This is a genomic window from Bradyrhizobium sp. STM 3561 (genome assembly GCF_045571455.1).
Classification (GTDB): domain Bacteria; phylum Pseudomonadota; class Alphaproteobacteria; order Rhizobiales; family Xanthobacteraceae; genus Bradyrhizobium; species Bradyrhizobium vignae.
In genome coordinates, this window is the sequence record NZ_CP120695.1 from 1,082,573 (window position 1) to 1,139,257 (window position 56,685).

52 protein-coding genes and 5 pseudogenes (2 of these 57 only partly in view) are annotated in these 56,685 nt (G+C 60.7%); 28 read left to right on the forward strand and 29 right to left on the reverse strand.

The genetic code is table 11. The features are described from left to right. Positions 1-573 carry the 5' portion of a gamma-glutamyl-gamma-aminobutyrate hydrolase family protein gene (locus P6U28_RS04815; protein WP_244607727.1) on the reverse strand. The gene continues 246 nt to the left of window position 1, outside the view, so 573 of the gene's 819 nt are visible here — the first part of the coding sequence; it begins with the start codon at positions 571-573; its stop codon lies beyond the left edge, outside the window. A gap of 454 nt (positions 574-1,027) precedes the next feature. Here P6U28_RS04815 and P6U28_RS04820 point away from each other — a divergent pair, with 454 nt between their 5' ends. Next, a complete protein-coding gene (locus tag P6U28_RS04820) occupies positions 1,028-1,216 on the forward strand; it encodes a hypothetical protein (protein ID WP_122404637.1) in 189 nt (62 codons plus the stop codon). Positions 1,217-1,325: 109 nt separating this feature from the next. Here the strand turns inward: P6U28_RS04820 and P6U28_RS04825 are convergent. The 3 genes and pseudogenes from P6U28_RS04825 to P6U28_RS04835 all read right to left on the reverse strand — a co-directional run. Continuing rightward, positions 1,326-1,774: pseudogene (locus P6U28_RS04825) on the reverse strand (manganese catalase family protein); the annotation flags it as partial. Between the two features lie 229 nt (positions 1,775-2,003). Further along, positions 2,004-2,888 (reverse strand): MBL fold metallo-hydrolase, encoded by an 885-nt coding sequence (locus P6U28_RS04830; protein ID WP_122404636.1) that lies wholly within the window; start codon positions 2,886-2,888, stop codon positions 2,004-2,006. A 26-nt stretch (positions 2,889-2,914) separates the two neighbouring features. Then, positions 2,915-3,484 carry an NADH-quinone oxidoreductase subunit B family protein gene (locus P6U28_RS04835; protein WP_283809900.1) on the reverse strand — a complete coding sequence of 190 codons (570 nt, stop codon included), beginning with the start codon at positions 3,482-3,484 and terminating at the stop codon, positions 2,915-2,917. Positions 3,485-3,720: 236 nt separating this feature from the next. Here P6U28_RS04835 and P6U28_RS04840 point away from each other — a divergent pair, with 236 nt between their 5' ends. Then, positions 3,721-4,218 carry a ferritin-like domain-containing protein gene (locus tag P6U28_RS04840; protein ID WP_122404634.1) on the forward strand — a complete coding sequence of 166 codons (498 nt, stop codon included), beginning with the start codon at positions 3,721-3,723 and terminating at the stop codon, positions 4,216-4,218. A 320-nt stretch (positions 4,219-4,538) separates the two neighbouring features. Beyond that, complete coding sequence (locus P6U28_RS04845; protein WP_122404633.1) at positions 4,539-6,167, forward strand: alpha-amylase family glycosyl hydrolase; 1,629 nt, start codon at positions 4,539-4,541, stop codon at positions 6,165-6,167. 236 nt (positions 6,168-6,403) lie between these two features. Here the strand turns inward: P6U28_RS04845 and P6U28_RS04850 are convergent, their stop codons facing one another. From P6U28_RS04850 to P6U28_RS04875, 6 genes are all read right to left on the reverse strand, one after another. Next, positions 6,404-6,937 carry an inorganic diphosphatase gene (locus tag P6U28_RS04850; RefSeq protein ID WP_244607726.1) on the reverse strand — a complete coding sequence of 178 codons (534 nt, stop codon included), beginning with the start codon at positions 6,935-6,937 and terminating at the stop codon, positions 6,404-6,406. Between the two features lie 161 nt (positions 6,938-7,098). Next, positions 7,099-7,578 (reverse strand): DUF2269 domain-containing protein, encoded by a 480-nt coding sequence (locus P6U28_RS04855; RefSeq protein ID WP_122404632.1) that lies wholly within the window; start codon positions 7,576-7,578, stop codon positions 7,099-7,101. Then, positions 7,578-8,621, reverse strand: coding sequence for an SDR family oxidoreductase (locus P6U28_RS04860; protein ID WP_122404631.1), 1,044 nt, complete (start codon positions 8,619-8,621; stop codon positions 7,578-7,580). The genes P6U28_RS04855 and P6U28_RS04860 overlap by 1 nt, the downstream gene beginning before the upstream one ends. Positions 8,622-8,780: 159 nt before the next feature. Beyond that, the gene (locus P6U28_RS04865) at positions 8,781-9,119 is read right to left on the reverse strand and encodes a hypothetical protein (protein WP_181956125.1); all 339 of its coding nucleotides are present in this window, start codon (positions 9,117-9,119) and stop codon (positions 8,781-8,783) included. Positions 9,120-9,374: 255 nt separating this feature from the next. Further along, the gene (locus tag P6U28_RS04870) at positions 9,375-9,575 is read right to left on the reverse strand and encodes a helix-turn-helix domain-containing protein (protein ID WP_407121846.1); all 201 of its coding nucleotides are present in this window, start codon (positions 9,573-9,575) and stop codon (positions 9,375-9,377) included. A gap of 125 nt (positions 9,576-9,700) precedes the next feature. Further along, positions 9,701-10,351, reverse strand: a complete 651-nt coding sequence (locus tag P6U28_RS04875) for a hypothetical protein (RefSeq protein ID WP_145987037.1) — start codon at positions 10,349-10,351, stop codon at positions 9,701-9,703. Between the two features lie 551 nt (positions 10,352-10,902). Between P6U28_RS04875 and P6U28_RS04880 the strand changes: the two genes are divergently transcribed. From P6U28_RS04880 to P6U28_RS04890, 3 genes are all read left to right on the forward strand, one after another. Continuing rightward, positions 10,903-11,874, forward strand: a complete 972-nt coding sequence (locus tag P6U28_RS04880; protein ID WP_160118865.1) for an ABC transporter substrate-binding protein — start codon at positions 10,903-10,905, stop codon at positions 11,872-11,874. Between the two features lie 482 nt (positions 11,875-12,356). After that, positions 12,357-13,220, forward strand: a complete 864-nt coding sequence (locus P6U28_RS04885) for an ABC transporter substrate-binding protein (RefSeq protein ID WP_160118864.1) — start codon at positions 12,357-12,359, stop codon at positions 13,218-13,220. A 125-nt stretch (positions 13,221-13,345) separates the two neighbouring features. Further along, positions 13,346-14,320 (forward strand): ABC transporter substrate-binding protein, encoded by a 975-nt coding sequence (locus P6U28_RS04890; protein ID WP_407121847.1) that lies wholly within the window; start codon positions 13,346-13,348, stop codon positions 14,318-14,320. A 490-nt stretch (positions 14,321-14,810) separates the two neighbouring features. Here P6U28_RS04890 and P6U28_RS04895 read toward each other — a convergent pair whose 3' ends face one another. From P6U28_RS04895 to P6U28_RS04905, 3 genes are read right to left on the reverse strand one after another with little or no spacing between them, the layout of a single operon-like run. Then, positions 14,811-16,061, reverse strand: coding sequence for an adenylate/guanylate cyclase domain-containing protein (locus P6U28_RS04895; protein WP_122404626.1), 1,251 nt, complete (start codon positions 16,059-16,061; stop codon positions 14,811-14,813). After that, positions 16,058-16,447 (reverse strand): response regulator, encoded by a 390-nt coding sequence (locus P6U28_RS04900; RefSeq protein ID WP_122404625.1) that lies wholly within the window; start codon positions 16,445-16,447, stop codon positions 16,058-16,060. Before P6U28_RS04900 ends, P6U28_RS04895 begins: the two co-directional genes overlap by 4 nt. After that, positions 16,444-19,011: an ATP-binding protein gene (locus P6U28_RS04905; RefSeq protein WP_122404624.1), complete on the reverse strand. Its 2,568-nt coding sequence runs from the start codon at positions 19,009-19,011 to the stop codon at positions 16,444-16,446. The genes P6U28_RS04900 and P6U28_RS04905 overlap by 4 nt, the downstream gene beginning before the upstream one ends. Before the next feature lie 235 nt (positions 19,012-19,246). Between P6U28_RS04905 and P6U28_RS04910 the strand changes: the two genes are divergently transcribed. The 12 genes and pseudogenes from P6U28_RS04910 to P6U28_RS04965 all read left to right on the forward strand — a co-directional run. After that, positions 19,247-20,398, forward strand: coding sequence for an ABC transporter substrate-binding protein (locus P6U28_RS04910; protein ID WP_209296317.1), 1,152 nt, complete (start codon positions 19,247-19,249; stop codon positions 20,396-20,398). Beyond that, positions 20,395-21,393, forward strand: a complete 999-nt coding sequence (locus tag P6U28_RS04915) for an ABC transporter substrate-binding protein (RefSeq protein WP_407121848.1) — start codon at positions 20,395-20,397, stop codon at positions 21,391-21,393. The genes P6U28_RS04910 and P6U28_RS04915 overlap by 4 nt, the downstream gene beginning before the upstream one ends. Beyond that, on the forward strand, positions 21,390-24,551 hold the full coding sequence (locus tag P6U28_RS04920) for a GAF domain-containing protein (protein ID WP_407121849.1): 3,162 nt from the start codon (positions 21,390-21,392) through the stop codon (positions 24,549-24,551). Before P6U28_RS04915 ends, P6U28_RS04920 begins: the two co-directional genes overlap by 4 nt. Before the next feature lie 56 nt (positions 24,552-24,607). Further along, positions 24,608-25,579, forward strand: a complete 972-nt coding sequence (locus tag P6U28_RS04925; protein WP_122404621.1) for an ABC transporter substrate-binding protein — start codon at positions 24,608-24,610, stop codon at positions 25,577-25,579. Further along, entirely contained in the window at positions 25,576-26,559 is a 984-nt protein-coding gene (locus tag P6U28_RS04930; RefSeq protein ID WP_129144363.1) for an ABC transporter substrate-binding protein, read from the forward strand. Before P6U28_RS04925 ends, P6U28_RS04930 begins: the two co-directional genes overlap by 4 nt. Next, positions 26,556-27,539: an ABC transporter substrate-binding protein gene (locus P6U28_RS04935; RefSeq protein ID WP_122404620.1), complete on the forward strand. Its 984-nt coding sequence runs from the start codon at positions 26,556-26,558 to the stop codon at positions 27,537-27,539. Before P6U28_RS04930 ends, P6U28_RS04935 begins: the two co-directional genes overlap by 4 nt. Continuing rightward, positions 27,536-28,498 carry an ABC transporter substrate-binding protein gene (locus tag P6U28_RS04940; RefSeq protein ID WP_209296318.1) on the forward strand — a complete coding sequence of 321 codons (963 nt, stop codon included), beginning with the start codon at positions 27,536-27,538 and terminating at the stop codon, positions 28,496-28,498. The genes P6U28_RS04935 and P6U28_RS04940 overlap by 4 nt, the downstream gene beginning before the upstream one ends. 46 nt (positions 28,499-28,544) lie before the next feature. Beyond that, complete coding sequence (locus tag P6U28_RS04945; RefSeq protein ID WP_122404618.1) at positions 28,545-29,528, forward strand: ABC transporter substrate-binding protein; 984 nt, start codon at positions 28,545-28,547, stop codon at positions 29,526-29,528. Between the two features lie 8 nt (positions 29,529-29,536). Continuing rightward, complete coding sequence (locus P6U28_RS04950) at positions 29,537-30,508, forward strand: ABC transporter substrate-binding protein (protein WP_160118863.1); 972 nt, start codon at positions 29,537-29,539, stop codon at positions 30,506-30,508. Between the two features lie 151 nt (positions 30,509-30,659). Then, complete coding sequence (locus P6U28_RS04955; protein WP_122404616.1) at positions 30,660-31,652, forward strand: ABC transporter substrate-binding protein; 993 nt, start codon at positions 30,660-30,662, stop codon at positions 31,650-31,652. 86 nt (positions 31,653-31,738) lie between these two features. Beyond that, positions 31,739-32,024: pseudogene (locus P6U28_RS04960) on the forward strand (transposase); the annotation flags it as partial. Between the two features lie 341 nt (positions 32,025-32,365). Further along, a pseudogene (locus P6U28_RS04965) lies at positions 32,366-32,422 on the forward strand (hypothetical protein); the annotation flags it as partial. 59 nt (positions 32,423-32,481) lie between these two features. Here P6U28_RS04965 and P6U28_RS04970 read toward each other — a convergent pair. After that, positions 32,482-33,042, reverse strand: a complete 561-nt coding sequence (locus P6U28_RS04970; RefSeq protein WP_407123200.1) for a lipocalin-like domain-containing protein — start codon at positions 33,040-33,042, stop codon at positions 32,482-32,484. A gap of 151 nt (positions 33,043-33,193) precedes the next feature. Between P6U28_RS04970 and P6U28_RS04975 the strand changes: the two genes are divergently transcribed. The 3 genes from P6U28_RS04975 to P6U28_RS04985 all read left to right on the forward strand — a co-directional run bounded on the left by P6U28_RS04975 (position 33,194) and on the right by P6U28_RS04985 (position 36,458). Beyond that, entirely contained in the window at positions 33,194-34,168 is a 975-nt protein-coding gene (locus tag P6U28_RS04975; RefSeq protein ID WP_407121850.1) for an ABC transporter substrate-binding protein, read from the forward strand. Between the two features lie 297 nt (positions 34,169-34,465). Further along, positions 34,466-35,437 carry an ABC transporter substrate-binding protein gene (locus P6U28_RS04980; RefSeq protein ID WP_122404612.1) on the forward strand — a complete coding sequence of 324 codons (972 nt, stop codon included), beginning with the start codon at positions 34,466-34,468 and terminating at the stop codon, positions 35,435-35,437. 49 nt (positions 35,438-35,486) lie between these two features. Next, positions 35,487-36,458: an ABC transporter substrate-binding protein gene (locus tag P6U28_RS04985; protein WP_122404611.1), complete on the forward strand. Its 972-nt coding sequence runs from the start codon at positions 35,487-35,489 to the stop codon at positions 36,456-36,458. A 140-nt stretch (positions 36,459-36,598) separates the two neighbouring features. On the opposite strand, the gene P6U28_RS04990 is transcribed toward P6U28_RS04985, so the two are convergent. Continuing rightward, a complete protein-coding gene (locus P6U28_RS04990; protein WP_407123201.1) occupies positions 36,599-37,726 on the reverse strand; it encodes a tyrosine-type recombinase/integrase in 1,128 nt (375 codons plus the stop codon). Between P6U28_RS04990 and ligD (P6U28_RS04995) the strand changes: the two are divergent. The 5 genes and pseudogenes from ligD (P6U28_RS04995) to ligD (P6U28_RS05015) all read left to right on the forward strand — a co-directional run bounded on the left by ligD (P6U28_RS04995) (position 37,631) and on the right by ligD (P6U28_RS05015) (position 42,013). Continuing rightward, positions 37,631-38,478 (forward strand): annotated as a pseudogene (ligD, locus tag P6U28_RS04995) (non-homologous end-joining DNA ligase). The gene P6U28_RS04990 and the pseudogene ligD (P6U28_RS04995) sit on opposite strands and share 96 nt — an antisense overlap. Positions 38,479-38,487: 9 nt before the next feature. Continuing rightward, positions 38,488-38,811: a hypothetical protein gene (locus P6U28_RS05000; RefSeq protein WP_312016224.1), complete on the forward strand. Its 324-nt coding sequence runs from the start codon at positions 38,488-38,490 to the stop codon at positions 38,809-38,811. Next, entirely contained in the window at positions 38,812-40,491 is a 1,680-nt protein-coding gene (locus P6U28_RS05005; protein WP_122404603.1) for a DNA polymerase/3'-5' exonuclease PolX, read from the forward strand. It abuts the gene before it with no gap. Beyond that, positions 40,491-41,054, forward strand: a complete 564-nt coding sequence (locus P6U28_RS05010; RefSeq protein WP_209296327.1) for an MOSC domain-containing protein — start codon at positions 40,491-40,493, stop codon at positions 41,052-41,054. The genes P6U28_RS05005 and P6U28_RS05010 overlap by 1 nt, the downstream gene beginning before the upstream one ends. 12 nt (positions 41,055-41,066) lie before the next feature. Continuing rightward, positions 41,067-42,013 (forward strand): annotated as a pseudogene (gene ligD, locus P6U28_RS05015) (non-homologous end-joining DNA ligase). 31 nt (positions 42,014-42,044) lie between these two features. On the opposite strand, the gene P6U28_RS05020 reads toward ligD (P6U28_RS05015), so the two are convergent. Continuing rightward, positions 42,045-42,869 (reverse strand): ribonuclease HII, encoded by an 825-nt coding sequence (locus tag P6U28_RS05020; RefSeq protein WP_122404601.1) that lies wholly within the window; start codon positions 42,867-42,869, stop codon positions 42,045-42,047. A gap of 234 nt (positions 42,870-43,103) precedes the next feature. On the opposite strand from P6U28_RS05020, the gene P6U28_RS05025 reads away from it, so the two are divergent. Next, a complete protein-coding gene (locus tag P6U28_RS05025; protein ID WP_407121851.1) occupies positions 43,104-43,511 on the forward strand; it encodes a hypothetical protein in 408 nt (135 codons plus the stop codon). Beyond that, positions 43,475-44,206: a DNA topoisomerase IB gene (locus P6U28_RS05030; protein WP_407123202.1), complete on the forward strand. Its 732-nt coding sequence runs from the start codon at positions 43,475-43,477 to the stop codon at positions 44,204-44,206. The genes P6U28_RS05025 and P6U28_RS05030 overlap by 37 nt, the downstream gene beginning before the upstream one ends. Positions 44,207-44,463: 257 nt before the next feature. On the opposite strand, the gene P6U28_RS05035 is transcribed toward P6U28_RS05030, so the two are convergent. The 13 genes from P6U28_RS05035 to P6U28_RS05095 all read right to left on the reverse strand — a co-directional run. After that, entirely contained in the window at positions 44,464-45,051 is a 588-nt protein-coding gene (locus P6U28_RS05035) for a ZIP family metal transporter (RefSeq protein WP_244607723.1), read from the reverse strand. A 208-nt stretch (positions 45,052-45,259) separates the two neighbouring features. Continuing rightward, entirely contained in the window at positions 45,260-45,796 is a 537-nt protein-coding gene (locus tag P6U28_RS05040; protein WP_122404599.1) for an RNA polymerase sigma factor region1.1 domain-containing protein, read from the reverse strand. An 11-nt stretch (positions 45,797-45,807) separates the two neighbouring features. Then, positions 45,808-46,119: a cytochrome C oxidase subunit IV family protein gene (locus tag P6U28_RS05045; RefSeq protein ID WP_122404598.1), complete on the reverse strand. Its 312-nt coding sequence runs from the start codon at positions 46,117-46,119 to the stop codon at positions 45,808-45,810. Continuing rightward, positions 46,116-46,760 (reverse strand): cytochrome c oxidase subunit 3 family protein, encoded by a 645-nt coding sequence (locus P6U28_RS05050; RefSeq protein ID WP_122404597.1) that lies wholly within the window; start codon positions 46,758-46,760, stop codon positions 46,116-46,118. Before P6U28_RS05050 ends, P6U28_RS05045 begins: the two co-directional genes overlap by 4 nt. Then, positions 46,757-48,430, reverse strand: a complete 1,674-nt coding sequence (locus P6U28_RS05055) for a cbb3-type cytochrome c oxidase subunit I (protein ID WP_407121852.1) — start codon at positions 48,428-48,430, stop codon at positions 46,757-46,759. Before P6U28_RS05055 ends, P6U28_RS05050 begins: the two co-directional genes overlap by 4 nt. Continuing rightward, entirely contained in the window at positions 48,423-49,364 is a 942-nt protein-coding gene (gene coxB, locus P6U28_RS05060; RefSeq protein ID WP_122404596.1) for a cytochrome c oxidase subunit II, read from the reverse strand. The genes P6U28_RS05055 and coxB overlap by 8 nt, the downstream gene beginning before the upstream one ends. Next, positions 49,361-50,131 carry an SCO family protein gene (locus P6U28_RS05065; RefSeq protein WP_122404595.1) on the reverse strand — a complete coding sequence of 257 codons (771 nt, stop codon included), beginning with the start codon at positions 50,129-50,131 and terminating at the stop codon, positions 49,361-49,363. Before P6U28_RS05065 ends, coxB begins: the two co-directional genes overlap by 4 nt. After that, positions 50,128-50,535, reverse strand: a complete 408-nt coding sequence (locus tag P6U28_RS05070; protein WP_145987034.1) for a hypothetical protein — start codon at positions 50,533-50,535, stop codon at positions 50,128-50,130. The genes P6U28_RS05065 and P6U28_RS05070 overlap by 4 nt, the downstream gene beginning before the upstream one ends. After that, complete coding sequence (locus tag P6U28_RS05075; protein WP_244607722.1) at positions 50,522-51,580, reverse strand: hypothetical protein; 1,059 nt, start codon at positions 51,578-51,580, stop codon at positions 50,522-50,524. The genes P6U28_RS05070 and P6U28_RS05075 overlap by 14 nt, the downstream gene beginning before the upstream one ends. Next, a complete protein-coding gene (locus P6U28_RS05080; RefSeq protein ID WP_407121853.1) occupies positions 51,577-52,104 on the reverse strand; it encodes a c-type cytochrome in 528 nt (175 codons plus the stop codon). Before P6U28_RS05080 ends, P6U28_RS05075 begins: the two co-directional genes overlap by 4 nt. Then, positions 52,101-52,628 (reverse strand): DUF3341 domain-containing protein, encoded by a 528-nt coding sequence (locus P6U28_RS05085; RefSeq protein ID WP_122404592.1) that lies wholly within the window; start codon positions 52,626-52,628, stop codon positions 52,101-52,103. Before P6U28_RS05085 ends, P6U28_RS05080 begins: the two co-directional genes overlap by 4 nt. After that, positions 52,625-53,992, reverse strand: coding sequence for an NrfD/PsrC family molybdoenzyme membrane anchor subunit (nrfD, locus tag P6U28_RS05090; protein ID WP_122404591.1), 1,368 nt, complete (start codon positions 53,990-53,992; stop codon positions 52,625-52,627). The genes P6U28_RS05085 and nrfD overlap by 4 nt, the downstream gene beginning before the upstream one ends. Further along, a protein-coding gene (locus P6U28_RS05095) for a 4Fe-4S dicluster domain-containing protein (protein ID WP_209296332.1) crosses the window boundary here: on the reverse strand, positions 53,989-56,685 show its 3' portion. The gene runs 162 nt beyond the window's last position; 2,697 of the gene's 2,859 nt are visible here — the last part of the coding sequence; the start codon falls outside the window, past its right edge; its stop codon occupies positions 53,989-53,991. Before P6U28_RS05095 ends, nrfD begins: the two co-directional genes overlap by 4 nt.

Sequence of the window (56,685 nt, forward strand, 5' to 3'; positions counted from 1 at the left end):
CGCGCCGCAGATCTGTTGCAGCACGCCGCCCTTGCGCAAGGTCACCTTCTGCCGCAGACGGTAGCGGGCGTCCTCGTTGTCTGCCTTGGGCGTGCCATGGCGCCGGTCCTCCGGCAAATCATCCGGCTCCTTCGCCAGCGTGCCACCGAAAGCGACGTTCAGCTCCTGGAAGCCGCGGCAGACGAAAAGAGCGGGGATGCCGCGCGCCAGCGCCGGCGGGATCAGGCGCAGCGCGACCTCGTCGCGGAATTCATCGAACGGGCCATCGCGCTTCTCGTCGACCGTTTGTCCATAGCGGGACGGATGGACGTTGGTCTGTCCGCCGCCGACAAAGAGGCCGTCGAGCCCGTCCAGGTAGGCATCGATATCAGCCTCGGGCGCTGCGGGCAGGATGCGCGGCACGGCGCCGGCGACGAGGCCGATCGCGTTGACGCAGACCATCGAGACCGAGGCGAGCTGCTCGCCGCGCGCGACCATGGAATCGGAGAGAATGCCTACCTGCGGTGCGCCGCTGCGGCCTTGCCACTGCCCGCGCGAGGCGCTGCGCCGCCACTGCTGCAGGCCGTACGCCACGGCATCCGCCGCGCTGCCGAATTGATGAATCGCCGCCTTGAGCTCTTTGACGTTTGTCCCTAATCGAAGTGCCCAGCGGCTGCAGGCAACGGGATCGTACGGATCAATTCTGGAGCGGGGCTCGTGCAATTGCTTCGGCTGCTTCTATTCGTGTGTCTGTGCTTGATAAAACAGCAATTGGGCAGAATGGTTGCTCTGCTCAAGTCTATTGCTCTGTCACGACGTTAACTTTTGTTATGAAGCGGATGTTCGGGCAAAGCCGAGGTACGCTCAAGGACTCCAAAGACGGGGCCAGCTCGTCGGAGCAGGCTGAGTAAGCAACTGAACACGCCCAAGATGACCGACAGTCCTCGCGAGTCGTCTGCCGATTCATCAATCGTGCGAGATTAACCTTTGTTGTGGGCGCCTCCTGCCCAATTGCATATTTTCATCTGATCAAGAAAAGGAAAACGCGATGGGATTGAAGCGCAGGCGGATCAAGCACACAACCTCTCTGGAAGATCGCTTGGCTCAATTCGCGGAGCACATGAGGAAGCGAGCCGACGACAAGCCGATCGGCGCTGAGAAGAACGAACTTCTCAAGAAGGTCCGCAACGCAGAGCAGGCTTTGGACATAGAGCGGCAGCTCCGGCAGCCGCACTGAAGTTCACTCGGGCGGATGTACGCCAGTGAGCCAGAAGGCCTCCGGTCCGAGCCCGGAGGCCTTTTGCTAGTGTTTAAGTTGAAGCAGATCAGCGGCCCGCTATTGGACTTCAGCTCAGCGCATTCGTCACGGGCGGCTCGTTCATCTGCTCCACCTGAGCGCCGCTGTCTGGCCGTGCGGGTCCAAGCACCGGCTCCTGGCCCAGCGGCTCGAACCCGCCGCGGAGCGTGAACGTCCCCTTGCCGTCGAGGGAAGGTCCTTCGCAGTAGCGACCCGTCTGCAGCGAGAGGCCGCCATAAACATGTTAGCTGAACTCGGTCGCTTCCTTGCTGCGATCGAAGCTGTTCGGGATCGGCAGCGACGCCTCGGCTCGCAGCTCCTCAATCACGGCGAGCCATTGCTGCTGATGCATGGTGTCGCGTGCGATAAGGTAGCTGAGCATGTCCTGCATGCCCGGTCTCTCGTCGAGTTGTAGAGACGTACGGATACCGTGCGTCCGGTGGATTCGAGTGCGACGTTGCCGTACATGTCGACCACAAGATTGTCGCTGGCGTAGATGCATTCTAATTTGCGGAGAAGCATTTTGCAGAAACGAATGCGGCCCCGGCGCAAGGGAGGGTCTCGCCGGGGCCGCTCGCGCGCACGTCTGGAAGGAAACGGCCCGAGGCGCGCGTTGACGTCTTTAGTGCCGCGGGAGGTTGCCATTCTATGGTGGGGCCGTTTTCGCCATGAGGACTACCAGACTTGTCTTACGCATGTCGCTCTCCCGAGGTTCGGCTCGGACCAATTACCTGTGGCCTTCACCCTTCCTCGCGGTTGCATCATCAGCGGCAATGTTGTGGGGAACGGCGACATCGTCAAAACGCGCGGCAAGCGTCTCCAGCGCGCCCCGCATCTCAGGCCCCTGCATCGCAGCGCCATGTCCCGTGATGACGATGTCCGGCGCGAGCGCGGCCAGTTTACACACCGAGGCCTTCGCGCTGGTCCAATCCGGCGTGAAATACATAGGAGGCCCGTGCATCTCCGGCGCTTGCGTCACCGCCGAGTAAACGGACTCCTGGCGCGTGGTGATGAACGCGTCGCCCGCGATTAGCACACGATCGCGATCTCGCCAGAGCGAGACGTGTCCCGGCGTATGGCCGGGCGTGTGGATCCATCGCCAGCCTTGCATGAATGGCACGCTTTGATCGCCGGGAAGATCATACAGGTGCGATGCGACGTTGACTGGCCTGGTCGGAAACAGCGGCGAGATCAGCGCGAGCAACCCGCCACCGACACCCGGATTTGCCCGCGGATACGAGCGACTGCCATCGAGATAGGGATGTTCGGCTCCATGCGCGTAGACCGGCACGTCCCATTCGCTCGCAAGCGTCTCGAGCGCGCCGACGTGGTCGAAGTGACCATGCGTCATGACGATGCAGGCGGGCCTGCCGCTGCCACCAAAACGTGCGCTTGCCGCGGAGCGGATCGCCTGGGCCGAGCCCCGGATACCCGCATCCACCAGCACCCATTTGCCGTCCCCGGCATTTTCACAGCCGACGAAAATCACATTGACGATGGCAAGCTGTTTGTAGGCGATGTCGGCGACGATCTGACGCGTATTGTCGTCGCGGTCCAGATCGAATTTTGGGTGCTCGGCGCTTGCCTCGGACGGTAAGGGAATTTGCGTCATTTCTTGCCAACCTGCTGTGGATCGTTTTATCGCTCGATGGTACCCATCCGCCGGATTTTCTTCTGAAGCAGCAGGACGCCATAGAGCAGTGCTTCGGCCGTCGGCGGGCAGCCGGGGACGTAGATGTCGACGGGAACGACGCGGTCACAGCCGCGTACGACGGAATAGGAGTAATGGTAGTAGCCGCCGCCATTGGCGCAGGACCCCATCGAGATCACGTATCGAGGCTCCGGCATCTGGTCATAGATCTTGCGGAACGCCGGGGCCATCTTGTTGGTCAATGTGCCGGCGACGATGATCACGTCCGATTGTCGCGGCGAGGCGCGTGGCGCGAAGCCAAATCGTTCCGCGTCATATCGCGGCATCGACATCTGCATCATCTCAACGGCGCAGCAGGCGAGTCCGAACGTCATCCACATCAGCGAACCCGTGCGGGCCCAAGTAATCAGTTCCTCTGCTGTGGCCGTGAAAAAACCCTTGTCGGCGAGATCGTCACGAATTTGCATGAAGTACGGATCGGACGCGTTCGCTGGCGACCCGTCGCCAGGTCGCCTCAGATCGTGGCGAATATCGGTCTGCGGAGGAGTGTCACTCATTGGGCCCTCGGCAGGCAGTCGGCGCCAAACGCAAGTCACGCTGCGGAAAACAGGCGTTCCGCAGGGGGGTTCCTGCATCCGCCAATGTGTTTGATGTTCGGCTATCGCAGGTTAACCGCCGGGTCCTGCTTCAGAACGCGGAGGCTAACGGGCAGATCAGGGAGCGAATGCGGCTTTGGAACGATCGCTGCGGGCCGCGGTTGCGGCAAGGAAGCCAGTCAAAAGGAGGATTGCCCATGGCGAACGCCGCACGCGACACATTCGTGGTTGGACTACGCAATGCACATGCGATGGAGGTGCAGGCGAGGGAGCTGATGGAACGGCAGTCGGAGCGGCTGGACGAGTATCCGGAGGTCAAGGCGAAGGTTGCAGCTCACCTTCAGGAGACCAACGAGCAGCTGAAACGGCTCGAGCGGTGCCTCCAATCCTGTGGCGAGAGCACCTCCAGCCTCAAGGACACCGCGCAGTCCGTCATGGCCAACATGCAAGCGATGGCGCACTCGGCCGCCAATGACGAGATCCTCAAGAACACCTTCGCCAACAATGCATTCGAGAACTTCGAGATCGCGGCTTACAAGTCGCTCATTGCGCTGTGCGGCGCCGCCGGAGTCACCGAGGCCAAGGCGGAACTGGAGGCATCTTTGAAGGAAGAGCAGCGTATGGCTGCGTGGATCGACTCAAACGTCGAAAAGGTGACGATGGAGTTTCTGGCGCATCAGCGGCAGGCCGCATAGCAGCACGGCAGCGGTGAGATCGCCCGTTTACCTTGCGCCGATCGAGATCTCGTCATCTCCGCCCCGCCTCAGCAGCAGATCTCACCCGCTGCATTGTCCATCCCACTGCACGGAGATGACTTTCAGCACCCCGTCCAATTTCGGCAGTTGTCTCGAACGGGTACCTGCCTCCATATCCTTTCGGATGGAGAACCCCTACCGATAACAGACGAAGAGCTACGGCAGCATTAGCAATCGCTTCATACGCTTTGAAACCGAGAAATCCTTTGGAACGGCTCAGACGGCCGACGAAAACTTTAGAGTAGAGGTCAACAGAGGCAATGACGGTCGACCGCTATCGCGAACATTCATGGTGGAAATCCGCCGTCATCTACGAGATCGCGCTGATCTCCTTTCAGGACTCGAACGGCGACGGCAAGGGCGACCTTGCCGGTTTGATGTCGCGCATTGATTATCTGAAGTGGCTCGGCGTCGACGCAGTGTGGCTGACGCCGATCTACAAGAGCCCCTTCCGCGACCTCGGCTATGACATCTCCGACTATTGCTCGATCGATCCCGCCTTCGGCAGCCTCGAGGAGTTCGATCGCCTGCTCGAGGCACTGCACGCCGCGGACATCCGCCTCATTCTCGACCTCGTCCCCAATCACACCGCGAACGATCATGCTTGGTTCGTCGAGAGCGCGAGTTCGCGCAACAGCGCCAAGGCCGACTGGTACATCTGGGCCGACGCGGCCGAGAACGGCGGGCCGCCCAACAACTGGCTGAGCCGGTTCGGCGGCAGCGGCTGGGAATGGTGCGAGGCGCGGCGGCAATATTACTATCACTCCTTCCTGGTGGAGCAGCCCGACCTGAACTGGCGCAACCCGCAAGTGCGCGCCGCGATCGCCGATTCCATGCGGTTCTGGCTCGACCGCGGCGTCGACGGCTTTCGCGTCGACGCCAGCGCGGTCCTGATCAAGGACCAGCTGTTGCGCGACAACCCGCCGAATCCCAACGCCGAGGGCAAGCCGCCGCCGCAGCGGCACACGACTGTGTTTACCGACGACCGGCCCGAGACCATGGATTGCATCGAGTTCATCCGGGAGGTGATCGATACTTATCCCGGGCGGATGCTGTGCGGCGAGGTCCAGGGCAAGACCGATCGCATCGGCCATTTCTACGGCAATGACCGGCCGCGTCTGCATCTGCCGCTCAATTTCGCCCTGCTCGATTCCAAATGGGACGCCCTCTCGCTGCAGGCCACGATCGACGCCTATTTCAATGCCATCCCCGACGATGGGTGGCCGGTGTGGGTCATCGGCGGCCATGACAAGCAGCGGATCGCGAGCAAGATCGGCGAGGCGCAGATGCGCGTGCTCGCGATGCTGCTGATGACGCTGCGGGGAACGCCGTTCTTCTTCATGGGCGACGAGATCGGCCGCAAGCGCGTGCCGATCCCGCCCGACTGCGTTCACGATCCCTTCGAGAAGCTCGTGTCCGGGTACGGTTTGTGCCGCGATCCCGAACGCGCACCGATGCGCTGGGACGACAGTCCCGACGGCGGCTTCACCACGGGCCGTCCATGGCTGCCGCTGGAGCCGCCCGATGGAGCGGCCAACGTCGCCGGGCAGCAGCGCGACGAGCGTTCGATCCTGGCGCTGTTTCGTGCGCTGATGACACTGCGGCGCGAGCATGCCGGCCTGCAACGCGGCGAATACGAACCGCTGCGGTCGCAGAACGACGTTCTGGCCTACAAGCGGAAGGCTGGCCATCACGAGATTCTGGTCGCGCTCAACATCGCGGCTGACCCGCGGAAATTCCACTGGCAAGGACGCGGCAGCCTGTTGATGTCGACGCATTTGGATCGGCCGGCCGAGCCGGTGCCGGATGCGTCCATCCTGCTCCGGGGCAACGAAGGCGTGATCATCGCATTCATGCCCGCTGATAACTTCGGAACTCCGAACCCTTGATCGGCTCCTCTAGGCGCCATCCAGTCTCAGGCAGAGATCAGCCTTCTCCCAGGGAGTACGCCGTAAGTATCAAATTGAGTAGTTTCTGAACACTATTCTCTGCAAATGCGCCGACCATCACCGGCGGAGCCTCCGCGGTAAGGCTCTCGGCTGTCGATGTGGGCCAAAGTCAGCATTGGCCCAACCCCACCACTGCTGCTTGATCTGGTGACGTCGGCAAGTGAGAAATTGAGGTCCTAAGAGAAACCCTGCGCTATAGGCGACACCGATTTATGAGCTTGATGGCTCGGCCCGGGCCGCACCAGCCAAGAAATTCGAGCTTTTTGCTTTTGAGAGCGTTCGTAGCATCGAAGAACTTTTCCAATTGCTTCGGTCGCTGTCGCCGGTAGGTTACGAACGTCAGGCAAATCAGCAGCAAAGAAGGAGTGCTGAGGCACCGCAACAACTCGGTCGTTTCTTTTTCTTTTGCGTTCGGTCACCTGAAGGACCTTGAGAACGCCAATGGGCCTGCACCGAAGGACGGTACCTCGGTACGTGGCGCCATCGTGCATCACCAACACGTCCAAGGGATCACCATCATCTGCCAGAGTCGACGGGATAAATCCCCAATCGTAAGGATAAGTTAGGCCAGCCATCAACGCCTTCGAAAGCGTAAACACCCGCAGCTCGCGATCGAATTCCAATTTGCAGCAACTCCCGCGAGGAGTTTCAACCACTGTCAAAATATTCTCTTTGTCGGCCCAGGTAGGCAGCTTCAAATAGTTGGTCATCTCAGATGTCCTCTGTTTGAAACGTGCTGTCAATTTCTGAGTTCCTATTGACAAAGACACAGGCGGGAACCCGTAGACGCAGTGGTCCTTGCGACGCGAAGTGGGCGTCAGGGCAGGGCGGCGTCTCTTAGAGCCGGGACGATCCGCCAAACGACTTCATGTTAGTCCCAGTACGGGATAGCCGGGCGGGCGATCATCAGCCAGAAGATAGCCAGCACGGCTGCGAACGCCGGAAATCCGAAGGTGAACCACCACCAGAAGAGACGGTAATACTCGGCAGGCAGCTTGGAGTCGGTCTCGATGGCGCGAACGGCAAGGTTGCGCATTCGCATTTGCATCCACACCACCGGGAGCCAGAAGGCGCCTGTCACCACGTAGAGTGCGATGGACGCCGCCACCCAGCCGTCGCCGAGGGAATACCCGCTCGACCAGGCGAGCCATGTGCCGGTGATCGGCTGTAGGATCACGGCACTCGCCGTGAACAGGAAGTCGGCCAGCACGACCGTCCGCGCAACGCCGGCGATTTCGCGCGGGTCGCCGCGCAGATGTGCCACCAGCATGAAGAAGGCGATGCCGGCCCCGGTGCCGAGCAGCACCGCAGCGCCAATGATGTGCGCCATCTTCACGAGGAAGTAGAGCATCAGCGATCCTCCCGGATCGCCATCGCGACCAGGTTGAGCATGATCACCGGCCATATCTTCAGCATTGGTCCGAGCGGGTCGGCCCACAGTCGCGGCACCAGGACGGTGCCGATCACGGCATAGGTGAGCGAGATGATCAGTGCTGCCCAGAGTCCGTAGCGGCACAACGGCCGCCAGAGAATGGCAAGGCCAATGACGATGTCGGCGAGCGCGCCGGCGGTGACGACGAGCGCCGCGACGTTCCCTTGCAACCCGCCTTCAAGCAGCAACGACATCCCGATGTTCCAGCCCGCACTCAGCGAGATGATGCCTGTGGCGATCCAGAACAGGCCGAAGACGTCGAAGATCAGCGGCTTGAGCGCATACAGCCGTGCAAACCAGCGTTCCTGCACCGAGGCAGGCTCGCCGGCGAGTGCGGCTTCGAGATCGCGCGGTGCAGTGCCGGTCAACTGGCGCCAGGGCTCGGGATCGCCGGTCGCTCCGCGGCGCATTTCCGCCTGTGCCGTCGTGTTGATGGGCGTCCGCCATCCCAGCATCTGCGCGACGTCTCCCGCGCGGTAAGCAACCGAAGCCACCCAGGATGGCAGCTGCAGGCGGTAGGCCGGCCTCCAGCGCAGCCAGCCCCGAAACAGCGCGACCGCGTCGCTGAACGCGATTTGCCGTGGGCCGGCCAGATCGATGGCGATGCGGGAAGGCGCGCCCGGCTGCAGGAAGAACAGCACGGTCTCAACGACGTCGTCGAGATGCACCGGTTGAATAGCCGCCGTGTCGGGCATGACCGGCAGAACCGGCAGGGCCGCCAGCCCTCGCAGCAGCGCGCTGCCGCCATAGGCGGCGCGGCCGATCACGACGGAGGGTCGCAGGATGACCCAATCGAGGTCGCGCGCCATCAAGGCGGCTTCGCCCTCCCGCTTGGTACGCGAAAAATCGCTAGGGGCATCGACATTGCTGCCGATGGCCGAGAACAGGATCACGCGGCGGAGGCCTGCGCTCTCGCAGGCGCTGTAGAGTGCCGCGCTTCCGGCGACATGAACGGCTTCCATGTTCTATGCCGCGACTGCATTTAACAATTGCCACGGCGTAATCAGCGGCCGAAAGGATGGGATAGGAGGCAAGGATCATTAGCCACTGCTCTTTGGCTGCATGAAAGCCTCCCGGTTTGGCTGATACCGGCGCTCCATCGGCACCAACGACCGGGCGCATCAAAACTGAGGTACGCTGGCGCGGGATGCGTAAGGGGCGTCTACCGGTTCGCCGTTGGTGCCGATCATATCGACGAGCAAAATCCTGCCCCGCAGAAAATATCGAGCGTGACGACCCGCAAAGGGGCGTCCGTGAGCCTCCCGGGTGGTGTCGATTCGGATGCCAAGCTTGCGCAGTTTGTGGATGTATCCACCCCAATGCGGGGCGGGACAGTCAACGTAGGAGCAGCCGCCTTCGCCGCTTTCAATCAGCTTCAAGAGTGCCCATGCAGCCCGACCGCGAATCGTCACGATATCCACGCCATTGATGACTGCTTTAATCGAAAGGACTTCGCTCACTAGCGGTCCTCCCTGCGCGAGAACCCTGCATTAACCAGCAGAGTTGCGGCTGTGGCGAGTGACACACGGCAGCGACGCGCAATCCAACGAACGCGAGGATCGGCACCGCGACGTTCTTGGTCGGATGCCCAATCGAATAGATCAGGATGCTGGTATCGTGGTTTCGGATGGTGTAATTTCATCTTGTTCAACTTCATGGAAATGTGGGTGAACAAATGCCTCGGCGCGGTGGTCAAGACTGCTGCCGAGGCGCTTTCATTTCGCTTGTGTTGATTTCGGTAAAGCGGGCGGCTGCCCATTGAGCCATTCAACCAAGTCGGCCTGCAGAATTAAGGTGGACTTGCCGTTCTTGCGCGCGCGCAGTTCGCCGCGTTTGATCGCATCGTAAAGTTTGGTTCTTCCGATACGCGAAGCGGCGCACGCCTCACTTATTTTTAGGACCAATGGGGTCTGCATTGTTGTCTCGCCATCACAGCCGGGACGGTCCCAGCGACCGCACCTGCGTCCATGCAGGTTCATGACGACCAACCTAGCGACCACCCTCGGCGAAAAAAGGCGGCGATTAAACTATTCGGCCGTAATTACCTGTTCTTTTTTGCCCAACGGCTGTTAGGCGCCCCTATCAATTCCAGGGCCTCATCCAATACCAAAGTTGAATTCTTGATCCGCCGCTCGTCAGAGGCGGTTAGCTCCGATCCTCTTTCTACGTAACCCACACGCACAGCTTCCAGATACCCCTGTGCTACGAGGTCTCGACGCGCGCGCAGAATGTCATTTCGGTCCAAATCGAGAGCTAAGCGGTGACCGTGCTTTAGATAGCTCTCAGTCTTTCCATGGTACGGGGCTTTTCGCTTGATAAGAGATTGGTAGATTTCACTTTGCTTTGCAGATGGCTTATTCTGGCGAGCTTTACTGATATGGCGCAGTAGGTTGCAAAGGCTCTCGCCATCCCACTTTGCTGGTCGACCACGACCGATATGAGATTGTGTGTAATAGCCAAGCAATATTCGCCAACTGAAGGGGTCGCGAGGATCCAGATTGAAAGCTTTGAACGCGCCTCGCGGCGATCTATCCCAGCTGCTGATGAAGGGAGACTCTAAATCAAGTGCATCCTGCGCTGCAGCCAACCAGTCGGCCTGATTGCTGTAATCGCGTCGAAAAGGAAATGGTGTTTGGCTGACTTTTTTCCAATGGGCCAAACGGGAGGAGGGAGTCTCCGGCTTTTTTGGCATCGCCCGTTCCTGAAATCGACAGTGAACCGGCACGAACATAGCCGAACGGCGACGATTAGCCTCATAGCGCTTGTGGATTTGCACAACATTGCCCCGATCGCGCCTCCAAGAGCCCGCATCGATTGTCCAAGGCATCCCGGCGCGGCAGCGGGGTCAGCTAGAGTAGCACCCGTTTCTTCGAAGCGAGCTGTCATCGCGCGACTGCACGAATGGTGAGGCAGAAGCGTTCTCGCTCAAGTGGTGAAGAGCTTGAAACGCTAAGACACCGGACGATTTCGCAGGCGAAATCGTCCCACTCATGTATGCATAAGGCTTAGCTCTTGCGCAGAGCTACCACATTGGTGTGGCGGGTTCACACAGCCAAGGCCCGTGGCTGACAACAGCCCAGCGGGCGGCGATGTCCGCTTCCGAGAGATGACCCGACCAAGGGCATGCTGGCTACCGAGGGCAGCCTTTGACCCACAGCGGACTACGGGAAAGTCTGCCAGATAGCTTCCGCTTTACCGATTCAACCGGATAATATGTTTTCATCTGGGCAGGGGCGTCAGAGTATGAGACGGCGCAAATTCATTGGCTTGGCAGGCATCTCGGTTGCTGCTTGGGCAGCACGATTAGCCAGATCTCAAGCCACGGGCCAACCGCGAAAGATCGGTTACCTGCATCCCTTTACGATCGACCCGCGTCTTGTGATTTTGACGGGGTTGCTGAAGCGCGGCCGTGAGCTAGGCTATATAGAGGGTGAGACGATCCTGTTACGATCTGCGCAAGGGGACCTTTCACGGCTGCCGGACCTCGCTCGAGAACTCGTTGATCTCGGCGTCGGGGTGCTCATCGTGGTCGGTCTGCCGGCAACAACAGCCGCACTCTCCGCGGCTCCCGACTTACCGGTCGTGGCAATTGATCTTGAGACGGATCCGATCAAGGCAGGCTTCATCGACAGTTGGGCAAAGCCCGGGCGCAATTTGACCGGACTGTTCCTCGATCAGACCAGCTTGACGGGCAAGTTAGTCACCCTGATGGGGGAAGTGGTGCCCGGCTTGAGGAAGCTTGCCATTGTTTGGGATCCGAGCACACGGCCGGACCAATTGGAAGCAGCCAGAATCGCGGCCGGTGCTGCCGGCCTCGAGACCCAGACGCTGACGTTGAGCAAGCCGGAGGAATTTCGCGACGCCTTCGCAAAGCTGGAAAGCACGAGCGGCGTATTGCTTTTGATTTCTCCGACGTTGACGGCAAACCCCGGCCTTTTTGCCGCTGCCGCTCTTGAATTCAGATTGCCCAGCATCTCAATCTGGAAGCCTAACGCAAAAGCAGGTGGCCTTCTCACCTACGGCCCCGTGCTAGGGCCCTATTTCCCTCGCGCCATGACAATGGCCGATACAATCCTCAAGGGTACCAGACCAGGTGATATACCGATCGAGGGGCCAGACCGCTACGAACTCGTTATCAACCTAAAGACCGCCGGGCAGCTTGGGATCGAGGTGCCGCCGTCGATCGCGGCGACGGCGGACGAGACGATCGAATGACGTCGGGGGATTTTCGCTACTGCCAGTCTGAATATGCCAGCTCAGTCTGACTATGTCCGTTGTTCGAGGAAGACTGGAAGTCGCATTTCCGGGCCGCTAGGGCTGCCGATGACCCACAACGGATGTGGGCTCTAGAGCGGATCAAGTCGTCGGTAATTCGGTAGCTGTCCCCGCAAAGAGCTTGGGGCGGTTTGCGGCTGCGCGACGTTCTGGGAGCTCTTGGTGGCACGGCAGCGCGGCCGATGGCGGCGCGGGCGCAGTCGACAACCGGATTTTGCTCTATAACATACATGGGATACCCTGCCGCTCCAAAGCAACGCGCGCCATCTTGCGCCAGCTAAGATGACTCGAAGTGTTCTTACATGGAACGTCGCAAGTTTTTGGCAACGCTCGGCTCCGCAGCACTGATATATTCGCGATCCGCTCGCGCGCAGACGTCTGGTAGGAATTACTGTTTCGCTACACTTCATCCAGTAGCGCCGATGACCGATACCAGTGGTCTTGGAAAGATCCTGCTGAGAGGACTGGCCCAACGCGGTTATGTCGTAGGACAAAACCTGACCTACCTCGCGCGTAGTTCGATGGGCGACAACACTAGAATTCCCGAATTACTACGAGAATTGAAAGCCAGTGGCGTCGATGCAATCGTTGTTGTTGGTTTCCCCTCGGCACTGGCTGCGAAGTCGTTAGGCGTCCCGATAATCGGCGCGCTGGGTCTCGGTGATCCGGTCGAAACGAGATTGATCGATAGTCTGGCTCATCCTGGCGGCAATATTACCGGTATCTCCGACGTGGCCTCGGCACTCACGACCAAGCGCCTATCCTTGTTAAAGGAACTGTCGCCAAATCTCCGAAAAGTAGCGATGCTCTGGAACAAGGACGATCTTGGCATGACGCTGCGCTACGGGGCCTCTGCCAAAGTTGCGCTGTCGCTTGGAATTTCAGTGCAGCCTGTGGGTGTCCGCGAACGGGATGATTTCAAGGATGCGTTCGAGCTCATGAACAGCGATATGCCGGATGCGATATTAATGGTCGCCGACGCGTTGACCAATCTGAACCGCAAGCGTGTCTTTGAGTTCGCGATCGCCATGAAATTGCCGGCTATTTATGAATACGACTTCATTGTTCGTGATGGCGGCCTGATGTCATACGGGCCAGATCTGACAGAATCATTCGAACGTACAGCTGCCCTGGTTGCCCGAGTCTTCGAAGGTGCAAAGCCGGCCGATTTGCCCTTCGAGCAGCCTACCCGGTATCCCTTTTTTTTAAATCTTAAAACAGCCGGCAGCATGGGCCTGCAGATTCCGCCGACCATGCTCGCCCTAGCCGACGAAGTGATTGAATAGTTTGCCAGACTTCCGGTGTTGACCCAACTCGGACATGGACGCCCGCGCGAGCGCGAGCCAAATTGACGCTTTCGGGATGCTTGATTGGTTCGCTAAGATATCACCCATTGAGCTTGGGGTCGGACATGCGGCGGCGCGAGCTTCTAGGTGTTTTGGGGGGCGCTGCGGCGGCGTGGCCGCTCGCAGCGACGGCGCAGCAGGCGTCGCGAACGTTCCGCGTCGGTTACTTGGCTTTGGCGGGTGCAGACGATGCAATCTTCGTAAAGGAACGACTTAAACAACTTGGATACGCCGAAGGCAAAAACCTCATTTTCGACATTCGCTCCGCCAACGGAATACTCGAAACGCTCGGCACTCAGGCATCCGAGCTGATCAAGGCCGATCCGGATGTGATAATTACCGGTTTTGGAACGGCGACTGCCAAAGCAGCCCAAGCTGCCACTTCAACTATTCCCGTCGTGTTCAGCAATGTCGGGGATCCAATTGGATCTAATGTGGTCCAAAGTTTAAGCCGCCCTGGCGCTAACCTTACAGGACTGGCAGGGCAAGCCGCCGAGCTCGGCGGCAAAAGATTAGAATTGCTGAGCCAGTTCGTTCCGAACATCAGCACCGTAGCGGTGCTTGAGGAGCCAGCTGCACCATTCACGATCGCCGCCCTGCCGCGGCTACGGGAGGCTGCCAAGGCGAAAGGCCAGCAGCTTGCACTTTGTGACATTAGAAGCGCAGCTGACGTTGAAAGCAGCCTCGCGGCAGCAGCCAACGCGGGCGCCGGGGGCCTCGTAGTTCTGGAAACTCCAGTGTTGATTGGTTTACGTGAGCTGATCGTTGACGCTGCGGCTGCGCTTAGGATGCCAGCCATCTATAGTGTTCGCGACTTTGTCGACATGGGCGGCTTTCTTTCGTACGGCCCCGATGCCCGACAGCTTTATCGACGCGCAGCGGAGCTTGCCGACAAGATTTTGAAGGGTGAGAAACCAGCGGAAATTCCTGTCGAGCAACCGACACGATTCAATCTGATCGTCAATCTTAAAGCCGCCAAAGCATTAGGGCTCGCCATAGCCCCAACTTTGCTTGCGCTTGCGGACGAGGTGATCGAATAGTTATCAGCTTGTTGCAGCTGCTCACCACAGACATTGGCCCTAAACGGACCAATCGGGCTGGTTCGTTGATAACGATATTCGGGGCAGACCGGAAGTCGCGCGCCGGCGCCGCGAGGAACGTTTTTGACCCGCAACGGATATCGGGGACGCTCTCAACGGTAGCCATACGACCTTATTAATTCAGTCGCTTCAGTCCGCCGATGTGACGATGAAAACTGCGCGGGCTTGCAAGTGCAAGCCGCGTTTCTTGCGCGCGTGATCAAGTTTTGAATAGCGAGCATGGCAGCTTTGATGCGGAAGCAGACTGACGCCTGTGCCTTCTATCGCGTGCTACGACCGTCTCTGTGGAAAATACGCGTCTCCCGGCGCTGGATTTGGATTACGAAAAGGCCAGAAAGTCTCCGAGGCGCAAACCGGCAACTTGGCCAACATTCCTAAGAGATTTCAGAGGATGAAAACTAATCAGGCATGTGGCTAGACTGCCGGCGGCCTAGTCTAATTGAATTCGGGCGCCTTTGGCACCATTGAGCAACCGCTTCAGGTGAAATCCAGCCAGCGCGTCGTCGGCGTGGGCGCCGACCAGCGCCGCGAAAGCTGGCATTGCTCCGACGTCGCCAGCCTCGAGCTTGGCGAACGCTTCCCCATATTGCGCGTTGGCCGTCGCCTTGAACGGAACGTCTTGCAGTGGTTCGAACGCGCGAAGCGGTTCGCTGCGGCCGCGAAGCAGGATATCGCCGACGGGTCGCCCCTGAAAATTGCCGGCGCGGTCGGCTGCCGCGGCGCTGACGCAGATGCGGGTGCCGAGATGCTTGTTGGCGGCCTCGAGCCGCGCAGCCGTGTTGATGGTGTCGCCGTATGCGGTGTAGTCGAAGAAACGGCTGCCGCCGAAATTGCCGACCAGCGCCGGCCCGGCATGAACGCCGATCCGCGTCGCACCGAAACTGACGCCTTTGTCCTTCCACCGGTCGCGGAACGCCTGGGCCCAGATGTCGAGGTCATGGGAGCAGGCAATGGCGCGTCTGGCATAGTCCGGCTGGTCGCCAGGCGCGTTGAACAGCACCTGAATCGCATCGCCGATGATCTTGGCGACCGTACCCTCATGGGCAAATACGACGTCGGTCATGCCGCCCACGTATTCGTTGAGCAGTGCGCCGAGCACATCGGGCGCTACCGTTTCCACCAGGGACGTAAAGCTACTGATGTCGGTGAAGATCGTCGCGATCTCGCGCCAATGTACCTGCATGCCGTCGCTGTCGCCGACCGCGGCGAGGCGGCTGGCAATCTGCGGCGAAAAATACCGCGACAGCGAGGCGTGCGCGCGCTCGGCCTCAAGCTGGCGGCGTCGGGCCTCCCGCATTGCCTCGACGTGGCGGATGGTCTTGTCGATCGTCATTTCGAGATCGCCGAAATCGATCGGCTTGGTCAGGAAATCGAACGCGCCACGGTTCATGGCGGTGCGGATGTTGCTCATGTCGCCATAGGCCGAGACGATGACGGTCGACTTCTTGTCCTCGGCTTCCTGCAGCTTGGCGAGCAGCGACAGCCCGTCCATCCGGGGCATGTTGATGTCTGATACGACCATGTCGACATGGGGGTGCTGCTCGATCGAAGCGAGCGCCTCGATACCGTCATGGGCGAATACGAACGCTACCGTGCCGTCGCGGATTTTCCGCCGGAATTTCTGCAGCACGAGCGCCTCGAGATCGGGCTCATCATCGACGACAAGGATGGTCGCGGTCATGCGGCCTGACCGAGGCGGTTATCGATCTCGAGACGTAGCAGCGCGAAATCGATCGGTTTGGTCAAAAGGCCGACGGCCCCGTTCTCGATCGCCTTACGACGCGTTTCGGCATCGCCATAGGCCGTAATCATGATCACGGGAACGTCGGGGCGCTCGGCGCGCACCTTCGGCAGCATTTCGAGCCCGGTCATCCCTGGCATGTTGATGTCGGAGAGGATCAGGATCAGCGAAGGATCCTTGATATCCGCCGCACGCTGAAGCGCCGCCGGCGCCGATGGGGCGAATTCCATCATGAAGCGGCCTGATTTCAGGTCGCGGCGAAACTGCTGACGAAACAAGGCTTCGACATCGGGCTCGTCATCCACCACGAGTATGTAAACGCTCAATTCCTGCCTCCGGTAATCGACTGTGCCGCCCCGGTTCTGGGCAGCGTAATGATGAATTCGGTAAAAGCGCCGGGCTCGGTCACGACGTCAATCGTACCGGCGTGTTGCTTCACGATGATGTCGTGGCTCATCGACAATCCAAGACCCGTCCCTTCGCCCGCCGGCTTGGTAGTGAAGAAGGGATTGAACATCTTCTCCTTCACCTCGGGCGGAATCCCGGTGCCGTTATCGCGGATCCGGATTTCCACCTTGTTGCCCAGGCTCCTGGTGGCCGCGCTCAGGATCGGTTCAAAGTCCTCGTCGCCGGCCTCCTTGCGCTTGGCCGCGGCATAGAACCCGTTCGAGATCAGGTTGAGGAAGACGCGGGTGATCTCTTGCGGATACAAGCTGACCTGTCCCGCGGCCGGATCGAAGTCGCGCTTCAGAGTGATGTTGAAGCCGGGCTTTTCAGCCCGCGCGCCGTGATAGGCGAGGTTGAGGCTTTCCTCGACGATGGCGTTGATGTCGGCTGGCCGGTGCTCGCCCGCGCCCTCGCGCGAATGCAGCAGCATGTTCTTGACGATCGAATCCGCCCGCTTGCCGTGCTGTACGACCTTTTCGAGGTTGCCCTTCAGCATGTGGGTGAGCTCGTCTATCTCTTCGCGGGTCTTGGCGTCCAGCGCCGCTGGTCTCAGCACGTCGTTGAGTTCGTCGATCAATTCGGCCGACAACGACGAGAAATTGTTGACGAAGTTGAGCGGGTTCTTGATTTCGTGGGCGATGCCGGCAGTGAGCTGGCCGAGCGAGGCCAGTTTTTCGGTCTGTACTAGGCGATCCTGTGCGGTGCGCAGCTCTTCCAATGAAGTCGCAAGTTCCTTGGTCCGTGCCTGAACTTCATCAAAGAGGCGGAGGTTCTCGATGGCGATGACTGCTTGGTCGGCGAAGGTGGTGACCAGCTCAATCTGCTTGTCGCTAAAAGCTCGCCTTTCCCTGCGAGTCAACACGAATACGCCCATCGGCACACCCTCGCGCAACAAGGGAATTGCGATCCTGCTCTGCGCCGGATTCGGATCTCCCGGCAGAGGCGACTGACCATCGACGAGGATGATCGACCTGCCTTCGGACAAGGCGCGTCCAACCGCTGTCGTCCCTCCCGGCTTGAAGATAAAATCCCTGAGAAATTGCTGTTTTTTGGGAGAGAGCCCGAAACTGGCGGCCAGCCGATAGGCGCCATCCCTGGGCTGGAGAATGATCCCCTCGTCCGCTTCGCACAGACGACCCGCCGACTCCACGAGCGTGTCCAGCACGGTCTGCAAGTCGAATGTCGAGCGGCTGATCACCTTGAGTACGTCCGCGGTCGCCGTCTGCTGCTGTAGCGATTCACTCAGTTCGGCTGTACGCTGCTCGACCTTGTTCTCGAGGTCGGCATATGACTCCTGCAGCCGTGCACCCATGTCGTTGAACTGGTTGGCAAGCCCTTCGAGCTCGTCGCCCGTCTTGATCGAGATGCGCTGGGTGAAATCGCCGCCGCCGAGCCGCGCGGCGCCGGCGCTCAGCGCCCGGATCGGGCCGACCATGCGCCGGGCGAGGAAGATTCCCGCGAGGACGGCGAAGATCGAGGCCGCCAGCAGCACGATCGAAAGGCGCTGCAACGCCTGATACAGCGACGCATAAGCCTCCGTTTCCGGCAGTTCGACGAACATGGTCCAGCCGAGCGGGGAGATCGGTGCGGAAGCCGTCAGCACTTTCTGGCCCTGAATGTTGAGAGAGCCTTGCAGCGCGTTGGCGTCGTTGGCGTTGCCGGCGCGCGCGGCCTGCACCTGCACTAGCTTGGACATGTCGGTGTTGCGCAGCACGAGGCTGATGTCGGGATGAGCGATCAGCCGGCCGCCCGAACCGACCACATAGGCATGGCCACGCTCGCCGACCTTGATCTGCGAGACCACGTCCCAGATCAGCTTCAGATTGACCTCGGCGATGCTGACGCCGGCGTCCTTGCGGGTCCCGGCTAGCGACAGCGTCATGTAGGGCTCGGACTCGCGGCGGAAATAGACCGGACCGTAATAGACCTTGTTGGCGACCGCCTCGCTGAATTTCGAGTCCTTGGAAAGGTCGAGACCCGAATCGACCACGTCCATAGCCAGCCGCGATACCCGCAGCCGCTCCTTGCCGGTCGAATCGATCTGGGACAGCTCGGTGATGGCCGGCACCTGCCGCAGCAGCCGGAGCGCATCGAAACGGCGGTCCTGCAACGAGCCGGCCGACCACGGCAATTGGGTGGTCCAGCCGAGCTGGCTCTCGATTTCTTTGATGAACTGGCTGATCTTGGCGGCGGCGGCTTCGGCCTGTTCGCGCTGAATCCGGATCAGGGACGCCTTATGCTCGCGATAATAGAAGAAAACCTCGAAAATCCCGTTGGAAAGCAGCGCCACGCTCACCACGGCCACGAACAGCGCGACATATTTGGCAAACAAACGGGCCCGGACCTTCGGCGCCGGGGCGGCCTGCACGGCCGGTGCATCCGCCGCAGACGACGCCGCCAGCGGTCGTCCTTGGGACGTGTCCGAATGCAGGGAAATGCTCATCCCGGCCAAGTTATCAAGAAGACTTGGCGCTGTCTCCCTGTGGATGACCAACTGAGACATGGGCGTTGCCGACTGCGGTGCTCTCGATATCAGTTTCTGCCCCTTCCGGCGCCGATCTTAGCCGCCGGGATGCCGTGGTGCGGTGCAACCAGTAAGAGCAAGCGAAGCTCCAAGCCTGCGTAAATTCGCGAGATTGAATGCGTCAAGTTATCACCCAGCGGGCTGCGACAGCGGGGTGATTTACGGAAAACTTTGCGCAGATTGCTGCGGGCCCGGAGGTTCTTGGAGGGGGAGCACAACCCCAAGAAGATTTTGTCGGATCGGTCAAGGGCACCTTTCAGATGTTGGGTTTGAACAGTTACACTGCCACATTCCAGCCTTGGGGGCGACCGTGCGAAGGCGTGAGTTTATTGGTTTGGCGGTGGGAGGCGCGGCGAGCTGGCCGCTTGCAGCACTGGCGCAGCAGGATGGGTCTCATCGCATGCCGACCATCGGCTTTATCGGATTTGCCAGCGCCGCCGCCGACGTCACGATTGTGCAGCCGTTCCGCAAGACTCTGGCCGAAATCGGATATGTCGAAGGGCGCAATATCACCGTCGAAATCCGCAACGCCGACGGAGATGTCGAACGCGGGCACGCGATCATCGACGAGTTTGTCGCGATGCAAGTGGACGTGCTGTTCGCACCTGGCCCCGCCGCCGCGCGGGCCGCGGCGCGCAAGACGAAAATCCCGGTCGTCGCGATCGCGCTGCCGGCCGTGCAGAGCGACCCCGAACTGTTCCAGAGCCTCGCCCGGCCCGGTGGCACCGTGACCGGCTTCTCGGCGTTCGGCGAGGAGATGTCGGCCAAGCGTATCGCGGTGCTGAAGGAAATTTTGCCGGGCCTGATTAAGCTCGGCGTGATGCACAACGCAACCGACCCGACCTTCAGCGCGTGGGGCGCGCAGACCATGGCGGATACCGGCAAGCTCGGCATCGAGCCGATTCGTGCCGGCCTCACGGCGCCGACGCCATCGCAGGTGACGGAGCAGATCGGGAAGCTTGCCGAGGCCGGTGGTACGGCCATGATCGTTATTCGCGACTACATGACCGCCGCGGCGATCAAGGACATCTGCCGCATTGGAGTTGAAATGCAGGTAGCCGTGGTCGGCGAGCAGGCTGAGTTTGCGCAAGCCGGCGCTTTATTTAGTTATGGCGCCGACATCGTCGACCTCTCGCGCCGTGCCGCAGGCTATGCCGACCAGATCATCAAGGGTCAAAAGCCGTCGGAGATGCCGATCCAGTTGCCGACCAAGTTCGAAATGGTCGTCAATCTCAAGACCGCGCGGGCGCTCGGGTTGACGATCCCTCCGACCGTCCTGGTGCAGACCGATCAGGTGATCGAATGAAGCTCCGGGACCTGCGGCGGCGCGAACTTCTCGGTATTTTAGCTGGCGCGGCAGCTGTACCTGTTGCTGCGCGCGCCGAGAAAGATCTGCCCGTTGTTGCCGTGCTGGTGCCGGGGCCGGCAAAAAATGCCGAGAATCGACTGGCGGCGATTCGCCAAGGCATGCGGGAGGCGGGCCTTACCGAGGGCGTGAACTTTACGTTCGCTTTGCGTTATGCCGACGGTTTTTTCGATCGATTGCCCGCGCTGGCCCTTGAACTCGCTGCTCTCAAGCCCCGCGTCATCATTGCTTCGGCCGCGGCGGCACCGGTCGCGCACAAAGTCCTGCCCGAGTTGCCGTTGGTCTTCACGTCCTATGCCGCCGATCCCATCAAGGCAGGGTTTGCGGAAAGCTATATCCATCCGGGCGGCCATGCGACCGGCAACGTGATGAATGCGGTTGGGGGCGAGGAGGCGCTGACCCAAAAGCGCATGAACTTGTTCAAGGAGCTGGTGCCTGACCTGAAGGCGATCGGCTTCATCGGTACATCCTCACTGCTTGCCACAGCCGAGCTCAACGCATTGCAAAGCGTCGCCGGTCAGTTCGGCTTTGTTGTCGTGCGTCATCCGCTTGGGCGGCTCGACGAGATAGAGGGCGCGGTTTCGGCGAGCATCCGCGATGGCGTTGGCGCTCTTTACGTCTCCGGCGAGCCGCTTCTCTACAACAACATGCCCCGGGTCTTGCCCTTGGTCATGGCGCCGGGAAAGCCGACGGTTGGCACCTATCCGAACTGGGGCCGGGCGGGCCTTCTGATGTCCTATTCGGCCGATCTGATCGACGACTTCCGCCGCGCCGGCATCTACGCCGCCAAGATTCTCGGTGGCGAAAAACCGGCGGACCTGCCCATTGAACAAGCCAGCAAGTTCGTGCTTGTGCTCAACCTCAAGACAGCGAAATCGCTCGGCTTAGCGGCGGCCGACCGCCTGCTGACGGTGGCCGACGAGGTGATCGAATGAGGGCGCGCGATGCCAGGTCTCGAGCAAAGTCCGGTGCCAAGTCTGCTCGTGCCAAGTCCGGCAAGAAACAGACCAGCGATGCCGGGACACGGAAGAAGGCTGGAAAGCCTCTCACCAAGACCGATGCCCGCAAGGCCAAGCCATCCCTCCATCCCGAGACCGCACTGCTGAAACGCCAGTTGAAAGCTGCGCGGATGCGAGAGGAGGCCGGCGCCGAAATCCTGCGCGCGATCGCCAACGCATCGGGGGATGCGGCGGGCCCGTTGCAGTTGATCACCGAGACGACCGCGCGTCTGTTCAAGGCATCCAGCGTCTCGCTTCAACTCGCCGAAGGGCGCGAGTTCACGCAAGAGTACCGCGTTGGAACCATCGCCAAGCGCGTCGGCTCGGCCTATCCGCGGTCCAATATCAAGGTCGGCGGCCGAAACCTGCCCGGCACGGTGGTGGCCGAGTCCAGGCAGATCCACATTCCGGACCTCGACCACCTGGATCCCTCGATGTCCGACTTTCCCGGTCTGCCCCATGCGCGGGCCGGTGGCGCGCGTACCGTTTGCGGCACGCCATTGCGACGCAACGACAAGGCCGTCGGCGCCCTGATCGTTTTCCGTGACAGGCTCCTGCCGTTCACCGTTGATGAACTGGCGCTGCTGCAAAGCTTCGCCGACCAGGCAATGATCGCGATCCAGAATGCACAACTGTTCAACGACACCCAACAGGCGCTGGAACGCCAGACCGCGACGTCGGAAATCCTGCGCGTTATTAGTCAATCGCCGACCGACGCCCAGCCGGTGTTCGACAGCATCGTCCAGACCGCGGTACGGCTGACGCGATGTGACCTCGGGTTCTTCCTGCGCTGCGACGGCGCCAGCTGCGTGCAGGTGGCGAGGGCCACGCCGGAAGGACTGACTACCGTCACCAGGCCTCCCGAGCAAATCGATCCCGATGGCAATTTCCCGTCACGCGCCATCATCGGCAAGAAAACGCTGCACCTGCCGGACTGGTCGTTGATCGACCTGCCCAAGTTCGAGCTTTGGATCCACGAGACCTTCGGTATCGTATCGTCGCTCTACGTGCCGCTATTGCGGGCGGGCGAGTGCATCGGCCTGCTAGTGCTGGCGGGCAAGCGCAGCAATTTCCTCGGCGAACGTGAGGTCGCTCTGGCCGAGTCCTTTTGCGATCAGGCCCTGATCGCGATCGAAAATGTCCGCCTGTTCGACGAGGTGCAGGCGCGAACGCGCGAGTTGACGGAAGCGCTGACCTATCAGACCGGCAGCAGCAACATCCTGAGGGTCATCGCATCGTCGCCGACCGATGTGGCGCCCGTTCTCCAAGCCATTGTCGAGAGCGCCTGCGAGCTTTGCGAAGCCAAGGATGCAATTGTCTATTTGCGGGACGGCAACGATCTTCGCTTCAACGCCCAGCACGGTCCGCTCGAGTTCACGGTCGAGAAGTGGCCGATCGATCGTGCGACCGTCGCCGGGCGGACCTTCCTAGACCGGGCGCCAGTGCATATCCACGATATGCTTTCTGAGGAGGGTAACCAGTTTCCGGAAGGACAACGGGCGGCTCGCCGTATCGGCGTTCGAACCATGTTGGGTGTGCCGTTGTTGCGCGAGGGCGAGAGCATCGGAACAATCCTGTTGCGCCGTACAGAAGTGAATCCGTTCAGCGACAAGCAGGTCACCTTGCTGCAAACCTTCGCCGACCAAGCGGTGATTGCCATTTCCAATGTGAACTTGTTCAAACAGGTGCAGGAGCGGACCCGCGACCTCGAAGAGTCGCTGCAACAGCAGACCGCGACGTCGGAGGTTCTGCAGGTGATTAGCCGGTCGGTCTTCGATCTGAAGACAGTGCTGCGGACGTTGCTCGAATCCGCCGCCGGTCTCTGCGATGCCTCGATCTGCATTCTGTTCCAGTCGCAGGGGGATCTCCTCCATGTCGGCGCGAGTTACGGCGGCACGCCGGAATTTGTCGAATACCTGTCGACCCATCCGCATCGTCTCGATCGCACAACGGTCGCCGGACGTACCGCGGTCGAGCGCCGTACGGTCCACATCCCCGACATCGGCGCGGATACCGAATACGGGCTTCCCCAGTCGATCAAGCTTGGCGGCTGGCGGTCGATCATCGGCGTCCCGCTGCTTCGCGATGGCGAAGTGCTCGGCGTTCTCGATCTCGCCCGCCCTGTCGCCGGACCGTTCACGCCACGACAGATCAAACTGATCGAAACGTTTGCCGACCAGGCTGTGATCGCGATCGAGAATGCCCGCCTGTTCGACGAGGTGCAGCAGCGCACTAAGGAGCTCGCCGCTTCGCTCGACGAGCTTCGCACCGCGCAGGACCGCCTGGTGCAGACCGAGAAGCTGGCCTCGCTCGGTCAGCTCACCGCCGGTATCGCGCACGAGATCAAGAATCCGCTCAATTTCATCAATAACTTCTCGGCGTTGTCGGCCGAGCTCATCGAAGAGATGAACGACGTGTTCGAGAACCCGACGCTCGACGAGGCCGGCAGGTGGAAGGAGCTGGATGAGATCCGCGAACTGCTGAAGAGCAACCTGGAAAAGGTCGTTCAGCACGGCAAGCGCGCCGATTCAATCCTCAAGAACATGCTGCAGCATTCCCGGGAAGGTTCGGGCGAGCAGCGGATGGTGGATATAAACGCGCTGTTGGACGAGAGCCTCAATCTCGCCTATCACGGCGCACGCGCCGAGAAACCGGATTTCAATATCACGTTGCAGCGCGACCTCGATCCGGACGCCGGCGTGATCGAGCTGTTCCCGCAGGAAATGACCCGCGCTTTACTCAACCTGATCTCGAACGGGTTTTATGCCGCGAGCAAGCGTCGGGCCGATATTGGCGATGCGAATTTCGAGCCTGTGCTCAGTGCTGGCACCAGAAATCTAGGCAACCACATCGAGATACGCATCCGCGACAATGGCACCGGCATTCCGCCGGAGGTGAAGGAAAAAATGTTCAATCCGTTCTTCACGACCAAGCCGGCTGGGGAGGGCACCGGACTTGGTCTATCGATGAGCCACGACATCATCGTGAAACAACACGGCGGACGGATCGAGGTGGATACGCAGCCTGGACAATTCACCGAGTTCACGATTGTGCTGCCGCGGGCGGGCAACCTTACAAGCGCCCGAAAAAACTAGCGGCCGACACGACAATCGAAGCTGACGTGGATGCAAGACGGAAATGGAGAGTGGCAATGAAGCGACGCGAATTCCTTTCTCTGGCCGGTGGGGCATTGGCGTGGCCTTTGGCGGCACGCGCGCAGCCAGCGAAGCGAATCGCCCGCATCGGCCTTTTCCTCGTCCCGCCGCGAAATTTGGAGGTAGAAGCCTTTCTCGCCGGACTTCGTGATCTCGGTTGGGTTGAGGGCGATAACATTCATGTCGAATATCGAGATGCCGGCGGTGATAACGACCGTCTGCCGGCGCTGGCGGCTGAACTGGTCGCCCTCGATGTCGACGTTCTCGTGACAGCTACCTTTCAGGGGATTCTTGCCGCTCACCGTGCGACGGCAAAGATTCCCACTGTGATGATCACGGGCCCCGATCTGGTGACCTTGGGCCTTGCAGCTAGCATGGCTCATCCCGGGGGCAACATAACGGGACAAACCTTCTTCGTGACAGAACTGGCTGCCAAGCGTTTGGAGATTCTTGCGAGCCTTGCGCCCTCGATGACCCGCGCAGGGGTGCTTTTGCAACGAGGGAACCCCCTGAACGAAAGTACAATGAGCGCGATGACAACCGCAGCGCAGGCGATGAAGATAGAGCTGCGACCGATCGAGGTTGCCATCCCCGGCGACATCGAAAGCGCGTTGTCAGCCGTGAGCTCCACTCCTATAGACGGCCTCGCGATCACGGAGGCCAATGCGTTTGTCACCAACGCTTCCCTGATTGCTGCGATTGTCGACAAATGCCGCGTGCCGTCGATTGGCGCACCCGTTCTAGCCACCCGCGGCGCCGTGCCGGTGGGCTACGGTGTGGACTTCACCGCCATGTTTCGCCGCAGCGCTGTTTTCGTCAACAAGATATTGAAGGGCGAAAATCCGGCCGACATCCCGATCGAGCAACCGACGGCGCTCAAGACCGTCATCAACCTGAAGACCGCGAAGTCGCTCGGCTTCGAGATCCCGCCGGCGGTGTTGCTGCGCGCCGACGAGGTGATCGAATGAGGCGGCGGGCGTTCATCGCGCTTTTTGGGGCGACGGCGGCTGCATGGCCGCCGAAGGCGCGGGCGCAACAGCCGGTGCTGGTGGTGGGCTATCTCGGCAGCGCATCACCAATGGCTTGGGCGGCACGGCTGAAGGCCTTCAATCAAGGACTGAGCGAAGCCGGCTTCGACGACGGACGCAATATTGCAGTCGAATATCGGTGGGCAGAGGGCAATATCGATCGATTGCCGCAACTTGCGAACGAACTCGTTGGGCGCAACGTCGCGGTACTTGTCACGCCGGGCAGTGCGCCAGCCGCACTTGCCGCCAAGGCGGCGACCACAACGATCCCCATCGTCTTTGAGACAGGTGCTGATCCGGTCGAAGCCGGTATCGTGACAAACCTGAGGCACCCCGGCGGCAATATTACCGGCGTTGCGGCCCTGACGTTTGAGACCGGTCCCAAGCGGCTCGCGATCCTTCATGAGTTGCTGCCGTCGGCCGAACTGATTGCCGTGCTGGTGAATCCGGCTGCGGGCGAGGTGGTTGGAAGGCAGGTTAAGGACTTGCAGGCAACCGCTCTTCAACTCGGACTTCAACTTGTCATTCTGCGGGCGAGTAATGATCGCGAACTCGAAGCGGCATTCGTGAAAGCAAAGGAGATGCGCGTTAGCGCCTTGGTCATTGCGGCCGATCCTTTTGCCAACAGCCGTATCAAGGATATCGCGGACCAGGCGCTGAAAGCCGCCCTGCCGTCGATCTTCGTGAACCCGCAATTTACCGCACTCGGCGGGTTAATGAGCTATAGCGGGACCATCATCGAAACACACTATCTCGCAGGCGGTTATGTGGGACGGATATTGAAAGGCGAGAAGCCCGGCGAGCTGCCGGTGATTCAGGGCACCAAAGTCGAGTTGATCGTGAACCTCAGAACCGCCAAAGCGCTGGGTATCGACGTTCCGATCTCGCTGCTCGCCCGTGCTGACCAGGTGATCGAATGAAGAGGCGCGAGTTCATTGGTTTGATTGGCGGTGCGTCGGTCACTTGGCCTCTTGTCCGGCCTCTGGCCGCGCATGCGCAGCAGGTGCCGATCATCGGCCTGCTCGGCGCCAACAGTTCATCGTCGCAGGGCAAATGGACCGAAGCGTTCGTGCAGCGGCTGCGCGAAGTAGGATGGATTGAGGGAAGCACCGTCGCAATCCATGCGCGTTGGGCGGAAGGCCAAAGCGAGCGCTATGCCGAGATTGCCGCAGAGTTCGTCCGAATGAAGGTCAGTATCATCGTGACGTCGGGAGGCTCGGCGGTGATGGCGGCCAAGCGGTCGACCACGGATATACCGATCGTCTTTGCCACGGCGGGAGATCCGGTCGTCAACGGTCTCGTCGCGAGCCTGGCGCGGCCCGGCGGCAACGCCACGGGCCTTTCGATTCAGTCGCCGGAACTCGCTGGCAAGCGGCTCGAACTGTTGCGGGAGGTTATCCCTGGTCTCCGCAGGTTGGCGTTCATGATCAATGTCGATAGTCCCGTCGCATTGCCGGAGGATGGCGGAGTCAAAGCTGCGGCCAGCGCGCTTGGTCTTGAAGTTGACAGGTTGGAGATTCGGCGCCCTGAGGATATTGCCCTGGCATTTGCGTCGCTCAAGGACGATGTTGGCGCGCTGTATGTCTTGGCGGAGCCATTGACGACCAGCAACGGCAGCCAGATCGCGGCGTTGTCGCGTGCCGCCCGACTGCCGACGATGTTCGGCAATGAGGCGAACATTCGGGTTGGCGGCCTCATGTCGTATGCGCCGCGCTTCTCGGATCTGTGGCGGCGTGCGGCCGATTATGTCAATAAGATCTTGCGGGGGGCGAAGCCCGGCGACCTGCCGGTCGAACAGCCGACAAAGTTCGATTTGGTCGTCAATCTCAAGACCGCCAAGGCGCTTGGTATTGAACTGCCGCCGACGCTCCTCGCGCGCGCCGACGAGGTGATCGAATGAAGCGGCGGAAATTCATCGCGCTTTTGGGCGCTACGGCTGCTTGGCCTCCGACAGCACGAGCGCAACAAGCGAAGTCACCGCGCGTCGGCGTGCTGATGCTCGGTAATCCCGATCCAGCATTCTTTCTGGGTACATTCCGTGAAGAGCTGCAGAAGCTGGGCTATCTCGAAGGCCAGAACCTGACGTTGGAGTCTCGATCTGCGGGTGGCTTCCCCGAGCGTCTCCCTTCGCTTGCCCGCGAATTGGTGGACCTGAACGTGGATGTGATTGTTGGCTATCAAACCCCATCCGTTGCGGCAGCAAAGCAGGCCACTACCAAAATCCCGATCGTCATGAGCCCCGCGGCCGATCCGATCGCGACCGGTTTTGTCGCCAGTTTTTCGCGCCCGGGCGGCAACATCACCGGCGTGGCATCCGCGACAGGCGAGGTAGCCGGCAAGAATCTGGATTTTATCCGCGAGATATTGCCGACGGTGCGCAAGGTTGCCGTGCTCGGCAATGCCATCGATCCATTTCACCAGCCATTCCTGGAAAGCATCGCGTTGGCCGCGCGGGCACTTCAGTTCGAGATCAAGCCTGTTCTGGTGCGAGGCAGCGACGAATTCGCAACAGCTTTTGGACAAATGGTGACGAGCGGCGCTGGAGCGTTGATCGTTCAGCCAAGCTTGCCGCGCCAGCCGGCCGCCGAGGCGGCGCTCAAGAGCCACCTGCCGCTGTTCGCACCGAGCGATGAATTTACGCGCGCCGGCGGCCTCTTGTCCTATTCGGCCGATATCATGTCGGTCTATCGCAAGGCCGCGATCTTCGTCCACAAAATCGTAAAGGGCGGCAAGCCCTCCGACCTGCCGGTTGAATTTCCAACCAAGTTCCAACTCGTCGTCAACATAAAGACCGCCAGGGCACTCGGCGTTACGCTGCTACCGACGCTTCTCGCTCGTGCCGACGAGGTGATCGAATGATGCGGCGGGATGTTAGTCTATCAGAAGATAGGCATAGGGGAACGAAATGAGGCGACGCGACTTCGTCGGTGTTGTCAGTGGTGGGATGTTGGCATGGTCGTCTGCAACCGGCGCGCAGCAGCCAGCAATGCCGGTGGTCGGGTTTCTCCACGGAGCGTCGCGCAGCTACCTCGAACAATTTCTCGATGCGCTTCGCGCAGGCTTAGGCGAAGCAGGATTTGTCGAGGGACAGAACGTGGCGATCGAATATCGCTGGGCGGAAGGGCATTATGATCGATTATCGGCGTTGGCGGCGGATCTGGTCAACCGTCAGGTGGCGGTGATCATGGCGATGGGGGGAACCGATCCGGCGCGTGCGGCTAGGGCGGCCACATCGACGATTCCAATTGTCTTTGTTAGTGCGGCTGATCCGGTGCAGACCGGTCTCGTTGCCAGCCTCAACCGTCCGGGCGCCAACGTGACCGGCGTTAGCCTGATCGCCTCAGCGCTCGATGCGAAGAAACTCGGGCTTCTGCACGAACTGGTGCCCAAGGCGTCGGTGATTGCCGGACTGACCAACCCGAAATATCCCGGCGTTAAAGGCCAGATTGAAGAAATCCAGGAGACTGGCAGCAGTCTCGGACTGAAAGCCATTCTGCTTTCCGCAAGCGACGAAGATGAACTTGCCGCCGCGTTTGCCAGCGCCAAACAGCAAGGCGCGGGCGCGATTCTGGTCGCATCAGATCCCTTCTTCAACAGTCATAGCGGACGGCTAGTTGCGCTCGCTGCACAACATTCAATTCCCACGATCTATCCGCAGCGTGAATATATTCTCGGCGGTGGCCTGATCAGCTATGGTCCTGATTTTGCCGATGGCTATCGCAATGGTGGCCTGTATGTCGGCAAGATCCTCAAAGGAGCCAAGCCCGCCGAGCTTCCGGTCGTGCAGCCGGTCAAGTTCGAACTGGTCATCAACCTCAGGACCGCCAAGACAATCGGCCTGGAAGTGCCGCCGACGTTGCTCGCGACCGCAGACGAGTTAGTGGAATGAGGCTTGCCATGAAGCGACGCGATTTCATCGCCTTTGTCGGCGCGGCACTGTCGCGTGCCCTCGATGCGCATGCAGAGCAGGCCAAGTTGCCCGTCATTGGGGTTTTGGGCGCTGGCGCCGAGAAATCCTGGGCGGCTTCGATGTCCGCGTTCCGTCAGCGCCTCGGCGAGTTGGGCTGGATCGACGGCCGCACGGTGACCATCGTCATAAGGTGGGCCGAGGGAAGAAGTGATCGGTACGCGGAGATCGCGGCCGAGTTCGCCCAGGCAAATGTTGACGTTATCTTGACCGCGGGAAGCGCTATTCCGGCGCTCAAGCAGACGACCTCGAAGATCCCGATCGTATTTGCAGTTGCCGTGGATCCCTTGGCAAGCGGCTTTGTTGCGAGTCTGTCACGACCTGGAGGAAATGTTACGGGATTGTCGCTACAGTCAAATGAGATGGTTTCCAAGCGTGTTGGGCTCCTTCGTGAGATCATCCCTTCTCTTGCGCGGCTGGCAGTGCTGGCAAATGGGGGATACCTCAGTGCAGCGCATGAGACTGCTACGGCTGAAGCGGCTGCGCGCCAGCTTGGACTCGAAGTTGATATCCTAGATATCAGATCCGCAGGTGATCTTGCTCCAGCGATTGAAGCGATGAGGGACAAGACCAAGGCGCTCTACGTTTGCCAGGACTCTTTCGTCGTTGCCAATCTGGTCCGCATCAACGGCCTGGCGCGGGAGTCTGGAATAGCTACGATGTGGGGTGCGAGGGCATTCTGCAAGGCAGACGGGTTCATTTCCTACGGCGCAGACGAGGCCGACTTGTTCCGCCGGGCTGGCGACTATGTCGACAAGATACTCAAGGGCACCAAGCCGGCAGATATTCCAGTCGAGCAGCCGACCAAAATTGAGCTGGTTTTGAATTTAGCGACAGCCAAGGTCTTGAATCTCACCATTCCACCAAGCGTGCTGGCGCTGGCCAACGAAGTGTTCGAGTAATGTCGTCAAAGCACGAAGCGCAAGACACAGAAGATGCCATTTGGGGCAGGACGGTCGTTTATCCGAGGAACGCCACGCGGGAGGCGGATATCCAGCGCCTTCGAGGCCCCTACCGTTTAGTAGGGCTTCTCCAGTACGATGAGGCCTTAGGATGAAGGACATGAGACGACGCCATCTGCTGGGGATTTTGGGCGGTGCGGCCATTTGGCCGATCACGACGCGTGCGCAGCAGAGCGCGCAACAGCGCCTGATTGGTGTGCTCTCACAAGGATCAGCCCATACCCATCCAACTCCGCCGTTTCGAGCGTTTCTCGAGAGACTGCAGCAAAAAGGCTGGGAAGTGGGTCGCAATCTGAGCATCGAGTGGCGATTCTCCGAAGGAAGTACTGAGCCCTTGCCGCGCCTTGCTCGTGAACTTGTGGAAACTCCTGTCGAATTGATCGTGACAGCGCCGACCGAACCCACGCTTGCGGCCAAGCAAGCGACTTCAAATATCCCTATCGTGTTTTTGCAGGTAGCGGATCCGGTGCAATCTCGCATTGTCACCAATTTGGCGCGTCCCGATGCCAACGTAACCGGAATGAGCGTTTTCGCTCCTGACATCGCCGGCAAGCGGCTGGCGTTGATCAAGGAGGCACTCCCCAGCACCAAGCTTTTGTCGGTCCTTTGGAACAAGCCGAGCAAGGGTGCTGTATTGGTCCGTGACGAGATTTTCACAGCAGGCGTTCAGTTGGGCATCGAAATTCAGGACATCGGTATTGATAGCGCTTCGGAAATTGACGGTGCTCTACGCAAAGCGGTCAGCACGCACGCGGCCGCCGTCGTAGTTATTGATGATCCGGTAATGCAGAGCCGCGTAGAAGCGGTGGTCCAGATTGCGTTGGGCTTGAAGCTGCCGTTGGTTTCTCAATCGGCCGGGTACGCAAATAGCGGCGGCCTCATGTCCTATGGGCCCGACTTCAATGAGGTCTATCGGAACGGCGCCGAGTACGTGGACCGGATACTGCGTGGCGCCAAACCAGGCGACTTACCCGTCCAGCAGCCAGAAAAATTCAAGCTCCTTCTAAATCTCAAAACCGCGAAGACGCTCGAGATCGAGTTTCCTCCACAATTTCTTGCCCGCGCCGATGAGGTGATCGAATAGTCCCCACTCACGGCAGCAATTGACCCTCGCTGTGTGAAACGGCGAGCGGCTGTTATGATTCCCTGTTCTTCTTTTTGGAGGAATTGATTTGGCGCTTCGTTGAAGAGGCGGATCGTGGGCAGCGGACGCTGTTGCCTTAATGCCTCGATGACTTCATTGGCGAGTAACCAAGTTTGCGTGATCGACGTATTTGTCGATGCGCTCAGTTTGGCTGAGATGGGCTTTGCCGGTGCGGAGCCGGCGGCGACCGGTCGGCCATCGTACCATCCCTCGGTTCTCCTTAAGCTTTACATTTCAGGCTATCTGAACCGAGTGCAGTCGAGCCGGCGGCTGGAACGCGAGGCCGGGCGCCATGTCGAGGGCTGCTGGGTCGGCTTGCTCGCGACCACAAGACGATTGCGACTTCGCAAGGACGATGAGGTGACGAACAGCGGCTCAGATCGGGCACAACTTGCCAATATGGCTATGCAGGCGAGGCTGTTCTGAAGACTGAGACGCTCAAGGCCGTCGCCGATCGCGGCTACTTCAGCAGCCCGGACATCCTGGCCTGCCACCAGGCGTCACGGTAACTCTGCCCGAGCCAATGACTTCGGGCGCCAAGTCGGAGGACGCTTCGGCAAGCAGGATTCGGCTATTTGCCTGAGGAAGACATCTATCTTTGTCCAGCCGGGGAGCGATTGCCGTATCGCTACACAAACGAAGAAGCCGACAAGATGCTGCGGCGCTACTGGACCAACGCCTGTAATAACTGTTCAATCAAGGCCCAGTGCATGCCCGACCAAGACCCAGAGCGGACTTCGTCTTTCCGAGCTGAATTGAATCTTTTGTCTCAGATCGCCTTTTTCCAAACCAATCGGTTGAAAGTTGTTTTGCCGCTGCCATCGTCTCTAGGCGGAGTCACCAGTGACAACGTGTCTTCATTTATAGAGACATCTCGCTTGAGAATGGTCCCCGTTTCGTAGGGGAGGAGCGAATTGACAACGCGATGTGTGACGACACGTGCTGCTTCGTCTACTTCAAACGTGCCATAATAGGCATAGTATTCATCAAACCAAACCGCACGATCTGCGGCCGAAAGCTTATAGAAGTCGGCGTGAGAAATCTCACCCGCTGGCGCACCTGCTATCTGCACGCTCATCCAGCCGTTTTCGTTGTAATTGATCATCCCCTTGATGGGAGGATGCCTGCCAACAGTCTCGTTTCCCTTCACCGTTACCGCCTCGGTGAGTGACCACATTCCGATCAGTCGAGAGCGTAGCGAAAGCTGCTCTGCAGTCGCACGGGAAGCAACCAAAACCCCGAGTGAAGAAATGAGCAAAGTTCGGCGGTCCATCCGGGCCTCCCACATATCCGCAAAATTTGGCAGGTCTGCAATCCGTCTTGTTGTCATGGCAATCAAAGATAAATCATATAAAGCTTAGCTGACCGCAGGCATTCGATCAACTCTACTTCTGATTTAGGCCCGGAGAGGACATCGCGCGCCTTGGAGCTGAGCCGAGAAATCCGTATGCTTGGATCGACGCATTAGGCGCGGATGAGCAATGAAGCGGCGGCGGTTTGTTCTGGGACTTTCAACGTCAGTTATTTTGCCCACGCTTGCCAAGGCACAGCAGCGCAAAAGAAGGCCACGTCTCGGCGCTCTGATTACGATTGGCTCGGAGGCACAGGATCGGATTGCTGCATTGAATAGAGGGCTACGCGTACGCGGATGGACAGACGGGGAGAACCTCGAAATCGAGTATCATTGGGCAGATGGGAGCAAGCAGCGGATCGGGGAGATCGCGAACGTCTTGGTCAACTCTCGACCCGATCTCATTCTGGCCCATAGCTCGCCTTCGGTCCCTCCTCTTTTGCGCTTAACGCAAGACATTCCAATCGTTTTTGTTCAGGTCTCTGATCCGGTGGGACAAGGGTTCGTGAAAAATCTAACGCGACCCGGAGGCAATGTAACCGGGTTCGCCGCGTTCGAGTTTTCGGTCGCGGGAAAATGGGTCGAATTGCTTAAGGAGCTATCGCCGAACGTCGATAGGATCGGGATCCTCTACAATCCTACAACCACGCCATATGATCAGTATGTCGTGCACGGGAAGGCGGCGGACGCTCTTGGGATCCCTCTAACGCAGGTTGAGGTGCGCGATAGAGGGGAAATCAATCAGATCCTTGGCAAGTTTGGCGAGCGTCCGGGCGGAGGCTTGGTCTTGCTTCCTGATCCATTCACATCGATCCATCGCGAAGCGATTGTCGATACCGCTGCGCGTCTTGGCGTATCGGCGATCTATCCTTATCGAGCCTACGTAGATTCAGGCGGATTGTGCTCGTATAGCTACGATGTGTCGGACCTGTTCTTCAGGTCCGCTACCTACGTCGACCGTATCCTGCGAGGCGAAAAGGCCGGAGACCTGCCAGTCCAGCTCGTGACGCGCTATCAACTTGTATTTAATCTCAAGACTGCAAAGAGGATGGGCCTTACGCTGCCGCCAACGCTACTCGCCCGCGCCGACGAGGTAATTGAGTAGAGACGCTTTGCCCAGCTCAAGCGCCTCTTGTTGGCCCATCTGCGAAGTTAAACCGCGTTCGACGGAAGTCCGCTCATCGCGGCAGGGCGGACTAGATTTGCTCAACTTGAGCTCTTCGCGTTTTGACCCGGTGCTGCCGAAATGCGATGATGCAGCAAACGGGCAGTTGTCGGGGGTACACCAGTGGCGCTAGCCGATCCGGGAGGACGGCACGTCACCCGGAACGGCCATGGCTGCCTTGGACCTATGTCGAAAATTGCCTATTCTCCACCTGAGGATATGCGATTGAGATTGGCAATGAAACGACGGGAACTCATTATTCTGGTTGGTGGGGCATTGGCGTGGCCTTTGGTGGCACGCGCTCAGCAAGGTAAGCGAATCGCTCGGATCGGCCTCTTCCTCCCACCGCTGCGAAATTTGGAGGTAGAAGCTTTCCTCGCGGGGCTTCGCGATCTCGGCTGGGTTGAGGGCGAGAACGTTCATGTCGAATATCGGGATGCCGACGGCGATAACGACCGGCTGCCCGCGCTGGCGACTGAACTGGTCGCCCTCGATGTCGACGTTCTCGTGACGGCTACAACTCCGGGGATTCTTGCTGCTCACCGGGCGACCACAAGGATTCCGACCGTAATGATCGTGGGTCCAGATCTGGTGACCTTGGGACTTGCAGCCAGCATGGCTCATCCGGGTGGCAACATAACGGGACAAACTCAATTCGTTACAGAAATAGCTGCCAAACGTTTAGAGATTCTCGCGAGTCTGGCCCCCTCGATGACCCGGGCAGGGGTGCTCCTGCAACGAGGGAACCCCCTCAACCATAGTGCAATGAGCGCCGTTGCGGCTGCAGCGCAGGCGTTGAAGGTTGAACTGCGACCGATCGAGGTCGACGTTCCCGGCACCCTGGAAAGCGCGCTGTCGGCCGTCGGCTCCACTTCCATGGACGGCCTCCTGATTACGGAAGCCAATGTGTTTGTAACCAACTCTTCCTTAGTCGCCGCGGTCGTTGACAAATGCCGTGTGCCATCGATTGCCGCGCCAATTCTCGCGTCTCGGGGGGCCGTCCCGGTGGGTTACGGGGTGGACTTCACCGCAATGTTTCGCCGCAGCGCTGTTTTCGTCGACAAGATATTGAAAGGCGCTAATCCGGCCGATATCCCGATCGAGCAACCGACAAAGCTCAAGACGGTCGTCAACCTGAAGACCGCGAAGATGCTCGGTGTCGAGATATCGCCGGCCGTACTACTGCGCGCCGACGAGATGATCGAATGAGCCAGCCGACTTCCGCTGGGGTGTCGGCTCCGGCCCAGTAGGGATAGTCATGAAGCGACGCGAGTTCATCGGATTGATCGGCGGCGCGTCGGTCACGTGGCCTGTTGCTGTGCGCGCGCAGGAACTGCCTATCATCGGGCTGCTCGGTGCCAATAGTTCATCGACGCAAGCCTCATGGACAGAAGCGTTCGTGGAGCGGCTGCATGAACTTGGCTGGATCGCGGGAAGTACCGTCGCAATCGAAGCTCGTTGGGCGGAAGGACGAAGCGAGCGCTATGTCGAAATAGCGGCAGAGTTCGTTCGAATGAAGGTTGCTGTCATCGTTACATCCGGGGGTTCAGCGGTGCTTGCGGCTAAGCGATCAACCTCAGACATTCCAATCATCTTCGCCACGGCGGGCGATCCGGTTGCCAATGGCCTCGTCGCGAGCCTGGCACGGCCGGGTGGTAACGCTACCGGCCTGTCGATCCAATCACCCGAACTTGCAGGTAAGCGGCTCGAACTTTTGCTCGAGCTTCTACCTGGCCTTCGGCGCTTTGCGTTCATGGTCAATGTTAATAATCCCTCGACACCGGCAGAGGTTTCTGAGGTTCAAGCCGCTGCCAGAAAGCTCGGCCTAGAGATCGACAAGCTCGAAATCCGGCGAGCCGAGGATATCCAACAAGTGCTTGCGAGTCTCAAGGACGACGTGAGTGCACTCTATGTGCAGCCGGAGCCGCTCACGACCAGCAACGGCCCTCAAATCGGAGCCTTGGCCCAGGCCGCGCGGCTTCCGACGATGTACGGGAATGATGCGAACGTCCGGGTTGGCGGCCTCATGTCCTATGCGCCGCGCTTCTCTGATCTATGGCGGCGCGCAGCTGACTATGTTGATAAGATTTTGCGCGGAGCAAAGCCAGCCGACCTGCCAGTCGAACAGCCGACCAAGTTCGATCTGGTCATCAATCTCAAGACCGCCAAAGCACTGGGAATCACGGTGCCCCTCGGACTGCTTGCCCGCGCCGACGAGGTAATCGAATAAAGGCGCCGTATGCTGCGGTGCATGAGTCTCTTATTGGCCCAACTCGGAAGTCCAGCAATGTCCGCTTTTGCGCCGCTGTTTGGGGCGAAGCGGACATCGTCGTGTTATCGGGTCCATCGGTGCGTACCCTACGTAGCGCCTCAATGAGATTTCCGCCTGCGTATCGGCACAGCATTGGCTGCTGTTTTTGGCTCACAATACGCCGCCCAGGCCTCCATAAGCTTCCGGCGCTTGTCCAAAGCGTCGCTGCGCCTGTAAGCCTGCTCTGCTTTGTCGCCGATGACGTGCGCCAGCGCCGTTTCCACGATTTCGCGGGGGAAGCTCGAAACGTTGCCGGCCCAATCCCGAAAGCTCGAACGGAAACCGTGAACGGTGACGTCCCCGACCTTCGTCCGGCGCAACATCATGTCCATAGCCATGTTGGACAGAGGCCTGTTGCGCTTCTGCCCAGCAAAGACGAAGTCGCTGGTCTTTAGTTTTTCAAGCTGGCGGAGGATTGCCACGGCGCGCGAGGAAAGGGGGACGCGATGCTGCCTGCCAGCCTTCATTCGTTTCGCCGGCACCGTCCAGGTCTTCTTGTCGAAGTCGATTTCCGACCACAGCATTCCCAAGACCTCGCCCGAACGGGCAGCAGTGAGGATGCAAAATTCCAATGCGAGCGCTGCGGTGGCCTCTCGGAGCCTCAGATCGGCGATGAAGGCAGGCAACTGCTCATAGGCCATTGCCGGGTGATGGCCGCGCGCCAGCTTAGAAGGCTTGGGCAACAGGTGGTCCAGATGGCCCCGCCAGCGAGCCGGGTTCTCACCTTCGCGGAAGCCCTTTGCTTTGGCCGCATCCAGTACCTTCTCGATGCGACCCCGCACTCGTGAGGCGGTTTCGGCCTTGGTGGTCCAGATCGGCTTCAACGCCGCCAGCACGTCGTCGGTGCTGATGGTGTCCACCGGCTTGGCGCGCAAGGATGCCGCGTAGGTTTCGAGCGTCGACTTCCATTGCGCCTTGTGCTTCTCATTGCGGAAGCCCAACGCGCCATTGGATTCACGGGTTCCGGAACGAATGCTTCTGTGCCAGTTTGAATCACCGTTGGTATTGTGTGGAGCTCGTGAGTGGCGTTGCCGCGAGGAAAACCGGCGATCGGCGTCAAGGCGCCGTTCCCCGGCTTCGTCGAACCGGCCTTGGCATCCTCGATCGAGAAGGTGCCGTCCGGAGCGCGGTGGATTCACGAGATCAAATTCGACGGCTACCGCGTCCAGGTCCACCTGGCGAATCAGGCGATCACGATCTTCACCCGGCGCGGGCACGACTGGACGAAGCGCTTCCGCAAAGCGGCGGACGACGCCTGGCACATCAAGGCCGGATCGGCCATCATCGACGGCGAGATCGTCGTGCCGGCGGCGGACGGCAGCACCGACTTCTCCGTGTTGCAGAACGAGCTCAAGGGCTCCTCGAAGAGCATCGTCCTGGTGGCTTTCGATCTTCTCTACCTGAACGGCCGCGACATCCGGAAGGAGCCGCTGCTTCGCCGTAAGGCCGAGCTCAGGAAGATCATCGCCGGCAGCGACGTGCAATTCAGCGAAAGCTTTGAAATCGACGGGAAGGCGATGTTCGCGCACGCCTGCAGCTCGGCCTCGAAGGTGTGGTCTCGAAGGTGCGCGACAGCGCCTATGCGAGCGGGCGCGGCAACGCCTGGGTCAAGAAGACGTGCACGCAGCGGGAGACGCTGGCGATCGCCGGCTTCGCCCTCGACGAGGGCAAGTGGGACGGCATCTACCTGGGCCGGCGCAAGGGCGGCGATCTGGTCTACGCGGGCAAGGTTGACCACGGCTTCGACAAGGTCTCCGCCGCCGACCTGCAGAAGCGACTGAAGCCCTTGATCCGGAAGACGCAGCCCTATGCCAAGCGGATCGCGCACAAGGGAATCTGGGTCGAGCCAAAGCTCCTCGCCGAGATCGAGTACCGGGCGAAGTCTGCCGAAGGCAAGGTCCGGCACCCGTTGTTCAAGGGACTGCGCGAAGACCTTTGAGGTGGCCCCGTGCGGCTGAACTATCGGCGGGAACAAGCGTTTACCGACATCATGTCAGACGCATTCGACTATTTCCGAGCCTACGCCATCCGAGCTCTTTGCAAGGCCCGATCGATGCCGCGAGGTAAATTGAAGCGCCTGCAACTGGTGGCGGCACGAATCTATAACCTCCTCAAGAAGGAGGCGGCGTATGGCCCGAACACGCAGCACCTGGAAGACTTCCGGGCAGCGCAGAAACTAGAAAGATCTCTGGATGGTCGCCCGAATGAGCCGGCCCCTCGAACTCGCTTTGCCACAACGAGTCCTCATCGCGCAGAGCAGGAGGTTCATTGAGTGGCCTCCCTCGACGCTCGCGCCGTAGCAAGTCTCCTGCGGGAATATGCGCAGCGCACCGCCTTGGGTGGCGGCAACCCCTACCGTGCAAAAGCCTACTCTCGGGCCGCCGACAGCTTGGCGGCCCTAGCCGTTCCTCTTGACGTGCTCGTCGCCGAAGATCGACTTACTGAGATCCCAGGCGTCGGCGATGCTATTGCCGACATCATCACCAAGGTTCACAAGACGGGCAGTCATCCCAGCCTCGAAAAGCTGCGGAAGGAGATTCCCGCGGGCGTGCTCGAGATGCTCGCCGTGCCCGGCCTTCGTCCGGAGAAGGTGCTGCGCCTGTACAAGGATCTCGGCATCGGCTCGCTCGCGGATTTGGAGGCCGCCGCCAAGGACGATCGCATCAAAAAGGCCAAAGGACTCGGTGCCGCGCTCCAGACCAAGATCCTGCAGAACTTGGCGATCGCCAAAAGCGGAGAAAGCCGCCTGCATCTGCATCGTGCCGCAGCCCTGCTGGCACACGCGAAGGAATCCATCCGGAAGGCCCGGCCCGAGCTCAAGCGGGTGACGATCGCCGGCGATTTCCGTCGGGGCTGCGAGCTCGTCGGCGACCTCGCGATCGTTGCGGAGGCTGCCAAGTCAGACAGGACCGCGATGCCATCGGCCGAAGGGCTGCAAGTCCGAGTGTCCGACCGCAAGCATTTCGGCGCCACCCTTCTCTTCGCCACCGGCTCCCCCGCCCACATCAAGCAGCTACAAGCGTTGGCAGCAGAGAGGGACCTTCGCTTGGACGCTAACGGTCTGCACAAGGGCCGCACGCTGGTCGCCGGCGAGGAGGCCGACATCTACCAGGCTCTCGGACTGCCCTTCATCGATCCCGAGCTCCGGGAGGGCCGCGGCGAGGTCGAGCTGGCTCTGAAGGGCAAGCTGCTGAAGCTCGTCACCGACAAGGACCTGCACGGCATCCTTCACTGCCACACCGATGCCTCCGACGGCACCGAGACGCTCGAGACCATGGCTAAGGCCACGCGCCAGCGGGGCTTTGAGTATTTCGGCGTGGCCGACCATTCCAAGTCCGCCCACTATGCCGGCGGCCTCTCCGTCGAGGGCATCGCGCAGCAGCACCGGGAAGCCGACCGCCTGAACAAGCGGTTCGGCAAGGATTTCCGGATCCTGAAAGGCATCGAGTCCGACATTCTGGCGGACGGCTCGCTCGACTACGAAGACGAGGTGCTTGAACGTTTTGACTTCGTCGTCGCCAGCATCCACGGCCGCTTCAAGCTGGATCGGAAGGCCCAGACGCAGCGACTGCTTCGGGCCGTTTCCAATCCCCACACAACCATCATCGGCCATATGACCGGGCGACAGCTGCAGCGACGGCCGGGCTACGAAATCGACGTGGAGAAGGTGCTGCGGGCCTGCGCCAAGCATGACGTCGTCGTGGAGATCAACGCGCACCCATGGCGTCTCGACCTGGATTGGCGCTGGCACCAGGCCGCCCTCGAACTCGGCTGCATGCTGAGCATCAATCCGGACGCGCACTCGATCTCCGAGCTCGACCACATGCACTGGGGCGTCGTGATGGCCCGCAAGGGCGGTGTCCCTGCCGAACGGGTCCTGAACGCGATGCCGCTTGCGGAGATCACGCGCTATCTGCGCCAGAAGCGGCGCTCGCTCGCCCGCGCCGCCTGATGCCGCTCGGGCACGATATGGCGCTCGAGGGGACAGTCGTGGCGGTCGCCGCCGACCGTGGGCACCATTTCAGCAAACCGATCCAGGACCGCATAGCTCTGGTGGAAGGCTATGGCGTCGAAGGGGACGCCCACGCCGGCGCGTTGGTCAGGCACCGCTCTCTCGCCCGTCGTCAGCCGCACCTTCCCAATCTGCGGCAGGTTCACCTGATCCCATCCGAGCTCTTTGCGACGCTCTCGGGTGCCGGCTTCTCAGTTGCAGCGGGAGAGCTCGGTGAGAACATCACCACCGCCGGCTTGGACCTAGAACGGATGCCGCTCGGGACGCTAATCGAGCTCGGGCCGGCCGCGGTCGTTGAGCTAACCGGCCTCCGGACGCCCTGCGTCCTCATCGACCGCTTCCGAGCCGGCCTTAAGCGGCAGGTGCTCTCGTCGGCGGAAAGGGGCCCTCCATACAAATCCGGTGTGTTGGGCGTGGTACGGACCGGCGGGACGGTCGTGGCTGGCGATGCCGCGCGGGTTCGCCTTCCGCTCTCCTCGTTTCGGGCCTTGCCAGCTCTTTAGAAAGATCCGGTCATGCCCCGAAAATCGACCCTGCCTCACCGCCTGCAGCCCATGCTGGCCACGCTGACCGATTCACCGTTCGACGATCCCAACGGGGTCTTCGAGGACAAATACGATGGTTTCCGCATGGTCGCGGAAATCCGGCGTGGCGGGGTCGCGCTCTACAACCGCAACGGGAAAATCATCAGCCACTCCTATGTCGAGGTCGCGAAAGCCCTTGAGGGCGTGACGGCGGATGCCGTGATCGACGGCGAGCTCGTCGCGATCGGGAAGGACGGCGTATCCCATTTCCAGTTGCTTCAAAATGCCCTGCGCCACGAGGCTAAGCTTTTGTACTGCGCGTTCGACCTGATGTTCGCAAATGGTGAGGACCTGCGCGCGCTGCCGCTCCTCGAGCGCAAGAAGCGGCTCAAGACCATCTTGCCGCGCCACAAGCTGATCGCGTTCAGCAACCACCGCAAGGTAAGGGAACAAAGTTCTTCGCAGAAGCCGAGCAGAGACATCTCGAAGGCATCATGGCCAAGCGCGCCGACAGCCCGTACGCGTCCGGACGCCGGACCGCCGATTGGCTGAAGGTAAAGACCGCGCAGCGGCAGGAGGTCGTGATCGCCGGCTTCACCGCCCCGAGGCGAGCCCGGCCTTTCTTCGGCGCGCTCGTGCTGGCAGTACGCGAAGGGGATGCATGGCGGTACATCGGCCATGTCGGCACCGGCTTCAGCCACCAGGTTCTCGAAGAGCTTCACGGCAAACTCATGAAGCTCCAGACAGCCAAGTCGCCCTTCACTGCAAAGGTAAAGGACGAGCGGGTCACGACCTGGGTGCGTCCTTCGTTGGTCGCAGAAGTGAAGTTCGCGGAGTGGACCAGCAAGGGCGAACTGCGCCAGCCTGTCTATCTCGGCCTGCGCTCCGACAAGAACCCGAAGGACGTCGTTCGCGAAAGGAGCCGGTCGCGAAATTAATGCCGCCCAGACGAAGCGTACGACTGAGAGTTCAGCCGGCGGTGCGCTCGGATGCCGAAGGCCACGGCGGCAGTGACGGTAGCCCGAGAGCCTTACGTACAGGTCCGAACGATCGCCGGTGAGCGGCGCATGCGCCGAGCCTGGCGAGTGCGTCGTAATGAGCCGGCACCGGGTAGCCCTTGTGATCGGCGAAGCCATAGCCGGGGTAACGCAGGTCGAGCGTCCGCATGACTCTGTCCCGCTCGACCTTCGCCAGGATAGAGGCGGCGGCGATGCTGGCGGACTTGGCGTCGCCTTTGATGATGGCCTGCTGAGGGATGTCGATTTCCTTCAACCGCTTCGCATCGATCAGCAAGTGCTGCGGCGTCAACCCCAGTCCCCAGACCGCACGCTGCATAGCTTGGATCCCCGCCCAATAGATATTGATCGCGTCGATCTCCTCGACTTCGACAAACGCCACAGACCAACTCTCTGCTTTTTCCTTGATCTCCTTGGCGAGTTCATCGCGAGCCGCAGCGTCGAGTTTTTTCGAGTCGTCGATGCCGACTATCCGTGTGCCTGGTTTCAGGATCACGGCACCGGCGGAGACCGGCCCGGCGAGAGGGCTCATTCCGGCCTCGTCCACGCCTGCCACGGCATAATGACCGCTTTCCCAGAGAGCGGTCTCGAAGCGGAGCATCTTGCGGAGGCGCTGCCCTTCGGAGCGATTTTCAAAGCGGCGTTTATCGATTGCGGCAAGGATGGCGCGAGCTCCCGCGCGGGTGTCGGCCCGTAAGATCTGCTCGACGTTGGCCTCCAGCGGTCTTCTCTCGATGACATAGCGCTGACGCAATGCATCGAGCGAATATTGGGACATAGCGGCCTCGCACACACTGACTGAGACCGCATGTCGGTGAAGTTTGTGGCGATTGTCTGAAGTCGAGCCATGCCATCTCTCACCGACCGGGTGCTTTACCGAAGGAACCGGCCTTCCGTCGCTGACACCGAGTTACACGTCGCTCCACCGACCTAAAACGGAACCAACCGGCGTCGTCATCCCTTGTGAAAGAGCGGAGCCTCGATCCCGGAGTGCTTCCGAGGGGACCGGCCCATGCTCCGACAGACCAGCAACGAAGACCAGATCCTGGACCGCACCGCCGAGGTCGCGGCGACCATTGCGGAAGAAGGCCTTCGTTACGTCAGCGACTCCACGCCCGGTTACACCCGCAAGCGGACGGGGACTACCTTCAGTTACTACGACAAGGACGGCAAGCGCATTACCGATGCCGCCGTCATCCGGCGCATCAAGTCCATCGGTATCCCGCCGGCCTATGAATCCGTCTGGATCTGCCCTTTGGCGAATGGCCACATCCAGGCGACTGGGCTCGATGCTCGGGGGCGCAAGCAGTACCGCTACCACGCAAAAGGCGTGAGCTGCGCGACCAGAACAAGTACGAACACATCGTCCAGTTCGCAGCCGCGCTGCCCGCGCTGCGCGACCGTGTCGCGGCCGACATGAGGCTGGAAGGGCTACCTCGCGAGAAGGTGCTGGCCACGATCGTCAGTCTTCTGGAGAAGACTTTGATCCGGGTCGGCAATGCCGAGTATGCCGAGAAAAACAAGTCCTACGGGCTCACCACGATGAGACGAAAGCACGTTGCGGTGGGCCGCGGCGTCCTTCGGTTCGACTTCACCGGCAAGTCGGGCAAACAGTGGAAACTCCGCGTCGAGGACAAGCGGATTGCCGCCATCGTGAAGCGCTGCGCGGAGATACCAGGACATGAGCTCTTCAAGTACCTGGACGACGACGGGCAGCCGCGCACTGTGGATTCAGGCGATGTCAATGCCTACATCAAGGACATCACAGGCCAGGACTTCAGCGCAAAGGATTTCCGGACTTGGGCCGGGACGGTTCTGGCGGCGTTGGCGCTGACCGAGTTCATGAAGTACGACAGCCAGGCCGAGGCGAAGCGCAACGTCGTCGCCGCGATCGAGCGCGTCTCCAAGCAGCTCGGCAACACGCCCGCAATCTGCCGCAAGTGCTACGTGCACCCTGAAGTCTTGAACGCCTACATGTCCGGCGACCTGGTGAGGATGATCGAAGCCAAAATCGCGCAGAAGTTCAAGCGGCAGTATGCCAAGCTCACCTCCGACGAGATCATGGTACTGGCATTTCTCCGCAAGCGTCTCGATTCACTAAAGGACTCAGCCTAGGGCTCTCGTCTGAGCGGCAAGGTGCGGCCGGTCATCTGGTCTAATCGATCGACAGCGGAATGATGCCGGACCAGAAGGAATCGCGCCCCAACGACGCTGGTGGGGCCGGGACGGACAAAGCCTTCGATGCCGAGCAGTCCCTGATGCTGCGGCGGCGCCCAACCCTGTTCGGTCGCGGCCGCTTCGCTTAAGGCCAGAAAACTTTCGGATCAGCCCTTTCTCCACCTCGCCAACGAAAAGATCGTCGATGTGCGGTTTCACTGGCCCAGATTGGAAAGCGAAAAAGCAACCAAAAGCCCGATCACCACAAGCACGCCCGTGATCTTTTGCTCCACCTCGGTTGCTTCTGGGATCATCGTATTCACCACCATCGTAAGAAGCGCGCCGGCCGCCACCGCGTTTACCGTCGCAGTCAGCTGCGGCGAGGCGCCTTGCAGGAATGCTGCGCCGCAAAGAGAGCTCAGCCCCGACAGAACGGCGATCGTGATCCACAGCGCGAACACATAGGACGCACTCCGTCCGGCGTTGCGCATGCCGACCGCACTAGATAGGCCCTCGGGAAAGTTGGAAAGGAAGATCGCGCCGAGCATCGCGACGCTTACCCCTTTTCCACTCAATAACGAGAGACCGAGCACAACGCTTTCGGGTATGCCATCCAAGAGCGATCCGATCGCAATGGCCATTCCTCCGCCCTTGCCCGCCTGGCGCTGTCGGTTGCCGGACTGCTTGCGGTGATGCGCGCCACGTTTCGAAACGACGTGATCCGTGAAGGCATAGGCGACCGAGCCGACGAGAGCGCCGGCGGCTATCGGCAATATTCCCCCTTCTTGGTAACCGTCCTCCATAGGCCACCGCCGAGATCAAAACGCCGCAGCCGAACGACATGATGCTGGCGGTCAACCACCTGGGCAACGTTGGGAGATAGGCTACGGCGGCCCGACCACCAACGAGGAAGCTCCAAGCAGACCCCAGAGGCCAGCACTTACCCACACCGGCATCACTTGCCTGCTCCGTCATCGTCCAAATGCTTCGGCGAGCCCGTCCGCGGCACGTTCACCAAATCGTCCAGAACAGGATCGCAGCCAATGCGCAGACCACGAGCCCCGCAAGAAGAACGCTAAGCGTCGCCGTCGCCGAGCCGCCGACGTCTTCGCTAGGAAATCGCGTCGCGCCCGCGGGCCCTCTGCTTCCGGCCTGGTGGGACAGCTCTGGCCTCGGCAAGGCTGTCGTCGGAGCACCGCCGGAAGTGGTTCGATGGAGCAACTCCTCCCGCGTTGATGCAGGCCCGACCATCAAGCTCGGGTCGACCAAGACTTCGATGCCTCTTTCCTCGAGGTAAGCGACCGCCCGCGCAACTTCATCGTGGGTCATCCGATCGATCGGAAGCGCCTCCCGAATGTCCCCGATGGTCAGGGCACCTCGAAGCTGGCCCAATGTGGCGAGCTCCCGGAGCGTCGCATCGGGCGATTGTGCATCATTCACCCATCGCAAGTTCATGCTCGATCCCTTCGTCGGAGAGCAGCCCTTAGCGTGCACAACGCGGCTGGTGACGGGTCGTTCGCACGGTTTGTACGGTGCAGGACCGAACATACGACCTTTGCCTAAATCTTCCCGCTTCTGGTCAGCACGTCCGCTAGAGTAAGCGCGAACATCACCCCCACGAAGACCAGTCCGGCGAGGGCGGCAAGCCTGATCAACGCACGTGATCGGATCAGCTCCATGAAGAAGACGAGCACCAGAGAGGATTTAATGACGGCGATGGCCACGCCTGAAGTAACTGTAACCGGTCCCATCGGGATGTACGCAAGAAACATGCTGAGAACGAGCAAACCGAGCAGGGCAGCCCAGACCAAAGCGTTCCTGAGCCACAATCTCAATAGCCACCCCTCCTGACGACCGCGGTCCGCGCTCATGAGGCCCTCCCGGGCAGATAGATGAGGGGGTACAGGAAGATCCAGACCACGTCGACGAGATGCCAATAGAGAGCCGTCACCTCCAGTTCGGGACTGCCCCGCAGTCGAATTCGCCTGGCGGCTCCAAGCAGAACTAGCCTGACGACCAGCGCGATCCCGATCGTGAGATGGATGGCGTGGACGCCGGTAACGAGCCAATACAAGCCGTAGAACAACTGTGCCGACGGCTGCGACAGCGCGAAGCCTGTTCCGGGCACGAGATGCTTCTCGATGTCTTCCTTGTACTCGAAGCCCTTCACGATCATGAAAGCCACGCCCAGCGCAGCCGTGGCACCGAGGCAGGCGAGAACCAGCTGCCTAACGCGTCCCTTCTGAGCCGCAGCTTGCGAGGCTACGGCCATGGTAAGGCTGCTCGTGAGGAGGATCGCGGTGTTGATCGTGCCGAACCAGATGTTGGTCTCCCGCCCCGCGGCGGCGAAGGCGTCGGGATGCTCGATGCGGCAGACCGCATAGGTGAGCAAAAGCGCGCCGAAGAACAGGGTCTCGCTCGCGAGAAAGATCCAGATTCCGAACTTCCCGGCCTGCCGCTGGCGCTCCAAGCGTTGCCATGGTTCTCGAAGCAGTGCGGTTGCGTCACTCATCGGAGCGACCTCGCGTTCTGTACTTCCGGCGCGTCGCTCCCCGCCGACTCGCCCTCAGCGTGGTATTGATAAGGAGCTCGGTCGACCAGCGGCTGGAGATCGAAATTGTGCGGAGGTGGCGGCGAGGTCGTCGTCCACTCCAACCCGGTCGCGCCCCAAGGATTGTTGGAGGCACGCGCGCCGTGAAAAAGCGACCACATGAGATACACGAGGGGAAGGAGATACGCAGCTGCGAGCACGGCCGCACCGGCCGACGACATCACGTTGTAAACCTGGAACTCGGCCGGATAGGTGTGGTAGCGCCGCGGCATGCCCAGGTAGCCGGCCACGAACTGCGGCAGAAAGGTCATGTTGAAACCGAAATACATCGTGATGGCCGCAAACTCCGCCCATGACTCCGGGTACATTTTCCCGGTGATCTTCGGCCACCAGAAGTGTAGCGCGCCGAAGAACGCGGACACCGAACCGCCGACCATGATGTAGTGGAAATGAGCCACCACGAAGTAGGTGTCGGTCACGTGCACGTCGACCGGTATGGACGCCAGAAACAGACCGGAGAGCCCACCGGTAGTGAACAATCCGACGAAGCCAAGGGCGTAGATCATAGGCGAGTTGAAGCTGATCTGTCCGCGGTAGAGCGAGGCCGTCCAGTTGAACACCTTGATCGCGGACGGCACCGCGATGACAAACGACAGAAACGAGAAGATTAAACTAGCGTAGGGCGACTGTCCGGACACGAACATATGGTGTCCCCAGACGAAAAAGCCGATGCCGGCGATCGCGATGATAGCATAGACCATGAAGTCGTAGCCGAACAGCCGACGCCGGGCGAAACAAGGAATGATCTCCGAAACCACGCCCATGGCCGGCAGCACCATGATGTATACTGCGGGATGGGAGTAGAACCAGAACAGGTGCTGGAACAGGATAGGATCCCCCCCGCGCACGGGATCGAAGATGGGCAGCCCCAGCCAACGCTCGGCTATGACGAGCATCAGGGAGATCGCCAGCACCGGCGTCGAGAGCACCATCACAATGGAGGTGGCGTAGATCGACCACACGAACATCGGCAGCCTGAACCAGGTCATCCCAGGCGCGCGCAACATATGCGTGGTTGCGATGAAGTTCACGCCAGTCGCGATGCTCGCGAAACCGACGACAAAGACGGCCGCGGCGGCGGTCAGAACATGCGTGTTGGAGAACATGGTTGAGAATGGCGTGTAGAACGTCCAGCCCGTATCCACGCCTCCGGCGACGAGCGTGTAAACGGCGAAGATCCCGCCGACCAGGGTCAGGTACCAGCTGAACAGGTTGAGCCGCGGAAACGCCACATCGGGCGCTCCGATCATCAGAGGTAACAGGAAATTTCCGAAAGTATTCGGGATCGAAGGCACCAGGAAGAACCAGACCATGATGATGCCGTGGAACGAGAACAGCCGATTGTAGGTATCTGAAGTCAGGAACCAGCCGTTCGGAACGAACAGCTCAACGCGGACAGCCGTGATCGCGGCGCCTCCCATGAAGAAGAACACCGTGATGGTCAGCGCATACAGAATGGCGATGCGCTTGTGATCCGTGCTGGCCAACCAGGACAGAAGGGTGCTCCCGGCGCGGAGATAGTCGGGGCGGGGCGGAAACGGCAGTTCGCCTGCGAGAGCCGCATCAGTCATGGCCGTGCTCCTGTCCAAGAGAGCGGATGAATGCGGTCAGGCTTTGTATGTCGCCGTCATCCAGCAGTCCGGCGAAGCTGGGCATGATCGGGTCGAACCCGGCGACGATGTCGCGCTTAGGTTGCAGCATTGAATCTCGGATATAGGCGTCGTCGGCCCTAACCTGCCGCCCGTCCGACAGCTGCACGGTCCGGCCGTAGAGACCCTCCAGCTTGGGAGCATGCACGGCTGAAGATGAGGCGTGGCAACCGGAGCAACCCTGGGAGACGAACAGTTTCGCGCCGACATGCGCGAGGTCGTCGCCTTCCGGCTGTGCGCTCAGCCAGCGGGCATAGTCTTCCTCGCGCATCACTGTGATCCGGCCGCGCATGGCCGAATGGTTGGTGCCGCAATACTCGGCGCAGAGCAGGTGGAAGACCCCGAGCTTGGTCGCTTGGAACCAGGTCTCGGTGTTGCGTCCCGGCAGGACGTCCTGCTTGATCCGGAAAGCGGGGACGAAGAACGAGTGAATGACGTCCTGGGAGGTCATGACGAGCCGAACGGGCCGTCCGACCGGAACGTGCAGTTCGTCGATTTCACGGGCGCCGTTCGCGTGTTGCGTCTTCCACATCCATTGCTTCGCGAGCACATGCACTTCCAGCGCGTTTGCCGGCGCCGTCAACGCGCCGACGTCGGCCGAGGCGGCCCACCAGAACAGGAATGCGAAGAGGAAGAATGTCGCGGCCGTCCAACCCACTTCGAATTCGCGATTGACGATCTCCGGCAATCGGCCCCGTTTGGCCTTCGAGCCGCGCCGGTACCGGATTGCGAAGGAGACGAGCAGGCCAAAGACGAGCGCAAGCGTGAGTGCCGAGACGATCACGAGAGCGGCGAGAATGCCATCCACTCGAACCGCCTGCGTACTGGCCTCCGGTAGCGCGAATATCGCGTTCATGGGGCCACCCCGCTGCCCGACCGGCGGCACATCATGGCTATCGCCGCGACCAAAAACACGAGAGTGACGGCGCAACCGAGCTTCAGCGCGAACCCTACCTGCGCGCTATAGACACCGTGCACCGCGTCGAATCCGTAGCAGAGCAGGGCGATGCGCCCCGCAAGGCCCCCAATCGTGCCACGTCCAGCTTCCAACAAACCCAGCCTGAGATCGAAGGGTTGCAGGCCCAGGCTGGAGAAGGCGCGCGAGACGTGACCGTCACGCGTGAGGGTGACGAACGCTGCGGGATGGGCGATCGCATCGTTCTGCCCATCAGTCTGAAAGTGATAACCGATGGATCTCGTGAGTTGGCCGATGGCAGCTTCGTTACCGATCAGAACGGATACTCCAGGTCCGCTGACCTGGCCGGCGATGAATCGCCGCGCCGCGATCGCGTCATCCCGCGGATCGATCCCGAACACCACCAGGCTATAGTCCCGACCGGCGGTCAATCCGGTCTCTTGGAGTGCGCCCGTAACAATAGTTAGCGCAGGCCCGCAGATCTGCGAGCAGGCGAAGTCGACCGGCAGCAACAAGGCGGGCCTCCCGCCTACAGCCTCGCCAATCGACCTACTGTTACCTTCAATGTCCTTGAATCCGAGCTCCATCGGCACCTGGGCTCGAGGAGCCGGGGCAAGTGCCAACTCGCCGAGTTGCTGTTCGGTCAGTCCGGCTAGAGCGGCCGACGACCAGGTGGTCAGAAGAAAAACGAGCGCAAGAAGCTTCATTGTTGCGCTCCCGGAGTAGTTTGGGCCGCCGGTGCGGGAGGAGCTTCGAGAGGGTCGTAGCCCCGCTCGCCTCGAGCGATCACGATGTCTATCGCCCTGTCGATAGGAATTCTCGCGAGGCCCTTGCTTTTGTCGATCCACCCGTACTGCGACAGAGACTGTCTCTTTTTCAGCAATATCTCGGCCAGATCCTGTTGCGGGGATGTCTGCAGTGAGGGTTGCGGAAATCGATGTTCGACTGGAGGCATGAAAGCTGTCGGCGCGTCCGCCTTGATGTAGAAAAACATGGCGATCATGCCGAGCGCGACGAAGCCGAGGTAGCCTCCGACGGCGACGAGAATGCGCCGTGTGGCAACGTCCGGCGATTGCGGCAGCGCGCGGTCCGCCATCTCACGATCGGACATGACTCGCCTCCGGGATCAGGGCGCTCCCGACGAGCATCGAACCGACGCTCAAGATGGCGAGAGCACCGGTGCCCACCACCACAACGTTCACCTGATCTTCAAATGCGGGTACGAGAAGCCAGTCGAAGTGGAGGGTCGAGCCGAACAGCACGAGCGCTCCGGCCGACTGGAGACCGTGGCGGCTCCGCCGTCCTTTGCGCAGCAAAAGGATGCAGAACGGCAAAACCGCACCTAGCACGAATGCGAGGACGATGATCGCTGTCCAGACGAATGAGCTCCGCTTCAAATACCAGGCCGCTTTGTCGGGCAGGTCCCCATACCATGCGACCAGATAAGTCATGAATTCCAGGTAGACGACACCGAGCAGTGCCGCGAGGAGAAGCGCCCCGATGTCGGATGCGACGGATTCGTCTAGCGATGGCGCCGCAAAGACCGCGACGAAAGCAAGAGCCGCCGCAAGCTGCTGGATGGCAATCGTCGCCGGAAATGCGCTGGCGACATAGCGCGGCTCCAAAGAAAGGTACCAGTCGACGGCCACGAGACTGATCATCGCGCCATAGAAGGCAAGCCCCAGGCCGGCCAGCAGGGGACGCATCTTGCCCAGCGCGAATGTCGTCCCCAGGATCCACCATCCGCACAGCGCGAGGGCGGCGCGGAAGGCATAGCCTTGCCCATTCAGATATCTCTGGGCGACGTCCTGCGCGAGCGATGAGGCGGCATGTGCCCATGGGTAAAGCTGACCGAAGTTCACGAGTATGGGAAGAAACGCGATGGCGACAACCGATGTGAGCGCCGCCGAAGCTCTCAAGATGGTTGCGCTCTCCTCGCCCCATCGGCCTCCGGTCAGGGAATGTATGAGCAGCAGCATCATGCTCCCCACCGGCACGCAGCTCCAGACGCCGAACGCAACGAGCCAGGCGCGGGAGAGAGCTGGACCTTGCCAAGCTGCTGCCGCGATCACCGCGCCGCCCAGCAGCAGAATTCCGCACACCGCCGGCCACCGTCGCAAATTCTGCAAACGAAAGGCGCTCGCATGCGCCGTCATGGCAATCTCGTCCGCAGTTCGGGAGTGTCTGCTACATTTGCTCTCTGAGACTCCTGGAGCGCCCGGATGTAGGCGACAATGCCCCATCGATCACTCGGGTCAACGCGAGCGGCATACGAGAACATCACACCGTGACCGTTGGTGATCACATCAAAGAAGTGTTGGGCGGATGCGGCCCGTAGGCGGCTGCCGTGATACGAAGGTGGCGCCGGGAAGCCTCGCTGGACGACCACTCCGTCACCGCTCCCTGACAAACCATGACAGGGAGAGCAGTAGATGTCGTAACGCTCGCGCCCGCGCTTGAGCAGCTCGGCATTGACCTGCGGTCTTTGCACAGACCTGCTTTGCCGCCTCAGGTCGCCTTGGGCGACCACCCCATCCGGCAAGAGTTGTGCTTCAGTGCCGTTGTCGAACAGCGCGGCACGCGTGAAGGTTCGGTAGCGGTTCTGCTGGGTCATCGAGACGTCATCGCACGCGGACAGCAGCAATGCGGCGCAGATCGGGATCGCGAGCCGCTCGATCATGGCGCTCGTACCTCGGTAACTCTCAGCGCGCCGGCAGTTCGAAGAAGCTGCCGAAGGGCGTGCGTCCTCTCCTCGTTCTCTCCTTTTGCGAGCAGGAAATAGTGGTCCTGTGTCGAACGCTCGAAGCTCGGCACGTCGAACAGCGGCTGGTGCAATTGTGGCAGACCGGTCGTCCAGAGCAGGGCGATAAATCCGGCGAGCGCCGCGGCGAATATGCCGACCTCGAAGGGAACAAGGAGGAAAACCGGCCACGAGTTCAGAGGTCGGCCGCCGCTATTGATCGGATAGTCGATCACCGCGCTGTACCATTGCAGGCCGAAGGCGAACGCCGCGGTAGAGAAACCCGCCAGGAACATAGCGACCCGGATTCTTGGAGGGCCGACGTCGATGAGCTCATGGAGTTCGTCCACCGGGAACGGGGTAAAGGCATCGAGCACGGTGAAGCGCGGACTGCCTTTCAGCCTCCGGGCAGCGGCAATCAGGGTGGCCGGATCCTGGAATTCCGCGAGGAGAGGCCACGTCATGCCATATCCTCCCGGTGCGCGAGCTCGCGCATGTCGAACATGGAGACCGCAGGGATGAGCCGCACGAACATCAGGAACAGGAAGGCGAAGAAGCCGAGCGGCGCAATGACAAAGGCCAAGTCCCAGATCGTGAAGTGAAAGGCTCGCCACAAGCTCGGCATATAGCCATGCGAAAGCGTATTCCAGACGATCAGGATGCGCTCGAGCCACATTCCGACGTTGATCGCGACAGAGATCGCGAACAAAGCGACAAGAGACCCACGTACGCGCGGCAACCAGAGCGCCTGGGGCAGGACGACATTGCAGCCGAGCAATGCCCAGAACAGCGGAGCGTATGTGCCGGCAAACTCGAACGCCACAAGGCTCCGATCGCTGCGCGCCCCACCGTACCACCCCATGAACCATTCGCTGGCGTAGGAATAGCCCATCACGATCGAGGACATCAGCAGGACACGCGCGATCACGTCCAGATGCTCGCGTGTGATGATCGCCTGAAGGTCAAAGCCCCAGCGGATCGCTAGAGCCAGCACGACGACCATTGCGAATCCGGAGTACATGGCGCCGACCACGAAGTAGGGCGGAAAGATACTTTCCTGCCAACCCGGCATGAGGCTGGCCGCAAAGTCCAGGCCGACGATCGAATGCACCGAGCAGACAAGGGGCACGCCGAGAGCGGCCATTGTCGTATGGAGAATCTTCATGGCGCGCCACTGCCGCACCGAGCCGCACCAGCCGAGCGCGAACGCGCCGTACAACAACTGCCCGGTCCGCGATTTCGTTCTGTCCCGCATCGTTGCGAGATCGGGAATGAGGCTGACGTACCAGAACAGCAACGAGAACAGCAGATAGCTGATGATCGCCCAGAAATCCCACACCAGCGCGCTCCGCCACTGCGGCCAGAGCGACATGGTGTTCGGGTAAGGAGCGAGCCAGTAGGCGTAAATGGGACGGCCTAGATGCACGATCGGCATCAACCCAGCGATGGCCACGGCGAACAACGTCATCGCCTCCGCGAAGCGATTGATGGAAGCGCGCCACCTTTGCCGCGTGAGCAGCAGCATGGCGGAGATCAGCGTCCCGGCGTTACCGATGCCGATCCACCATACGTAATCAGCGATGGCGACACCCCACACGATGGTCGAGTTGACGCCCCAAACGCCGATACCGCGGTAAAAGACCCAGCCGAGGGCCGCCACGAACCAAGCCATAAAGGGCGCACTGAGAAGGAGGGCGAGCCACCAGACCTTCCCCGGATTCCTGAAGAGGGGAGTAGTCACTGCCTGGGTGATCTCCACGTCGCTTGCGCGATAGGCGGAGATCCAAGGCGCGGTCGCGGCCTCATCGGGCTCCAGGACGGCGGTCATTCAGCGTCTCCGTCGGAACGCGAAGAGGGATTCCGGACATCGGCGAGGTAGGTTGTGCGTGGGCGCGTGTCGAGATGAGCAAGCAGCGCATAATGTCGTGGATCAGACCTACTTCGATTCACCTTCGAGCCGCTCTGATTGAGGTCGCCGAATTCGATCGCGTTCGTCGGACAAGCGCTCTGACAGGCAGTCCGCACTTCGTCGGTGCCGATGCGGCGATCCTCACGTTCGGCCGCTCGCCTGGCTCCGCTGATCCGCTGGACGCAGTAGGTGCATTTTTCCATTACGCCGCGGGCGCGGACCGTCACCTCCGGATTCTTCTGGGCGCGGTAGGATTCCAGACCAAGGTTGGCGTATTCCTGCCCGTCGGCGTAACCGCGGAAATTGAAACGACGGACCTTGTACGGGCAATTGGCCTGGCAGAAGCGCGTGCCGATGCATCTGTTGTACACCTGCGCGTTCAGGCCTTCGCTATCATGCACGGAGGCTGCCACGGGGCAGACCGGTTCGCAGGGGGCGTGCTCGCAATGCATGCACGGGACAGGCTGGAAACCGAGTGCTGGACTGTGCGCCGTTCCGTGATCATAGACATCGACCCGCAACCAATGCATGTCCCGGCCCCGGGCAACTTCTTCCGGGCCGACGACGGGCACGTTGTTCTCGGCCTGGCAGGCAACGACGCATGCGTTGCAGCCGATGCACAGTGACGTGTCGATGACCATGGCCCATGCATATTCATCGCCGCTTCGGGGCGGAGCCGCAGGCAGCAGGCTGGAAGTGTTCTCCGGATCCGGAGATCCGACGGGGCGCGCGGCTTCCGCAAGCTTGCGCATTGGATAGAGTTCGGCGACGTAGTCCGCGGCGCGTACGATATTCTGGGTGGTGAGCGGGTCCTGTTTTCGAGCCGTCTTGCTGATGGAGGCAGCCGCCAACAGCCACGGGGTTTTGACGGCGCGCAGCCGGTTCGCATCGGCGCCAATTCCGTCGCCGATCGCACCCGCTCGCGTCCGGCCATACCCGAGCGTGAGGCTACCGACCCCGGCAGCGGCGGCCGGATCGATGAGCACCGGCGCCTCCACTGTGCCGTGCTCGGACCGGATCGAGACGACGTCGCCTCCTGACACGCCAAAAGGCTCGGCGTCGCGAGGATTGATCGTCAGAGCGTTGCCCCAGACCTGCTTCGTGAGCGGTCTCGGACATTCCTGCAACCAGGCATTGTTCGCGAATGAGCCGTCCCAGACGGCCGGATCGGGCTGCAGCACCAATGAGAAGCCCGGCGGCGCGCTCGCTCTCGGCAGCTCGGGTATTTTGGGCTCATGCGGCGTCACAGGCGGGCTGGCGCTGCCGGAAATCACTCCGTCGTGCAGCGCGCGCGTCCACCAGCCCTCGAAATCGGCTCCGGCGTTTGGCTGCCAGGTCTGACGTACTAGATCGCGCGGGCTCGCGTCGATCCCGTCCGCGAGGAGCGCGAGGAGCTCGTGATCCGTTCTAGTATGATAGAGCGGCCGGATCAGCGGCTGGACGAGACTGGCAGTTCCGTCTGGGCTGCGCAGGTCCGACCAGGCTTCGAGCGGATGAGTTTGCGGAAGGTGCCAGTTCGAGATCGCGGCCGTCTCGTCGGCATAGCAGCCCATGTGCAGGCGAAACGGCGCGTTGCGAGCCGCACGAGCGAAATCAAGGTCGGCGGGAGCATCATAAGCCGGGTTAACGCCGAGGATGACGAGCTGGTCGACCTGGCCGTCGTCCAGATCGCGAACAAGTTCGGCGAGCGTCCTCCCTTGACGCCCCGAGGGCGTGCGATCGATCCGCTCGATGAGATCGAGAGGCGCCTTGAGACGGGCGTTGATCCAATGGACGAGCGCGTGAGTTTCGGCTGAAAGGGATCGGCCGGCGATAACAATGGATCCGCCGGACGCTGAGCTGAGGTCCGAGCTGATTTGCCGCACGAGGCGCTGCACGTTTTCCGGCATCGCGGGCGCTCGCGCCCGGGAGCCGAGCGCGCCGGCGATCGCGATCGCAACTTCCTCGATGATGGCAGGCTGAAGGGCAAGCCGATGATCGGCCTTCGCCCCGGTCAACGTCGGAGCAGACTCCACACAGTACCAACGCGAGAAGCCGCCTGCCGGCTGCTTGCGGCCGTTCGCGAAAGCCCTGGCGTTTCTCAGTTGATCGGGACCATGGCCGATCGGATCCGAATCGAGAGCGACCACGATGTTCGCGCGCTCCAAATGCGGCACGAGGTCCAGCTCTCGCCCGTAAGCGAAGAGGGTTCCGGCGCTCGCCCCGGCACCGTCGATCGGATCATAGGCGTGCCAAGAAGCCTCGGGAAATCTAGCGAACAGATCGTCGATCTGCCGCAGCAGGGTAGGGGAAGTGACCTTACCTGTGAGGATTCGAAGTCCCTTGCCCTGGCGCTGCTTCATCAATTGGTTCTGTTCGAGCAGAGCTCTGCGAAATGCCTCTGCCGCAGCGATGGCCCCCTCGTGTAGTACAGCCCGCGACCGATCTGGATCGTAAAGAGAGAGTACGGCTGCCTCCATGAAGATGTCCGTTGCACCGAGACTAGCTGGATGCTTCGGGTTGCCCTCGATCTTGATCGGCCGTCCGTCCACCGAGGTGACCAGCGCGCCGCGGCCGTAGCCTGACAGCGCCAGCGTGGTCGCGAACTTCATCGGCTCTCCGGGTACCAGGCG

Bases quoted from the DNA above. Each gene is read 5' to 3' on its own strand.
- P6U28_RS04820 (WP_122404637.1), top strand. From the start codon at position 1,028: ATGGGATTGAAGCGCAGGCGGATCAAGCACACAACCTCTCTGGAAGAT.
- P6U28_RS04830 (WP_122404636.1), bottom strand. From the start codon at position 2,888: ATGACGCAAATTCCCTTACCGTCCGAGGCAAGCGCCGAGCACCCAAAA.
- P6U28_RS04835 (WP_283809900.1), bottom strand. From the start codon at position 3,484: ATGAGTGACACTCCTCCGCAGACCGATATTCGCCACGATCTGAGGCGA.
- P6U28_RS04840 (WP_122404634.1), top strand. From the start codon at position 3,721: ATGGCGAACGCCGCACGCGACACATTCGTGGTTGGACTACGCAATGCA.
- P6U28_RS04845 (WP_122404633.1), top strand. From the start codon at position 4,539: ATGACGGTCGACCGCTATCGCGAACATTCATGGTGGAAATCCGCCGTC.
- P6U28_RS04850 (WP_244607726.1), bottom strand. From the start codon at position 6,937: ATGACCAACTATTTGAAGCTGCCTACCTGGGCCGACAAAGAGAATATT.
- P6U28_RS04855 (WP_122404632.1), bottom strand. From the start codon at position 7,578: ATGCTCTACTTCCTCGTGAAGATGGCGCACATCATTGGCGCTGCGGTG.
- P6U28_RS04860 (WP_122404631.1), bottom strand. From the start codon at position 8,621: ATGGAAGCCGTTCATGTCGCCGGAAGCGCGGCACTCTACAGCGCCTGC.
- P6U28_RS04870 (WP_407121846.1), bottom strand. From the start codon at position 9,575: ATGCAGACCCCATTGGTCCTAAAAATAAGTGAGGCGTGCGCCGCTTCG.
- P6U28_RS04875 (WP_145987037.1), bottom strand. From the start codon at position 10,351: ATGCCAAAAAAGCCGGAGACTCCCTCCTCCCGTTTGGCCCATTGGAAA.
- P6U28_RS04880 (WP_160118865.1), top strand. From the start codon at position 10,903: ATGAGACGGCGCAAATTCATTGGCTTGGCAGGCATCTCGGTTGCTGCT.
- P6U28_RS04885 (WP_160118864.1), top strand. From the start codon at position 12,357: ATGACCGATACCAGTGGTCTTGGAAAGATCCTGCTGAGAGGACTGGCC.
- P6U28_RS04890 (WP_407121847.1), top strand. From the start codon at position 13,346: ATGCGGCGGCGCGAGCTTCTAGGTGTTTTGGGGGGCGCTGCGGCGGCG.
- P6U28_RS04895 (WP_122404626.1), bottom strand. From the start codon at position 16,061: ATGACCGCGACCATCCTTGTCGTCGATGATGAGCCCGATCTCGAGGCG.
- P6U28_RS04905 (WP_122404624.1), bottom strand. From the start codon at position 19,011: ATGAGCATTTCCCTGCATTCGGACACGTCCCAAGGACGACCGCTGGCG.
- P6U28_RS04915 (WP_407121848.1), top strand. From the start codon at position 20,395: ATGAAGCTCCGGGACCTGCGGCGGCGCGAACTTCTCGGTATTTTAGCT.
- P6U28_RS04920 (WP_407121849.1), top strand. From the start codon at position 21,390: ATGAGGGCGCGCGATGCCAGGTCTCGAGCAAAGTCCGGTGCCAAGTCT.
- P6U28_RS04925 (WP_122404621.1), top strand. From the start codon at position 24,608: ATGAAGCGACGCGAATTCCTTTCTCTGGCCGGTGGGGCATTGGCGTGG.
- P6U28_RS04930 (WP_129144363.1), top strand. From the start codon at position 25,576: ATGAGGCGGCGGGCGTTCATCGCGCTTTTTGGGGCGACGGCGGCTGCA.
- P6U28_RS04935 (WP_122404620.1), top strand. From the start codon at position 26,556: ATGAAGAGGCGCGAGTTCATTGGTTTGATTGGCGGTGCGTCGGTCACT.
- P6U28_RS04940 (WP_209296318.1), top strand. From the start codon at position 27,536: ATGAAGCGGCGGAAATTCATCGCGCTTTTGGGCGCTACGGCTGCTTGG.
- P6U28_RS04945 (WP_122404618.1), top strand. From the start codon at position 28,545: ATGAGGCGACGCGACTTCGTCGGTGTTGTCAGTGGTGGGATGTTGGCA.
- P6U28_RS04950 (WP_160118863.1), top strand. From the start codon at position 29,537: ATGAAGCGACGCGATTTCATCGCCTTTGTCGGCGCGGCACTGTCGCGT.
- P6U28_RS04955 (WP_122404616.1), top strand. From the start codon at position 30,660: ATGAAGGACATGAGACGACGCCATCTGCTGGGGATTTTGGGCGGTGCG.
- P6U28_RS04970 (WP_407123200.1), bottom strand. From the start codon at position 33,042: ATGACAACAAGACGGATTGCAGACCTGCCAAATTTTGCGGATATGTGG.
- P6U28_RS04975 (WP_407121850.1), top strand. From the start codon at position 33,194: ATGAAGCGGCGGCGGTTTGTTCTGGGACTTTCAACGTCAGTTATTTTG.
- P6U28_RS04980 (WP_122404612.1), top strand. From the start codon at position 34,466: ATGAAACGACGGGAACTCATTATTCTGGTTGGTGGGGCATTGGCGTGG.
- P6U28_RS04985 (WP_122404611.1), top strand. From the start codon at position 35,487: ATGAAGCGACGCGAGTTCATCGGATTGATCGGCGGCGCGTCGGTCACG.
- P6U28_RS05010 (WP_209296327.1), top strand. From the start codon at position 40,491: ATGCCGCTCGGGCACGATATGGCGCTCGAGGGGACAGTCGTGGCGGTC.
- P6U28_RS05020 (WP_122404601.1), bottom strand. From the start codon at position 42,869: ATGTCCCAATATTCGCTCGATGCATTGCGTCAGCGCTATGTCATCGAG.
- P6U28_RS05025 (WP_407121851.1), top strand. From the start codon at position 43,104: ATGCTCCGACAGACCAGCAACGAAGACCAGATCCTGGACCGCACCGCC.
- P6U28_RS05035 (WP_244607723.1), bottom strand. From the start codon at position 45,051: ATGGAGGACGGTTACCAAGAAGGGGGAATATTGCCGATAGCCGCCGGC.
- P6U28_RS05040 (WP_122404599.1), bottom strand. From the start codon at position 45,796: ATGTTCGGTCCTGCACCGTACAAACCGTGCGAACGACCCGTCACCAGC.
- P6U28_RS05045 (WP_122404598.1), bottom strand. From the start codon at position 46,119: ATGAGCGCGGACCGCGGTCGTCAGGAGGGGTGGCTATTGAGATTGTGG.
- P6U28_RS05050 (WP_122404597.1), bottom strand. From the start codon at position 46,760: ATGAGTGACGCAACCGCACTGCTTCGAGAACCATGGCAACGCTTGGAG.
- P6U28_RS05055 (WP_407121852.1), bottom strand. From the start codon at position 48,430: ATGACTGATGCGGCTCTCGCAGGCGAACTGCCGTTTCCGCCCCGCCCC.
- coxB (WP_122404596.1), bottom strand. From the start codon at position 49,364: ATGAACGCGATATTCGCGCTACCGGAGGCCAGTACGCAGGCGGTTCGA.
- P6U28_RS05065 (WP_122404595.1), bottom strand. From the start codon at position 50,131: ATGAAGCTTCTTGCGCTCGTTTTTCTTCTGACCACCTGGTCGTCGGCC.
- P6U28_RS05070 (WP_145987034.1), bottom strand. From the start codon at position 50,535: ATGTCCGATCGTGAGATGGCGGACCGCGCGCTGCCGCAATCGCCGGAC.
- P6U28_RS05075 (WP_244607722.1), bottom strand. From the start codon at position 51,580: ATGACGGCGCATGCGAGCGCCTTTCGTTTGCAGAATTTGCGACGGTGG.
- P6U28_RS05080 (WP_407121853.1), bottom strand. From the start codon at position 52,104: ATGATCGAGCGGCTCGCGATCCCGATCTGCGCCGCATTGCTGCTGTCC.
- P6U28_RS05085 (WP_122404592.1), bottom strand. From the start codon at position 52,628: ATGACGTGGCCTCTCCTCGCGGAATTCCAGGATCCGGCCACCCTGATT.
- nrfD (WP_122404591.1), bottom strand. From the start codon at position 53,992: ATGACCGCCGTCCTGGAGCCCGATGAGGCCGCGACCGCGCCTTGGATC.